At 60.8% G+C, this 57,671-nt stretch carries 44 protein-coding genes, 1 tRNA gene and 1 pseudogene (2 of these 46 cut by a window edge); 30 read left to right on the forward strand and 16 right to left on the reverse strand.

The window, feature by feature from the left end; genetic code table 11:
* The 4 genes from V6F91_RS05435 to lpxO all read left to right on the forward strand — a co-directional run.
* Window positions 1-359 carry the 3' portion of a hypothetical protein gene (locus tag V6F91_RS05435; protein ID WP_332763641.1) on the forward strand. It extends 109 nt beyond the left edge of the window, so only the last 359 of its 468 coding nucleotides appear in the window; its start codon lies off the left edge, out of view; it ends in the stop codon at window positions 357-359.
* Between the two features lie 35 nt (window positions 360-394).
* Window positions 395-820 carry an HPF/RaiA family ribosome-associated protein gene (locus V6F91_RS05440; RefSeq protein ID WP_090283609.1) on the forward strand — a complete coding sequence of 142 codons (426 nt, stop codon included), beginning with the start codon at window positions 395-397 and terminating at the stop codon, window positions 818-820.
* A gap of 11 nt (window positions 821-831) precedes the next feature.
* Window positions 832-2,007, forward strand: a complete 1,176-nt coding sequence (locus tag V6F91_RS05445) for a hypothetical protein (RefSeq protein WP_332762925.1) — start codon at window positions 832-834, stop codon at window positions 2,005-2,007.
* Between the two features lie 283 nt (window positions 2,008-2,290).
* On the forward strand, window positions 2,291-3,190 hold the full coding sequence (gene lpxO, locus V6F91_RS05450) for a lipid A hydroxylase LpxO (RefSeq protein ID WP_332762926.1): 900 nt from the start codon (window positions 2,291-2,293) through the stop codon (window positions 3,188-3,190).
* A 627-nt stretch (window positions 3,191-3,817) separates the two neighbouring features.
* Here the strand turns inward: lpxO and V6F91_RS05455 are convergent.
* Window positions 3,818-4,678 (reverse strand): Ku protein, encoded by an 861-nt coding sequence (locus V6F91_RS05455; RefSeq protein ID WP_332762927.1) that lies wholly within the window; start codon window positions 4,676-4,678, stop codon window positions 3,818-3,820.
* Between the two features lie 189 nt (window positions 4,679-4,867).
* Here V6F91_RS05455 and V6F91_RS05460 point away from each other — a divergent pair, with 189 nt between their 5' ends.
* The 4 genes from V6F91_RS05460 to nudC all read left to right on the forward strand — a co-directional run bounded on the left by V6F91_RS05460 (window position 4,868) and on the right by nudC (window position 8,266).
* A complete protein-coding gene (locus V6F91_RS05460; RefSeq protein ID WP_332762928.1) occupies window positions 4,868-5,188 on the forward strand; it encodes a hypothetical protein in 321 nt (106 codons plus the stop codon).
* Between the two features lie 51 nt (window positions 5,189-5,239).
* Window positions 5,240-6,385 carry a PQQ-dependent sugar dehydrogenase gene (locus V6F91_RS05465; RefSeq protein ID WP_332762929.1) on the forward strand — a complete coding sequence of 382 codons (1,146 nt, stop codon included), beginning with the start codon at window positions 5,240-5,242 and terminating at the stop codon, window positions 6,383-6,385.
* A gap of 231 nt (window positions 6,386-6,616) precedes the next feature.
* Window positions 6,617-7,429, forward strand: coding sequence for a crotonase/enoyl-CoA hydratase family protein (locus V6F91_RS05470; RefSeq protein WP_332762930.1), 813 nt, complete (start codon window positions 6,617-6,619; stop codon window positions 7,427-7,429).
* A gap of 6 nt (window positions 7,430-7,435) precedes the next feature.
* Window positions 7,436-8,266, forward strand: coding sequence for an NAD(+) diphosphatase (nudC, locus tag V6F91_RS05475; RefSeq protein WP_332762931.1), 831 nt, complete (start codon window positions 7,436-7,438; stop codon window positions 8,264-8,266).
* On the opposite strand, the gene V6F91_RS05480 is transcribed toward nudC, so the two are convergent.
* On the reverse strand, window positions 8,234-9,013 hold the full coding sequence (locus V6F91_RS05480) for a TSUP family transporter (RefSeq protein ID WP_090283594.1): 780 nt from the start codon (window positions 9,011-9,013) through the stop codon (window positions 8,234-8,236). The genes nudC and V6F91_RS05480 overlap by 33 nt on opposite strands.
* A gap of 364 nt (window positions 9,014-9,377) precedes the next feature.
* Between V6F91_RS05480 and V6F91_RS05485 the strand changes: the two genes are divergently transcribed.
* A complete protein-coding gene (locus V6F91_RS05485; RefSeq protein ID WP_332762932.1) occupies window positions 9,378-9,752 on the forward strand; it encodes a hypothetical protein in 375 nt (124 codons plus the stop codon).
* 45 nt (window positions 9,753-9,797) lie between these two features.
* On the opposite strand, the gene V6F91_RS05490 is transcribed toward V6F91_RS05485, so the two are convergent.
* Complete coding sequence (locus tag V6F91_RS05490; protein ID WP_090283590.1) at window positions 9,798-10,022, reverse strand: YgdI/YgdR family lipoprotein; 225 nt, start codon at window positions 10,020-10,022, stop codon at window positions 9,798-9,800.
* A gap of 178 nt (window positions 10,023-10,200) precedes the next feature.
* Between V6F91_RS05490 and V6F91_RS05495 the strand changes: the two genes are divergently transcribed.
* From V6F91_RS05495 to V6F91_RS05510, 4 genes are all read left to right on the forward strand, one after another.
* Complete coding sequence (locus V6F91_RS05495; protein WP_332762933.1) at window positions 10,201-11,868, forward strand: VRR-NUC domain-containing protein; 1,668 nt, start codon at window positions 10,201-10,203, stop codon at window positions 11,866-11,868.
* On the forward strand, window positions 11,865-14,183 hold the full coding sequence (locus V6F91_RS05500; RefSeq protein WP_332762934.1) for an ATP-dependent DNA helicase: 2,319 nt from the start codon (window positions 11,865-11,867) through the stop codon (window positions 14,181-14,183). Before V6F91_RS05495 ends, V6F91_RS05500 begins: the two co-directional genes overlap by 4 nt.
* Before the next feature lie 5 nt (window positions 14,184-14,188).
* Window positions 14,189-16,108: a PAS domain S-box protein gene (locus tag V6F91_RS05505; RefSeq protein WP_332762935.1), complete on the forward strand. Its 1,920-nt coding sequence runs from the start codon at window positions 14,189-14,191 to the stop codon at window positions 16,106-16,108.
* A 78-nt stretch (window positions 16,109-16,186) separates the two neighbouring features.
* Complete coding sequence (locus V6F91_RS05510; RefSeq protein WP_203418150.1) at window positions 16,187-16,726, forward strand: hypothetical protein; 540 nt, start codon at window positions 16,187-16,189, stop codon at window positions 16,724-16,726.
* 251 nt (window positions 16,727-16,977) lie between these two features.
* On the opposite strand, the gene V6F91_RS05515 is transcribed toward V6F91_RS05510, so the two are convergent.
* Window positions 16,978-17,280 (reverse strand): hypothetical protein, encoded by a 303-nt coding sequence (locus V6F91_RS05515; RefSeq protein WP_332762936.1) that lies wholly within the window; start codon window positions 17,278-17,280, stop codon window positions 16,978-16,980.
* Here V6F91_RS05515 and V6F91_RS05520 point away from each other — a divergent pair.
* Window positions 17,279-17,443 (forward strand): hypothetical protein, encoded by a 165-nt coding sequence (locus tag V6F91_RS05520; protein ID WP_332762937.1) that lies wholly within the window; start codon window positions 17,279-17,281, stop codon window positions 17,441-17,443. The two genes, V6F91_RS05515 and V6F91_RS05520, sit on opposite strands and share 2 nt — an antisense overlap.
* A 23-nt stretch (window positions 17,444-17,466) precedes the next feature.
* On the opposite strand, the gene V6F91_RS05525 is transcribed toward V6F91_RS05520, so the two are convergent.
* From V6F91_RS05525 to V6F91_RS05540, 4 genes are all read right to left on the reverse strand, one after another.
* Window positions 17,467-18,810, reverse strand: a complete 1,344-nt coding sequence (locus tag V6F91_RS05525) for a cation:proton antiporter (protein ID WP_332762938.1) — start codon at window positions 18,808-18,810, stop codon at window positions 17,467-17,469.
* A 42-nt stretch (window positions 18,811-18,852) separates the two neighbouring features.
* A complete protein-coding gene (locus V6F91_RS05530) occupies window positions 18,853-19,464 on the reverse strand; it encodes a Yip1 family protein (protein ID WP_332762939.1) in 612 nt (203 codons plus the stop codon).
* A gap of 87 nt (window positions 19,465-19,551) precedes the next feature.
* Complete coding sequence (locus tag V6F91_RS05535) at window positions 19,552-20,409, reverse strand: glucose 1-dehydrogenase (protein ID WP_332762940.1); 858 nt, start codon at window positions 20,407-20,409, stop codon at window positions 19,552-19,554.
* An 853-nt stretch (window positions 20,410-21,262) separates the two neighbouring features.
* Complete coding sequence (locus V6F91_RS05540; RefSeq protein ID WP_332762941.1) at window positions 21,263-22,417, reverse strand: PatB family C-S lyase; 1,155 nt, start codon at window positions 22,415-22,417, stop codon at window positions 21,263-21,265.
* Window positions 22,418-22,736: 319 nt separating this feature from the next.
* Between V6F91_RS05540 and fdnG the strand changes: the two genes are divergently transcribed.
* The 7 genes from fdnG to V6F91_RS05575 all read left to right on the forward strand — a co-directional run bounded on the left by fdnG (window position 22,737) and on the right by V6F91_RS05575 (window position 31,811).
* The gene (fdnG, locus tag V6F91_RS05545) at window positions 22,737-25,802 is read left to right on the forward strand and encodes a formate dehydrogenase-N subunit alpha (protein ID WP_332762942.1); all 3,066 of its coding nucleotides are present in this window, start codon (window positions 22,737-22,739) and stop codon (window positions 25,800-25,802) included.
* Between the two features lie 14 nt (window positions 25,803-25,816).
* On the forward strand, window positions 25,817-26,752 hold the full coding sequence (gene fdxH, locus V6F91_RS05550) for a formate dehydrogenase subunit beta (protein ID WP_332762943.1): 936 nt from the start codon (window positions 25,817-25,819) through the stop codon (window positions 26,750-26,752).
* Window positions 26,749-27,414, forward strand: a complete 666-nt coding sequence (locus tag V6F91_RS05555) for a formate dehydrogenase subunit gamma (protein ID WP_332762944.1) — start codon at window positions 26,749-26,751, stop codon at window positions 27,412-27,414. The genes fdxH and V6F91_RS05555 overlap by 4 nt, the downstream gene beginning before the upstream one ends.
* A gap of 3 nt (window positions 27,415-27,417) precedes the next feature.
* Window positions 27,418-28,344, forward strand: coding sequence for a formate dehydrogenase accessory protein FdhE (gene fdhE, locus V6F91_RS05560; RefSeq protein WP_332762945.1), 927 nt, complete (start codon window positions 27,418-27,420; stop codon window positions 28,342-28,344).
* Window positions 28,345-28,395: 51 nt separating this feature from the next.
* The gene (selA, locus tag V6F91_RS05565; protein ID WP_332762946.1) at window positions 28,396-29,796 is read left to right on the forward strand and encodes an L-seryl-tRNA(Sec) selenium transferase; all 1,401 of its coding nucleotides are present in this window, start codon (window positions 28,396-28,398) and stop codon (window positions 29,794-29,796) included.
* Entirely contained in the window at window positions 29,793-31,709 is a 1,917-nt protein-coding gene (gene selB, locus V6F91_RS05570) for a selenocysteine-specific translation elongation factor (protein ID WP_332763584.1), read from the forward strand. The genes selA and selB overlap by 4 nt, the downstream gene beginning before the upstream one ends.
* Before the next feature lie 6 nt (window positions 31,710-31,715).
* Window positions 31,716-31,811 (forward strand) — tRNA-Sec (locus V6F91_RS05575).
* A 409-nt stretch (window positions 31,812-32,220) separates the two neighbouring features.
* On the opposite strand, the pseudogene V6F91_RS05580 reads toward V6F91_RS05575, so the two are convergent.
* The 6 genes and pseudogenes from V6F91_RS05580 to V6F91_RS05605 form a co-directional block, all read right to left on the reverse strand.
* A pseudogene (locus tag V6F91_RS05580) lies at window positions 32,221-33,516 on the reverse strand (OprD family porin).
* Window positions 33,517-33,861: 345 nt separating this feature from the next.
* On the reverse strand, window positions 33,862-35,577 hold the full coding sequence (locus tag V6F91_RS05585) for an amidase (protein WP_332762947.1): 1,716 nt from the start codon (window positions 35,575-35,577) through the stop codon (window positions 33,862-33,864).
* A gap of 1,072 nt (window positions 35,578-36,649) precedes the next feature.
* The gene (locus tag V6F91_RS05590) at window positions 36,650-38,071 is read right to left on the reverse strand and encodes an efflux transporter outer membrane subunit (protein WP_090283548.1); all 1,422 of its coding nucleotides are present in this window, start codon (window positions 38,069-38,071) and stop codon (window positions 36,650-36,652) included.
* Window positions 38,068-41,259, reverse strand: coding sequence for an efflux RND transporter permease subunit (locus tag V6F91_RS05595; protein ID WP_332762948.1), 3,192 nt, complete (start codon window positions 41,257-41,259; stop codon window positions 38,068-38,070). The genes V6F91_RS05590 and V6F91_RS05595 overlap by 4 nt, the downstream gene beginning before the upstream one ends.
* A 15-nt stretch (window positions 41,260-41,274) precedes the next feature.
* Window positions 41,275-42,528, reverse strand: a complete 1,254-nt coding sequence (gene mexE / locus V6F91_RS05600; RefSeq protein ID WP_332762949.1) for a multidrug efflux RND transporter periplasmic adaptor subunit MexE — start codon at window positions 42,526-42,528, stop codon at window positions 41,275-41,277.
* 932 nt (window positions 42,529-43,460) lie between these two features.
* Complete coding sequence (locus tag V6F91_RS05605) at window positions 43,461-45,200, reverse strand: dipeptidase (protein ID WP_332762950.1); 1,740 nt, start codon at window positions 45,198-45,200, stop codon at window positions 43,461-43,463.
* Window positions 45,201-45,442: 242 nt separating this feature from the next.
* On the opposite strand from V6F91_RS05605, the gene gcvA reads away from it, so the two are divergent.
* The 3 genes from gcvA (at window position 45,443) to V6F91_RS05620 (ending at window position 48,035) form a co-directional block, all read left to right on the forward strand.
* Window positions 45,443-46,336 carry a transcriptional regulator GcvA gene (gcvA, locus tag V6F91_RS05610; RefSeq protein WP_332762951.1) on the forward strand — a complete coding sequence of 298 codons (894 nt, stop codon included), beginning with the start codon at window positions 45,443-45,445 and terminating at the stop codon, window positions 46,334-46,336.
* Between the two features lie 81 nt (window positions 46,337-46,417).
* Window positions 46,418-47,245: a DMT family transporter gene (locus tag V6F91_RS05615; RefSeq protein ID WP_332762952.1), complete on the forward strand. Its 828-nt coding sequence runs from the start codon at window positions 46,418-46,420 to the stop codon at window positions 47,243-47,245.
* 28 nt (window positions 47,246-47,273) lie between these two features.
* Complete coding sequence (locus V6F91_RS05620; protein ID WP_332762953.1) at window positions 47,274-48,035, forward strand: SDR family oxidoreductase; 762 nt, start codon at window positions 47,274-47,276, stop codon at window positions 48,033-48,035.
* Between the two features lie 34 nt (window positions 48,036-48,069).
* Here V6F91_RS05620 and V6F91_RS05625 read toward each other — a convergent pair whose 3' ends face one another.
* Window positions 48,070-49,077, reverse strand: a complete 1,008-nt coding sequence (locus V6F91_RS05625; RefSeq protein WP_332762954.1) for a LacI family DNA-binding transcriptional regulator — start codon at window positions 49,075-49,077, stop codon at window positions 48,070-48,072.
* A 206-nt stretch (window positions 49,078-49,283) separates the two neighbouring features.
* Between V6F91_RS05625 and V6F91_RS05630 the strand changes: the two genes are divergently transcribed.
* Genes V6F91_RS05630 through V6F91_RS05640 form a run of 3 tightly spaced genes read left to right on the forward strand, consistent with a single transcriptional unit; the run spans window position 49,284 to window position 52,801 of the window.
* Entirely contained in the window at window positions 49,284-50,423 is a 1,140-nt protein-coding gene (locus V6F91_RS05630; protein WP_423815315.1) for a Gfo/Idh/MocA family protein, read from the forward strand.
* On the forward strand, window positions 50,420-51,523 hold the full coding sequence (locus tag V6F91_RS05635; protein ID WP_332762956.1) for a sugar phosphate isomerase/epimerase family protein: 1,104 nt from the start codon (window positions 50,420-50,422) through the stop codon (window positions 51,521-51,523). The genes V6F91_RS05630 and V6F91_RS05635 overlap by 4 nt, the downstream gene beginning before the upstream one ends.
* A 42-nt stretch (window positions 51,524-51,565) precedes the next feature.
* On the forward strand, window positions 51,566-52,801 hold the full coding sequence (locus tag V6F91_RS05640) for an MFS transporter (protein ID WP_332762957.1): 1,236 nt from the start codon (window positions 51,566-51,568) through the stop codon (window positions 52,799-52,801).
* A 91-nt stretch (window positions 52,802-52,892) separates the two neighbouring features.
* On the opposite strand, the gene V6F91_RS05645 is transcribed toward V6F91_RS05640, so the two are convergent.
* Window positions 52,893-53,807 (reverse strand): LysR family transcriptional regulator, encoded by a 915-nt coding sequence (locus tag V6F91_RS05645; RefSeq protein WP_239007503.1) that lies wholly within the window; start codon window positions 53,805-53,807, stop codon window positions 52,893-52,895.
* Between the two features lie 270 nt (window positions 53,808-54,077).
* On the opposite strand from V6F91_RS05645, the gene V6F91_RS05650 reads away from it, so the two are divergent.
* The 3 genes from V6F91_RS05650 to V6F91_RS05660 form a co-directional block, all read left to right on the forward strand.
* Window positions 54,078-55,100, forward strand: a complete 1,023-nt coding sequence (locus tag V6F91_RS05650) for a zinc-dependent alcohol dehydrogenase family protein (protein ID WP_093101547.1) — start codon at window positions 54,078-54,080, stop codon at window positions 55,098-55,100.
* 551 nt (window positions 55,101-55,651) lie between these two features.
* Window positions 55,652-57,118, forward strand: a complete 1,467-nt coding sequence (locus V6F91_RS05655) for a hypothetical protein (RefSeq protein ID WP_332762958.1) — start codon at window positions 55,652-55,654, stop codon at window positions 57,116-57,118.
* A gap of 49 nt (window positions 57,119-57,167) precedes the next feature.
* Window positions 57,168-57,671: the 5' end (the start) of a PLP-dependent aminotransferase family protein gene (locus V6F91_RS05660; RefSeq protein ID WP_332763586.1), read on the forward strand. Its footprint extends 897 nt past the window's final position; 504 of the gene's 1,401 nt are visible here — the first part of the coding sequence; it begins with the start codon at window positions 57,168-57,170; its stop codon lies off the right edge, out of view.

Raw genomic sequence — 57,671 nt, forward strand, 5'->3', positions numbered from 1 at the left:
GTGCCGACGAACTGCTGCTGCACGAATGGATCACTCGGGACGACTGGCAACTACTGAAGAACGCTGCCGATCAAGCCCGGGAATTTACCCTCGAGAGCCTTGCGCGCGAGCAGCGCGATTGCTTGAAAACCTCATTGCTGCAGTTTCCGCGAGGGCACCAGGAGCGACAGCGGGAGCAACCGCCGGGCGCGGTATGCGTAGCGACCCATGGGAGCGTCATCATGACTGAAGAAAAGAAAGATCAACCTGACGAACCGAACAACCAACCGAACGACACCGCGCCAGCGCATTCCACCGAGCAGGAACGCGAGCGCTTGAAAGACTTCAACAAGGATGGCATCCCGCCGGGAAGCTGCTGATTGCCACTCAAGTCCAGCGCACGGAGTATTTCACCATGCAAGTACAAGTAGACAGCAACCATATCGAAGGCAGCGCCGAACTGCAGGAATGGGTGGGCAGTACGGTGGTCGATGAGCTCGATCGCTATACCTCGTTTCTGACCCGGCTCGAGATTCATGTCGGCGACGTCAATGCGCAGAAGGCCGGCGCGCAAGACAAGCGCTGCCAGATCGAAGCGCACCCCAAGGGACACAGCTCCTTGTCGGCCAGCCACCACGCCGAGAGTCTGGAACTGGCCGTCGCCGGCGCGGCGAAAAAGATCGCCCATGCGCTGGAGCATCTGGTGGGGCGCTTGTCACCGCGCGTCGAATCGACCGGACGTCTTACCGCGCCGCCAGTCCGCGAGGATTCGCCAGCGGAAATCGACGCCATGCTCGAAGACGAGTTTCTCGCCAAACAAGCTGACCTGGAGAAAGAGTAAGGAGTGTCGTCATGGCCCGGATTCAACCGTTTACCCACGAGACGCTGAGCACGCTGCTGGCGCTGAGTGATCGTCTCAATCTCAGCCTGTACATGCCGGCGCATCGAACGTTTCCGCAGCGTTCGCAAGATCCGATCCGTTTCAAGAATCTGGTCCGACAGCTGGAGGGTTTGCTCGAACACCATTCACCCGAGGCGCCCAAGGACGTCGTGCTCGCGCCGTTCTACCAGTTGCTGGACGATCAGACGTTCTGGAACAACTGCCCGGCGTCTATCGCGGTATTTGCGGGCGAAGAACATTTCATCGTCGTCGGGCTGCATCAGACGGTTCGCGAAACAGTGATCGTCAACAGCCACCCGTACCTCAAGCCACTGCTGCGCCTGGCGCCGGTCACCGATCGTTGCCAGGTGCTCTGCTTGTCGCGGGATAGCGTGCAGATGTACCAGGGGACGGCGCAGCACATGGAAAAGGTTGAGCTGCCGGCGGCGGTGCCGACTCGTCAGGTTGACGCGCTCGGCGACGAGCTGACCCCGCGCGATCAACAGGGCCACCCGGACGGATTCAGCGGCGGCGGCGAGCGGGGTGATCCGATGATGCATGAGTCGGGCGGTGGCGGTAAGCAGGACGAAATCAACCTCGACCGCGAGCGGTTTTTCCGCGCGGTCGACAAAGCCGTTACCGAACACTGCTCACGCCCCTGCGGTCTGCCGCTGGTGCTCGTCGCGCTCCCGGAGAACCAGGCAGTGTTTCGCGCGGTGAGCCATAACCCGTTTCTGCTGGCGGACGGCATCGAGCGCGACCCGGCGACGCTACAGCCCGCGCAACTGGCGGACGCTTGCGCCAGTGTATTGCGCAATCGGCATGACGCTGCGCTGGACAAAGCCTTCGATCGCTTCGGCGTGGCGCTCGGTCAGGGTGCAGCAGGACGCCACCTGCCGGAAATTGCCAACGCCGCAGCAGAGGGCAGGGTGGCCTTGCTGCTGGTCGAGGCTGAGCGCGAGGTGGCCGGCACGATTGCGGCGAATGCGCTGAATCGTGAGGCGACGGATACGCGCAAGATTCATTCGGAGGATGTCCTCGACGAGCTGATTCTGGCAGTCATCCGTCAGGGCGGTGAGGTGGTGGTCGTACCGCCGGAGCGTTCGATGCCGACCGAAACCGGGGCGGCGGCGGTTTATCGTTATTGATCAGTCAGTCCGAGCGCCGGCGATGAGTTGCCGGCGCCATCCCCTACGTTTCAATCAAGGCGCGATGCCCGGATTATCGGCGCCAGCCCCTGCGCATGACAGTTTTTCACAGATGAAGGTTCACAGTCGGTTACAAACTGTGGCTAAAATGCCACCTTTTACCGACGCCGAATGACGGCGCGGCTCAAGGACGTGCCACTTTGTATTCAGACCGCTGCACAAGGCGCAGGGCCTCAGGCCGCCCCGCGCGCAGTTTGTTCACTTCTGACGTGTGACGATTTCCGTGAAACTCATCATTGCTGCTGTTTATGTCATTTCGATTGCCTACGTTCATTTGCGCGGGCGTGTGCGGCACAAGCTCGGTCGACAATTGAGCGACCATTCGACGTTTCTCGCGCCGATCAATTGCTTCCTCTATCTGTTTTCGAAAAAGCCGAACCGGCCTTATCTCGACCCGAGCGAGTTTCCCGATCTGAGCCCGTTGCAGGCGCACTGGGAGGAGATTCGCGAAGAAGGTCAGAATCTGTTGCGTGCCGGTGAGATCAAACGCTCGAACCAGTACGATGACGTGGGTTTCAACTCGTTCTTCAAAAGCGGCTGGAAGCGTTTCTATCTGAAGTGGTACGGCGAGAGCCATCCTTCGGCGATGAAACTCTGCCCGCGCACCACTGAACTGGTGCAGAGCATTGGCTCGATCAAGGCGGCGATGTTTGCCGAACTGCCACCGGGTTCGAAACTGGTCCGCCATCGCGATCCGTATGCCGGTTCCTATCGCTATCACTTGGGGCTGGATACGCCGAACGATGCCGGTTGCTACATCAACGTCGACGGTGAGAGTTATCACTGGCGCGATGGCGAGGCGGTGATGTTCGACGAGACGTTTATTCATTACGCGGAAAACACCACTGACAAGAATCGCATCATTCTGTTCTGTGACATTGAGCGGCCGATGAAGTATCGCTGGGCGGCGGCGTTCAATAGCTGGTTCAGTCGTACGGTGATGTCGGCGGCGGGTGCGCCGAACGATGCCGGGGATCGTACTGGCGGGATCAACCGTTTGTTCGCGCGGATCTACAAGATTCGGTTGCGGGGCAAGGAGTTGAAGAAGCGTAACCGTACGCGTTATTACCTGGAGAAGTGGGCGATTTTTGCTGGGCTTTTGGCGATCTTTATTTTGATCTGATTCTTGTTTGGGGCTTGCTTTGAGGCGCTGAGTTTCTGGGGGCATATTCGTTGCTGCGGTAACGGCTACTTAGGGTTCCGCCCTTACGGCGGGTCACCTTTTTCAAACGCCAAAAAGGTAACCCAAAAGGCTTGCTCCTACGTACGGCCCTCGCAGGCTCGGGTTCCTTCGCTCCGGGATCGATCCGGGCGCAGCGGCTACGGTTTGCTGCGCTGCACCTACGTCCGCTGTGTCTGGCTGCGCCAGACGGTCGCTGCGCTCCCACGCCCGGATCAATCCCTCCACTCAGCCTTCCGACGTCGCCGGTGACGCAAGATCAAGAGCACTCGAGCTTGCGCTCATTGTTGAGTGGTTAGAAGCGCCGCATGGCTTTGGATTTGCGGTGAGCTCGCCCTCACCCCAGCCCTCTCCCCGAGGAGAGGGAGCCGATCTTTGGGCTTTTCAGAATTTGCGTTCGACTCGGTATTTCAGATCGGCGTTGCTCTCGCATCCACCACGGTCAGTCCCCTCTCCCTCCGGGAGAGGGCTAGGGTGAGGGGCTTTTGATTTGAGACATCCCTGTGGAAGCGAGCCTGCTCGCGAAGAGGCCAGCGCTGACGACACTGGTTCCGACCGGCTGGAGGTCGATCACCCAGACGCCTTCTTCGTCCGCTTCGCCGGTGCCTTGGCCGCCGGTTTCGCCTTGGACTTTGCCGGTGCCTTGCCGCCCAGGCTGCGTTTGAGCAGTTCGGTCAAATCGATAACGTCAGCGGTTTTACGTTCTTCTTCGCCGCCCACTGTTTCAACATCTTCGATCTTGCCTTCATGGGCTTTCTTCTCGACCAGCGCCATGATCTTGTCTTCGAACTCGTCCTTGTAATCGTCGGGGCTCCAGTCGCCGCTCATGTCTTCCACCAGACGCTTGGCCATGTCCAGTTCGCCCTTGGCCAACTGCGGTTTGGTCACCTCGCTGCCCAGTGCCAGTTCATCGAGGCTGCGCACTTCCTGCGGCCAGCGCAGTTTCACCAGCACCAGCGCATCCTCGACCGGCATCAGCGCGGCGAGGTACTGCCGTGTGTGCAAGACAACGCGGGAGAGGGCGACTTTGTTGGTTTTGCTCAGGGTCTCGCGCAGCAATGCATAGACCTTGCCGCCGCGCTTGTCGGGTGCCAGGTAATACGGCGTGTCGATGTTTTGCAGGGGAATCTGTTCGGCGTCGACGAAGGAAAAGATGTCGATGGTCTGCGTCGACACCGGATGCGCCGAGCGGATTTCTTCCTCGCTGAGCACCACATAACGGCCTTTTTCATAGGCCACACCTTTAACGATGTTTTCCTTGGTGACTTCCTTGCCGGTGACCTTGTTTACCCGTTTATAGCCCACCGGCTCCATGCTGCGGCTGTCGAGCCAATCGAAGTCCACGCCCTGCGACGAGGTTGCCGAGACCAGCGCGACAGGGATGTGAACCAGTCCGAAACTGATCGCGCCTTTCCAGATTGCTCGAGCCATAGCCAGTTCTCCGAGTGATGTTCGGATGACCTGCGCCCCGGGCGGAAAGTTTCCCCTGAATGCGTGCGCCGGCCGTCACTTGGTCAAGTCGTGTTACATGTTGTTTAAGGCGTGTGGGTTAACAAATCCGAACCCGCAGCGTAGCGTGGACTCGAAGGCTCTATTCCTTGCTCATCGAGAGGCTGTGTCATGAAGCGCATCATGCTTGGCATCTTCGTCCTGCTGCTCAGCGGCGGTATGGTCCACGCTGACCTGTTACTGGCGCAAAGCCCGACCGGCAACAGCAATAACCCATACAACAGCCCGATTCGCCGGGCCAATCCCAACAGCATGCAAGGCACCCAGCCGAGCACACCGCCCATTCGCGGTCCTAACACCGTTCCGACGCCGCGTCAGCCCACCGTCGAGAACCGTGGCATTGGCAACGGCCAACCGATTCGCTCGGTGCCGAGTCAGCCGCCGACCTTCATTCCCAACCCGCCTCCGCGCAGCGGAGACAGCAACCGTTGAGCGGCAGAACCGGGTTCTGCCGGCCCCTGAAACGAACAAAAGGAATCGTGCATGTTGCGTAAAACCCTTTTAGCCTCACTGTGCGCCGCCGCGATGATCAGCGCGCCGGCCTTCGCCGCTGCGCCCAAAGAGCTGCAAAGTGAGCAGGGCACCCTTGAAGTCACCACCGTCGCCGCAGGGCTGGAACACCCTTGGGCGCTGGCGTTTCTACCGGATCGGCAGGGCATGTTGGTCACCGAGCGGCCGGGCAATCTGCGCGTGGTGGGCAGTGACGGCAAACTGTCGGCGCCGATCACCGGTGTGCCGCAGGTCTGGGCCAAGGGGCAGGGCGGTTTGCTGGACGTGGTGCTGTCGCCGGACTTCAAGGAAGATCGGCTGGTTTATCTGTCGTATGCCGAAGGCGGTGGTGCCGGCAACAAGGCCGGGACAGCGGTCGGACGCGGGCGGCTTTCCGATGATTTGAAGACGTTGAAGGATTTCAAAGTGATCTTCCGCCAGGAGCCGAAGCTCTCGGTCGGCAATCATTTCGGCTCGCGGCTGGTGTTCGACCGTGACGGTTATCTGTTCATCACGCTGGGCGAGAACAACGATCGGCCCACCGCGCAGGACCTCGACAAGCTGCAAGGCAAAGTCGTGCGCCTGTACCCGGACGGTAAAGTGCCGGACGATAACCCCTTCGTCGGCCAGTCCGGCGTCCGCCCGGAAATCTGGGCCTATGGCTTGCGCAATCCGCAGGGCGCCGCGCTCAACCCATGGACCGGCACGCTATGGGAAAACGAACACGGCCCGCGCGGTGGCGACGAGGTGAACATCATCGAGCGCGGCAAGAATTACGGCTGGCCGCTGGCAACCCACGGCATCAATTACTCGATGCAACCCATTCCTGAAGCACAGGGTAAAACCGCCGAAGGCACGGTGGCACCGCACCATGTCTGGGAAAAATCGCCGGGCGTTACCGGCATGACGTTCTACGATGGCGACCGCTTCAAAGCGTGGCAGCACAATGCGTTTATCGGTGCGCTGGTGACGCAGGAGCTGATCCGTTTGCAGTTCGATGGCGACAAGGTCGTACACGAAGAACGCTTGCTGGGCGAGCTGAATCAACGAATCCGTGATGTGCGCCAGGGGCCGGATGGTTATCTGTATGTGCTGACCGATGAGGATAAGGGCTCGCTGTACAGGATTGGTCTGAAGTAAGAGGACCATTGCCCTAAATTCTGAGGGATCTTTGTTGACTGGCCGGGCGCCTTCGCGAGCAGGCTCGCTCCCACAAGGGGATTGCATTCCAAATGTGGGAGCGAGCCTGCTCGCGAAGAGGCCGGTCCAGGCGAAGCAAAACTCCGGACAGTCCCGCATTTGGCCGAACCGCCGCCGTGATGCCTTGTTATAGTTCGGGCCTCATTTCCAGCCCGGTAAAGGATCACTGCCATGTCTCAATACTCCGCCTTCAGCGTCGAACTGGGCGATAACATCGCCCATGTGCAGATCAATCGCCCGGAAAAGATCAATGCGATGAATGCCGCGTTCTGGAGCGAGATCATCGAGATTTTTCAGTGGGTCGACGACACCGACGAAGTGCGCGTGGTGGTGCTCAGTGGCAGCGGCAAACATTTTTCCTCGGGCATCGATTTGATGATGCTGGCCGGGGTTGCCAATGAACTGGGCAAGGACGTCGGGCGCAATGCGCGGCTGCTGCGGCGCAAGATCCTCGCCCTGCAAGCCTCGTTCAATGCTGTCGACAACTGCCGCAAACCGGTGCTGGCCGCGGTTCAGGGCTATTGCCTGGGCGGTGCGATCGACCTGATTTCTGCCTGCGACATGCGCTACGCCACCGAGGACGCGCAATTCTCGATCAAGGAAATCGACATCGGCATGGCTGCCGATGTTGGCACTTTGCAACGGTTGCCACGGATCATCGGTGACGGCATGCTGCGTGAACTGGCTTATACCGGTCGCACCTTTGGCGCTGACGAGGCGCGTAGCATCGGCCTGGTCAATCGCGTTTACAGCGACAAGGACGCATTGCTCGAAGGTGTGTTCGACATTGCTCGCGAGATTGCCTCGAAATCGCCAATCGCGGTCACCGGCACCAAGGAAATGATCAGCTACATGCGCGACCATCGCATCGACGACGGCCTCGAATACGTTGCCACCTGGAACGCCGCCATGCTGCAATCCACGGACTTGCGCGTGGCCATGGCCGCCCATATGAGCAAACAGAAACCCGAATTTCTGGACTGAGAAACCATGACAGCTCGCTGGACCACTGCAGTACTCGACACCGATCAACCCGGCGGCATGGCCGTGGCACGCAGCCCGGAAGGCTTTCTGTTCGATGACAACGGCGCGCTGTTCCCACGCGAATGGCTCAAGCGTCAGGACCTGTCGATCCTCGCCGAACATGGCATTGGCCATCTCGATGGCGAGCCGGTGTATCTGCTCGAGTTGCGCAGTGCCAGTGAGGTGCCGGGTTGCAACTGGAAAGGCTTGCGCGCGTTCATGCTCGAAGGTGATCACACGATCTATAAAGTGCTCGGTTACGCCGCGCAGATCGGCACCTGGGCCCGCGAGCATCGCTTCTGTGGCAACTGCGGCCAGCCGATGACGCAGGTGCCGCGCGAGCGGGCGATGTATTGCCAGCCCTGCGACCTGCGCAGTTACCCACGGATCTCGCCGAGCATGATCGTGCTGATCACGCGGGGCGATGAAGTTCTGCTGGCACGCTCACCGCGCTTCGTCACTGGCGTCTATAGCACGCTGGCCGGGTTTGCCGAGCCGGGCGAGTCGGCCGAGGAATGCCTGATTCGCGAAGTGCGCGAAGAAGTGCAGATCGAAGTGAAGAATATTCAGTACATGGGCAGCCAGTGCTGGCCGTTCCCGCATTCGATGATGCTCGGCTTCCATGCCGAGTACGCTGGCGGTGAGATTGTCTGTCAGGAAGACGAGATCGAAGACGCCCAGTGGTTCAATGTGCACGATTTGCCGCCGCTGCCCGCGTCGAAATCGATTGCCCGTTACCTGATCGACGTCTACGTGGCGCGGCGCTTAGGCCACGCTGAACCAGTGCTGCCAGGCTAAGCGTACGGTCAAGCCCAGCACCACGGTAATGAACACCGGGCGAATGAACTTGGCGCCGCCGCTGATCGCGGTGCGCGCACCAAAGAACGCGCCGACCATCACCGACAGGCCCATGCACAGGCCGATGATCCAGTCGACCTGACCGGAAAAGATAAACACCGACAGCGCCGCAATGTTGCTGACGAAGTTCATGCTGCGTGCCACGCCGCTGGCCTTGACCAGATCGATCGGGTACAGCAGCAGGCTACTCACAGTCCAGAACGCACCGGTGCCGGGGCCGGCCACACCATCATAGAAGCCAAGGCTGAAGCCCTGGGTCGATTGCCATTTCTTTTTGATCGGCGCGTTGCTGTCCAGCGGCGCCTTCGGCGTGCCGCCGAAGAGCAAATAAAGCCCGCAGGCAAAGACGATCACCGGCAGCATCTTGTTCAGCCACTCGGCGGGCAGGTAATGCGCGACGACGGCACCGGTCAGCGCGCCGACCAGCGTGCCGACGATCGCGTGGGTCCACTGGCGCGGATGGAACAGTTTGCGCTTATAGAAGGTGAAACTGGCGGTCGCCGAACCGAAGGTCGAACTCAGTTTGTTGGTGCCTAGCACCAGATGTGGCGGCAGGCCCGCAGTGAGCAGAGCGGGCGTGGTCAGCAAACCGCCGCCGCCAGCGATGGCATCGATGAAACCGGCAAGGAAGGCAACGGCAGCCAGAATGGCCAGGGTGGTGAGGTCAACGCTGAGTTCGAAGGGCATGGAATCGGCTTATTCGGCAAGGCGCAGAACGTGGGCTGCGGGGAGGCCGGACATGTTACTCATTTCCAGGTGTTGCGGCGACCGTTACGGCACCATCGCCAGCAGGCTGGCTGCCGCAATGATTTCGCGGTGAATGCAAATCCCCTGTGGGAGCCAGCCTGCTGGCGATTGCAGACACTCCGGTCTCAAAAGTGACTCCACAGCCATTCCCTGACTCAAACCCCTGCATCATCAGAAAAGCGGCCTAAAGCCAGTACCGGTTCATTCGTTCTACTCAAGGTTATCGCAGCCCGGGCTGTCCTCTTCGCGAGCAGGCTCGCTCCCACAGAAGGGCACATCATCAAATTCACAAGGAGTTTCAAACGTGAAAGGTTTCAAGGGGTATATCGGTTTCATCACAGTGGCGCTGGGATCGGCCAGTGCCTGGGCCGATCTGCCTCACAGTTCGATTCTGACCCGATACGGCGTGACCACCGAGCAACTGCCGAGCGCTGCGGACACCGAGGTCATTGAACCCGTCGAAGCAAAAAGCCGTTTTCAGATCCAGCCTGAACAACCGTACGTAACGTTTCGCCTGGGCGACGGGGTGGTCTCGCAAACCACCGGCAACCCGATCATCGATCGCATGGAGCAGCAGGACCAGGCACGTTGCCGTCGCCTGCAGGAAGAACTCGCCCGGCGTGGCGGCAGCTATGTCAGTTGCGACAACAGCATTCCGGGCATGAGCCAGCCCCGGTAATTGCCCCGTCGGAGCTGCCACGTGCGGCAGCTCCACTGGCGGCCATCAGTCTTCTTCGCGAACAGTGGCGACTTCGTCTGCACGAACCTTAACTTTCGCCCCGGAGATGTCTTCGAACTCATAGAAGCCATCGTCGGTTTTGGTCTTCGGCATGTCCTTGGTCAGATACTGGGTGCCGTTCTGCAAAGTGACGACGGTTGCGGTCGAGCAACCGCCCAGGGCCAGGGCTGCAGCGATCGCCAAAGGAATGCCCAGTGTCTTGAATTTCATACCCACCTCGTGTGCCTCATTCATGTGCTGCCGAGCATTGTCGGCTTCTAACGCGGTTGGTGCCATCCGCACCGGAAAAGTTCGATGGCCGCGGTAAAAAAATGCCACTGATCATTTTCCGTTTGCGCCGGGCGGGGCAGAGCTGATATCTGTACGCATAACCAGTATCCGCTTCGCCATGGCCCTGAATTCCGTGACTGCCAACCCTCTTGACGACCCGTTCTATTACCTTAACAACTTCCGCCAAGTGCTTGATTGGCTTGAACTTCGTTACGCCGACGTGATGAATGATCATGAGCGTGCCTTTATTAGCGACTTCAATGCCTTGCCGCGTCCGGCACAGGGCTTGCTGGTGCGGATGGTCATGCGCAAGGGTGTGCATTTTCGCGCGGGCAAACTCAATTACCTGGAAATCGGCGATATCGCTGAAGCTGCGCAACCGTTGCTGGCCCATGGCTGGATCGAGGAGCACGCGCCGCTGATGCTCGCCGAGTTGTTCGATGTGCTGCTCAAGGCCGAGCTGCTGCAAGCGTTCGGCGCCGCCATCGAGCAGCCCAAGGGGCGCAAGGATGACTGGTTACCGCAGCTGGCCGAACAGTTCAGCGAACCGCGCAGCCTGCGCGACTGGGCGCCGCAACTGGACGATCGCCTGTTCAGCTTGACCCTGATGGACCTGTGCGACCGTTTGCGTCTGATGTTCTTCGGCAACCTGTATCAGGACTGGTCGGAATTCGTCCTCGCCGATCTCGGCATCTTTACTTACGAAAAAGTCGAGTTCTGCGCCGATTCGCGCGGCCTGCGCAGCCGTGACGACGTCGACGCCTGCCTGTTCCTGCACCAATGCCAATTGCGCTTTGAGGCCGGTGAGCCGCTTGAGGTGATCGTCGCGCAGGTCAGCGCGCTGCACTTCGACAACCCCTGGCTGCAACGGCGGCGCGGCAAGGTGTTGTTTCAGATCGGCCAGTATTGCGAGCGCACCAGCGAATTCGCCCTGGCCCTGAGCATTTATCGCGATTGCGCCTATCCCGGCGCACGCCTGCGAATGATCCGTGTGCTGGAACGCAGTGGCGAATATCCGCTGGCGCTGGAACTGGCGACCCTCGCGCAGCAGGCCCCGGAAAGCGCCGCCGAGCAACAGGGTTTGCAGCGGATCGTGCCGCGTTTGCGGCGCAAACTCGGTGGGCCGCCGCTCAAACGCATTGCGGCGAGAGCAGTGGAACGTCTGGATCTGCATTTACCCAGGGTCGACCCGACGTTGTCCGTCGAGTATTACGTGCAGGCGCATCTGCACGATGACGACGGCCCGGTGCATTACGTGGAAAACAGCCTGATCAACTCGCTGTTCGGCCTGCTGTGCTGGCCGGCGATTTTCGCGCCATTGCCCGGTGCGTTCTTTCACCCGTTCCAGCGCGGGCCGGTGGATTTGCTCAACGAGGATTTCCAACAGCGCCGCGCCGAACTGTTTCAGGCGTGCCTGAGCGAACTCGACGACGGCCGCTACGCTGCAACCATCCGCGAACGCTTTGTTGCCAAGTGGGGCATTCAATCACCGTTCGTGTTCTGGGGCGCATTGAACGAGCAACTGCTGGAACAGGCGCTGGCCTGCCTGCCCGCTGAACACCTGAAACACTGGTTCAACCGCTTGCTGCTCGACATCAAGGCCAACCGCGCCGGCATGCCTGATCTGATCCAGTTCTGGCCGCAGCGCAAGACCTACCGAATGATCGAAGTGAAAGGCCCCGGTGACCGCTTGCAGGACAACCAGTTGCGCTGGCTGGAGTTCTGCCACGAGCACCAGATGCCGGTAGCCGTGTGTTACGTGCAATGGGCGGAGCAGAGCGCTTGAGCTACAGCATCGCCGTGCGCGCACTGTGCGAGTTCACCGCCAAGAGCGGTGACCTCGACTTGCGTTTCACCCCGTCACCTACGGCGCTGGAAGGCATTGCCGGGCATCGCACTGTGGCGTCGCGGCGCAGCGAGCAATACCAGAGCGAGGTGGCGCTCGAAGGCGAGTTTCGCCAGTTGAAGGTCAAGGGCAGGGCGGACGGCTACGATCCGGCGGCCAACTGCCTGGAAGAAGTCAAAACCTACCGCGGCGACCTGAGCAAGCAGCCCGCCAACCACCGCCAGCTACATTGGGCGCAGGCGAAGATCTACGGCTGGTTGATGTGCTGCAAACTCGACCTGCAACAAATCAATCTGGCCCTGGTGTACTTCGATATCGTCAGCGAGAAGGAAACCTGTCTGGTCGAGTCGTTCAGCGCTGAAATCCTCAAAGACTTTTTCGAGCAGCAATGCGCGTTATTCCTCCTATGGGCCGAGCAGGAAATGGCCCATCGCGAGGCGCGCAATCAAGCGGCGCAGCAATTGACGTTTCCCCATGCGGATTTCCGCCCCGGCCAACGGCATCTGGCCGAATCGGTGTTCAAAGCGGTCAGCACCGGTCGCTGCCTGATGGCGCAGGCGCCGACCGGCATCGGCAAGACCCTCGGCACGCTGTTCCCGATGCTCAAGGCGCTGGCGCCGCAGCAACTGGACAAGGTGTTCTTCCTGACTGCCAAGACGCCGGGACGCAAACTGGCGCTGGATGCGAGCCAGGTGTTGTTCAAACAGTCGCCGGCGTTGCCCTTGCGGGTCCTGGAGATGGTGGCTCGCGACAAGGCTTGCGAACACCCGGACAAAGCCTGTCATGGCGACTCCTGCCCACTGGCCCAAGGCTTTTACGATCGCCTGCCCACCGCACGTGAGGCGGCCAGCCGGATTCATTTGCTTGATCAGGCAGCGATGCGCGAGGTCGCCGCGCAACATGCGGTGTGTCCTTATTATCTGAGCCAGGAAATGGCACGCTGGGCCGACGTGGTGGTCGCCGACTACAACTATTACTTCGACTTCAGCGCGCTGCTGTTCGGCCTCGCCCAGCTCAACCAATGGAAAGTCGCGGTGCTCGCCGACGAGGCGCACAACCTCGTCGAGCGCGGCCGGCAGATGTACAGCGCCAGCCTCGATCAGTTTGTACTGGGCAGCGTGCGCAAAACCGCTCCCGCGCCGCTGAAAAACAGCCTGCAACGGCTCAATCGCGAATGGAACGCCCTGCACGCGCCGCAAATTTTGGCGTATCAGGCCTACGACAAGGCGCCGGAAAAACTCCTGCAGGCGATCTCGCTGTGTTGTGCCGCCATCGGCGACTACCTCAACGAACACCCGCAAGGCGTCGACAGTGGCTTGCAGAACTTCTATTTCGACCTTCTGCAATTCGCCCGCGTGGCAGAGCTGTACGACGCGCATTACCTGTTCGATATCAGCAAACGCGACCTCGATCGCAAAAAGCCGCTGTCGCAGCTGTGCCTGCGCAACGTCGTGCCGGCGGCGTTCATTGGCCCGCGGCTGACGGCGGCGCGCAGCAGTGTGCTGTTTTCCGCCACGCTCAGCCCGCGCAACTATTACGCCGATCTGCTCGGCACACCGGCCACTACCGTATGGATTGACGTTGAATCGCCGTTCCGGGCCGAACAGTTGAACGTGCAGATCGTCAGCCGTATCTCCACCCGGTTCAACCATCGCCAAGCGTCGCTTGAACCGATCGTCGAACTGATCGCGCGCCAGTTCAGCGAGCGCCCCGGCAACTATCTGGCGTTCTTCAGCAGCTTCGACTATCTGCAACAAGTGGCGGCGCTGATGGCCGAGCGTTATCCGCACATCACCCTCTGGCAACAGTCGCGGGGCATGGTCGAAGGCGCACGGCAGGCGTTTCTCGATCAATTCACGGCGCACAGTCAGGGCATCGGCTTTGCTGTGCTCGGCGGCGCGTTCGGCGAGGGCATCGATCTGCCCGGTGCGCGCCTGATCGGCGCGTTCATTGCCACGCTGGGGCTGGCCCAGCTCAACCCGATCAATGAACAGATGAAACGGCGCATGGCGGCGATCTTCGGTGCCGGTTATGACTACACCTATTTGTACCCCGGCCTGCAAAAAGTCGTGCAGGCCGCTGGCCGGGTCATCCGCACTCGTGAGGATCGCGGGGTGGTCATGCTGATCGATGACCGCTTTGCCGAAAGCCGGATCAAGCAGCTGCTGCCGCGTTGGTGGGCAATCAATCATGAAACCACGGCTTCCCAAATCGACGGATTGCCGCATAATTTCGCTCATGACAACGGCCGGTGAGCATGATGAGCGAAAACACTAAAGACGCAGTGATCGAGAACATGCGTTTTCGCCTGCTGATCGATTCGGTGATCGATTACGCGATCTACATGATTGATCCGGACGGCATCATCACCAGTTGGAACTCCGGGGCCAAACGCTGCAAGGGCTACGAAGAGACGGAAATCCTCGGCGAACATTTTTCTCGGTTCTACACCGCTGAAGACCGCGCCGCCGGTTTGCCGCAACGCGCGCTGAATACGGCGATCAACGAAGGGCGTTTTGAAGGCGAGGGCTGGCGGGTACGCAAGGACGGCACCAATTTCTGGTCGCATGTGGTGATCGATCCGATCATCGACCCTGATGGCCGTTTGCTCGGTTTCGCCAAGATCACTCGTGACCTCACCGACCGCAAGATGGCCGAGGAAACCCTCAAGCAAAGCGAACAACAGTTTCGCCTGCTGGTACAGGGCGTCACCGATTACGCGATTTACATGCTCAGCCCCGAGGGCCGGGTCAGTAACTGGAACCAGGGCGCGCAACGCATCAAGGGCTATCTGCCGGAAGAAATCATCGGTCAGCATTTCTCGATCTTCTACACCCCCGAGGACCGCGAACTCGGCGAGCCGCAACGGTCGCTGGAAATCGCCACCCGTGAAGGTCGTTTCGAGAACAAGAGCTGGCGCATGCGCAAGGACGGCACGCGATTCCTGGCGCATGTGGTGGTCGATGCGATTCGCGGCGATACCGGCATCCTGCTCGGTTTTGCCAAGATCACCCGCGATATCACCGAAGCCCATCAGTCCCGCCAGGCACTGGAAAAAACCCGTGAAGCGCTGTTTCAGGCGCAGAAGATGCAGGCCATCGGTCAGCTCAGCGGCGGCATTGCCCATGATTTCAATAACCTGCTGACGGTGATCCTCGGCAATCTGGAGATCGTGCAAAAGCGCATCGGCGCCGACCCGAAAATCAGCCGTCTGCTGGAAAACGCCACTCAGGGTGCCTTGCGCGGTGTGTCGCTGACCCAGCGCATGCTGGCGTTCGCCCGCCGCCAGGAGCTCAAGACCGAATCGGTCGACATTGCCCAGTTGGTGCAGGGCATCACCGGCTTGCTGCGCAGCTCGCTGGGGCCGGGCATCCGCATCGAGACGCGCTTTCCCGACGATCTGCAGCCAGTGCTGGCCGACAACAATCAGCTCGAACTGGCCTTGCTCAATCTGGCGACCAATGCCCGCGACGCCATGCCTGACGGCGGCACGGTGACCATCACCGCACAGCCGCAAGTGGTGCTGGAGCTGGTTGATTCGCAGTTGCCGGCCGGGCGCTACGTCTGCCTCAGTCTGATCGACACCGGGGAGGGCATGGATGCGCAAACGCTGGCTTCGGCCCGCGACCCGTTTTTCACCACCAAGGGGCTGGGCAAGGGCACCGGGCTGGGCTTGTCGATGGTCCACGGTTTTATTGAACAGCTGGGTGGCCGTTTCATTCTCAAAAGCGAAAAGGGCCAAGGCACCACGGCTGAACTGTGGATTCCGGTGGCGCTCGAGGGCGTCGCCAGCAAGCCACAGTTTTCCTCGGCCGCGCCGGTTTCGGTGCCACGTCTCAGCGTGCTGGTGGTCGATGACGATTCGCTGGTACTGACCAGCACCAGTCTTTTGCTTGAAGACCTTGGTCACCGCGTCCTCGGCGCCACCTCTGGTGAGCAAGCATTGCGCCTGTTCGATCAGGGCGAAGTCATCGACCTGATGATCACCGACATGGCCATGCCGAAAATGAGCGGTGCGCAACTGGCTCACGCCGTGCGTATGCTCAAACCGGACCTGCCGATCATCCTTGCCACCGGTTACGCCGAACGCCTGGAAGGCTTTGCTGCTGAACTACCGCGCCTGCCCAAGCCGTTCACGCAGATGGGGCTGGTGGCGATTATTGCGCAATCGATGAAGTGAGGCGCTGGTCAATTCGCCTGAACTTGTTCGCCTCTTGGGTTTTCGAAAGGTTTTTAACCACCCCGGAGCGCGTTTCTTTTGTCTCGCATATTGACCCATCCCACTGCTGAAGAAGAGGCGCTGACCGAACACAACGCCAAGATGTTCGGCTCGCCCAAGGAACGTCTGGATTTCTATCGGCGCGAAATCCAGTACGAAACCAGCATCCTCGCCAACCGCACCGACGCCTATCTGGCGGCGCAGTCGTTTCTGGTGATCGCGTTCGCCTCGTGCATGGCCAACCTCAACCCGGAGTGGGGCAAGTTGTTCACTTTGGTTGTGCCGCCATTTCTGGCCTTGCTCGGCGTGCTCAGCTCACTGAACGCCTGGCCGGGGATTCGCGCCGCGTACGACATCATTGATCACTGGCATTTCAAGCAAAGCCAGTTATTGGAGGCTGAGCCGGTGATGGGGCTGGCGTACGACGAATCGCCGCTGTTCAGCGAGGTCGAGTCGAGCCACAAGGGCTATCGCAAGTCGCTGTTGTTTTCGCTGCGCACGCCGTGGATCTTTGCGACGTTCTGGATATTGCTGGGGGGGTATGCGGTGTTTATCCAGGTGACGAATCCGGGGGGATGATTGGGTAGGAATGAAAAGCTCGGCATTGTTATGTCGGGATTTGTCGTTTGCCTGGATCTGGTGGTGAATGTTGGAACGATCCCCCTCACCCCAGCCCTCTCCCCCGAAGGGGGCGAGGGGGAAGGGAGCAGATCTCCAGTGTTCTTCAGTGAAGTGTACGACTGGGTATCGCAGGACGACGCAATTCTCAAATCCAGTGCGGTCAGTTCCCTCTCCCTCGGGAGAGGGCTAGGGTGAGGGGCTTTTCAGGCTCAACTCGCCACTTCAAGCTCACGCTCACGCTCAGCCGCTTGGGAATGCTGCGACACCTGAGGAATCGGCGGAAAATCCTCATTCAACACGCACAAATGATCAATCGCATCCTCGAACAGCAAATCGGCTTTCTTGCGCAAGGCGCGGTAATGCTCGAACTGCTCCATATCAAGATTCTCCACCTCCAGCATCGCGTTGGCCGCGCGGTTGAGGGTGTGGGCGTTATCGAACAATTGACGGTTGCGTTCCAGAGCCAATGCTCTGCAAGCCTTGATTTGCGCAGGAGTCGAACGTTCTTTCATGACCGTAACCTTTTTCTTCAGGATTCCGTTTCATAGGCGTCGCGCCGCAGGGGAATCGAACCTGCCGGGCCGCCGCTTGATGCACTCAGCGACGGTTATGGTTGTGACCATTGGCAGCGAAGCGGGGGTCCATTTTTTTGCAGAAAAAACTTCGATCAATTAACCGTTAAAGCGCCGGGTTACAAATCAGCTTTTTTGTTTCTTGTACTGCTCGTAGCCGGCCAGGATGGGCTGCGTGCTGATGCCATGCACGAGGATGCTAAGCGCCACCACCGACAAGGTCAGGTCGGTACACAGCGTGGCGACGTTGTTGGTGAGGCCGTGATTCAAGGCGAAGAAAAGGTAAAACAAACTGCCGATTCCGCGGATGCCGAACCAGCCGATCAATAGCCGCTGGCGGCCCTTGAGCAGCGCGCCCCATGGCATCAACGCCACGCAGGCCGGGCGAATCAGACAGAACAGCACAGCGCCCACCAGCAGCGCCCGCCAATCCCAGTGCGCCAGCAGCACCACGCCGAGCAGGGTCACCAGAAACACTTCCATGGCGCGTTCGACCAGCCCGCCGAAGGCAAGCATGTCGCCCATCATGATGCCGGCCGCCAACTGGCTGCTTTCAAGCTTATTGGTATCGCCGCGTACGGCGTGTTGCGGTTCGACGTTCTGATGGCCCACCACCGGTTGCACCAGATGCTCGGCCGGTGGCTGGCTGACGCCGGTGGACTTCACTTCGACCTGGCGCAAGCCGAGGCCGGCGGCGAATACCGAAAGAAAGCCATAACCGCCAATCGCTTCGGCAACCACGTAAGCCAGAGCGATCAGCGCCAGCGCGAGATAATCATTGGGGCTGAGGGTGCTGTCTTCATTGTGGATACGCAACAACACCGTGACGCGGCCGATGCCGCGACCCATCCAGTAACCGGTCAACAAACCCGCCGGCACCGCCCACAGCACACTGCGCAACAGCCAGCCTTGCCACTCGCCGGCGACGTTGTCGCTGTGAATCAGCAACAGGCCGAGAATCACGAACGGGAAGGCGATGCCGTCATTCAGACCCGCCTCACCGGACAGGCCAAAGCGCACGCCGTCAACATCGCGCGCATCGTTGACCTGCACCAGCGCTGCGAGCACCGGGTCGGTTGGCGCCAGAATCGCGCCGATCAGCAAGGACGGCCCCCATGGCAACTGAAGGCCCCAGTGAAGCAGCAGGCAGACCCCGGCAATGGTCAGCACCATAACCGGGCCAGCCAGGCCGAAGGCGATGCGCCAGGGTTTGTCGGTCAGCGGCAGACGCAGCTTCAGGCCGCACACGAACAGGGAAAACAGCACCGCCACCTCGGTCAGGTGCTCCATCCACAGCGAGGCGTTTTCCAGCGACAGTTTCAGCAGATTGAGGCCGCTCGGGCCGATGGCAATGCCCAGCAACAGGCACACGGCCGACGTGGTCACTGGCATCCAGCGCAAGTACGACGAAGTCAGCGCCAGTGTCAGCAGGACCGCGCCGAGCACGGCAACCCACACCGTGAAACTCACGAACGGCCGCCATCAAACAGCAAGGTATAGACATTCATAGGCTCAACCCGTGGTCGTACGCAGGTACTCAGGGATGAGCACGTTGAACCACAGCAGAATCATCGATACCAGCAGCGTCACCAGCACCAGCAGGCCAACCCCCCAGACGGAGGCGGAATAGAGCAGGCCTTGCTCCTTGCGCTCGTGCATGAACGTCGGCAGCCCGACAAACAACAGAAAAGTCGAATAAATCGATGCGGCACCGAGCACCAGAATCGCCAGCCAGCGGCTTGGGTACAGCCCGGCAATCCCTGCGACGAAAAACGGCGTTACGGTGTAAGCGGCGAAACCGATGCATTGGTTGAGTGTCGGCCGCGCGTCAAAGGTGCGCGACATCCAGCGAATGAAACCGCCCATGATCGCCACGCCGACGACGATGGTCAGGTACAGCAGAATGCACAGCTGCAAAGCGCTGGCCGTGCTCAATCGCACGTTCTCGCCGACCGCCAGGCTCCAGCCGACGTAGGTGGTGCCGATGAACAGGCACACCGCCGGAATCAGCGCGAGCAGCAGCAGGTGCGCAAGGTAATGTCGGGGGTGAGCTTCTTCTTCGCGGCGGATATCGGTCCAGGCGAAGTTGGGTCGGGTGAACAGCTTGACAATAGGTGCGGACATGACGACCTCCTGATCCTGTTGGCCCGTCGGGCTCTACAGTTATGGAGAGGGCGCCATGCCGCTGGGTTCAGTTTTTCTCGCGGGTGGTCAGAGCATCGGTTTGCCGCCGGTCACGCCGTAGCGCTGACCGGTGATGTAACTGGCTTCATCCGAGGCCAGCAGCACATAGATCGGCGCAACTTCCACCGGTTGACCAGGGCGACCAAGCGGCGTGCTGCCACCGAAGTTCTGCACTTCTTCCTCGGGCATGGTCGAGACAATCAGCGGCGTCCAGATCGGCCCCGGCGCGACGCTGTTGACACGGATTTCCTTCGGCCCGAGCATCTGCGCCAGACCACCGGTGAAGTTGGCAATCGCCCCTTTGGTGGTCGCGTAGGCGAGCAGGGTCGGTTTGGGCATGTCCGAATTGACCGAGCTGGTATTGATGATCGACGAACCGGGGCGCATATGTTTGATCGCCGCCTGACAGATGCGGAACATCGCAGTGATGTTCACATCGAAGGTCATCAGCCATTCCTCGTCGGGAATCTCTTCGAAATTCTCATGGGTCATCTGGAACGCAGCGTTGTTGACCAAAACATCGATACGGCCAAAGCGTTCGACCGTCTTGTCGACCAGCGCCTGACACTGAGCTTTCTCGGCGATGTCACCCGGCAACAACAGACACTGACGCCCGGCCTGCTCGACCCAGCGCGCGGTTTCCTTGGCGTCCTCGTGTTCGTTCAGATAAGCCACGGCCACGTCGGCGCCTTCACGCGCAAAGGCAATCGCCACGGCGCGACCAATGCCGCTGTCAGCGCCAGTGATCAACGCAATCTTGCCCGCCAGCCGACCCGAACCGACATAACTCTGCTCACCGCAATCGGGATACGGCTCCATCTTGCGCTGCGAACCAGGCACGGGTTGGGCTTGTTTGGGGAAGGGTGGTTTTGGATAGTTGCTCATCGCAGGGTCTCCTTCGTTTCAAGGCAAGTGTCTCGGGTTGACCCGGGGTATTTGCCGTGAGTTCGATCGGATTTTTGCTGGTCTGCTTTGAGTACATGCAAAACCAATTTGGGAGCCAGCCTGCTGGCGATGGTGGTGTGTCAGACAATGTATGGGTGGCTGTACCGGCCCAATCGCTTGCAGGCAAGCTCCCACAGGGAACGCGTGCACCACCAGGCCAGATGCCTGCCGTCAATTCGAAGATCAAAAGCCCCTCACCCTAGCCCTCTCCCGGAGGGAGAGGGGACTGACCGCGGTGATTGGCAGACGTACGCCAACATGCAATACCGAGTTGTGCGCAAATTTCGAAGCCAACACAGATCGGCTCCCTCTCCAGGGGGGGGAGAGGGCTGGGGTGAGGGGCAGCCACACCACAAATCCAAAGCCAAGCATCCGCTTCTAACCACTCAACAATGAGCGTTAGCTCGAGTGCCCTTGATCTTGATCTTGCCTAACCAGCGACATCGGAAGGCTGAGTGGAGGGATTGATCCGGGCGTGGGAGCGCAGCGACCGTCTGGCGCAGCCAGACACAGCGGAAGGAGGTGCAGCGCAGCAAACCGTAGCCGCTGCGCCCGGATCGATCCCGGAGCGAAGGAACCCGAGCCTGCGAGGGCCGAACGCAGGAGCAAGCCTTTTCGGTTACCTTTTTGGCGTTTGAAAAAGGTGACCCGCCGTAAGGGCGGAACCCTAAGCAGCCGTGACCGCAGCAACGGATATGTACCCAAACCCAAAAAATTCAGCGCCTGAAAGCAAGCCATCGCGAGCAGGCTCGCTCCCACAGTGGATCACCTGCACAGGGAAAATAGCGAGGAATCAGGCACCGCGCCGCGCCAGCGCACGCTCCATCCGGCCAATCCCCTCTTCCAGCAACGACCGCGGGCAACCAAAGTTCAGCCGCACAAACTGCTGATGCCGATCACCAAAATCCGCCCCGGCACTCAACCCAACTTTCGCCTGCTCAAGAAAGAACCGCTGCGGATCCGGCAGATCCAGCGCCGAACAATCCAGCCACGCCAGATAAGTCCCCTGCGGCACATCGATCGTCACCCCCGGCAACCGACTGCGCACAGCCTCAACCAGCCAGTCACGATTGCCCTGCAGATAAACCTTCAGCTCGGCCAACCAAGGCGCTCCTTCGCTGTACGCCACCCGAGTAGCCTCCATGCCCAGCGGATTGACGCTGTCGACCATGCCACAACGAGCCTGATTGACGCGCTCACGCAGGACAGCGTTCTGAATGATCATGAACGAAGTCTTCAGGCCGGCAATGTTGTAAGCCTTGCTCGCCGACATCAGCGTAATGGTGCGCTGGGCGATCTCGGGGCTCAGCGATGCCGTCGGAACATGCACGCGGCCGTCGAAGCACAGCTCGGCGTGGATTTCGTCAGAAATGATCCAGGCATCCTGCGCCATGCAGGTCTCAGCCACATCACGCAGCTCCTGGGCAGCAAACACCTTGCCGATCGGATTGTGCGGATTGCTCAATAACAGCGCTCCGCCGCCCACCAGCGCATCACGCAGCGCCGTCAGTGGCGTTGCATAGCTGCCGTCCGTCTGAACGACGAATTCCAGCTCGACCTTGTTCAACCCCCAATGGCCCGGCGCCTGGCGCAGCGGCGGGTAGTTCGGCACTTGCACCACAACGTTCTGCTTCGGCTGCACCAATGCCTTGAGCGCCATGTTGAAACCGGACTCGACACCCGGCAGGAAAATCAGCTCCTGCGGTTTGACCTGCCAAGCGTATTTGTTCCACAGATCGGCAATGATCGCTTCGCGCAAATTGTCCTGCGCCACGCTGTAGCCCACCAGCGGGTGCAGCAAGCGCTGCTGCAAGGCCTCGATCACCACGGGCGGCGCGGCGAAATCCATGTCCGCGACCCACATCGGCAGAACGTCCGCCGGATAGCGACTCCACTTGGTGCTGCCGGTGTGGTGGCGGTCGAATACCTGATCAAAATCGAAAGTCATGCGCGGTCTCGTGAAGGCGGGATTGGTCCTGGACGCCATTCTAAGCCTTACGCGATCCATGTGGGAGCGAGCTTGCTCGCGAAGGCGTCGGGTCAGCCAGCATCGATGTTGAATGACACACCGCTTTCGCGAGCAAGCTCGCTCCCACAGGGTTTGGTGGTCTTCAATGAAAGAGCCGACAAACGGCCGACGGTCGGTTTTCACACAGAACGTAAGGTCATTGTCTACAGTAAAAAAGTCGGCACAAGTTCGCCGAAACCGTGATTGTCCAGATAAAACCCGGCACCAGTACCGGGTTCCACCTGATCAGGAGTGCACGATGGATCTCAGCCGTCGTCAGTTCTTCAAGGTCGCAGGTATAGGCCTTGCAGGCTCAAGCCTGGGCGCGTTGGGCATGGCCCCGACGCCAGCCTTCGCCGAGCAGGTGCGCCACTTCAAGCTCGCCCACACCCATGAAACCCGCAACACCTGCCCGTATTGCTCGGTCGGCTGCGGTTTGATCATGTACAGCCAGGGCGATGCCGGGAAAAACGTGGCGCAAAACATCATTCACATCGAGGGCGACGCCGACCACCCGGTCAATCGCGGCACCCTTTGCCCGAAAGGCGCCGGCCTGCTCGATTTCATTCACAGCCCCGGTCGCTTGCAGTACCCGCAAGTGCGCAAGCCCGGCAGCAACGAGTGGACGCGAATCAGCTGGGACGAGGCTCTCGACCGCATCGCCGACCTGATGAAAACCGACCGCGACGCCAATTTCATCGAAAAGAATGCCAACGGGCAAACGGTGAACCGCTGGCTGAGCACCGGTTTCCTCGCGGCCTCGGCAGCGTCCAACGAAGCCGGCTACATCACCCAGAAGGTGATTCGCAGCCTTGGCATGCTGGGGTTCGATAACCAGGCGCGTGTCTGACACGGCCCGACGGTGGCAAGTCTTGCCCCGACGTACGGCCGTGGTGCCATGACCAATACCTGGACCGATATCGCCAACGCGAATCTGATCCTGGTGATGGGTGGCAACGCAGCAGAAGCGCATCCGTGCGGCTTCAAATGGGTGACCGAGGCCAAGGCGCACAACGCTGCGCGGCTGATTGTGGTCGATCCGCGTTTTACCCGGACCGCTTCGGTGGCCGACTATTACGCGCCGATCCGTACCGGCACTGACATCGCCTTCATGGGCGGGCTGATCAATTACCTGCTGACCACCGACAAGATCCAGCACGAATACGTGCGCAACTACACCGACGTATCGTTCATCGTCAAAGCCGGTTATGGCTTCGAGGACGGCATTTTCAGTGGCTATGACGCAGAAAAACGCAGCTACACCGACAAGTCCGGCTGGGGCTACGAGTTCGCCGAGGACGGCTTCGTCCGCGTCGACCCGACCCTGCAGGACCCGCGCTGCGTCTATCAACTGATGAAGCAGCATTACAGCCGTTACAACATCGAGTTGGCGAGCCAGATCTGCGGCATGCCGGTCGACGCCATGCAGAAGATCTGGGATGAGATCGCCACCTGCTCGCCGCCGGGCAAGACCATGACGATCCTCTACGCCCTCGGCTGGACCCAGCACTCGATCGGCGCGCAGATCATCCGCAGCGCGGCGATGGTGCAATTGCTGCTGGGCAACGTCGGCATGCCCGGTGGCGGGGTCAATGCCTTGCGCGGGCACTCGAATATCCAGGGCCTGACTGACCTCGGTCTGCTGTCCAACGCGCTGCCCGGTTACCTGACGCTGGCCAGCGACAGCGAGCAGGATTATGCCCAGTTCATTCACAAACGCACGCAAGTGCCGCTGCGGCCGGGGCAGCTTTCGTACTGGCAGAACTACAGCAAGTTCCACGTCAGCTTGATGAAGTCCTGGTATGGCGGCAACGCCACCGCCGAGAACAACTGGCTGTTCGATCATTTGCCGAAACTGGACATCCCCAATTACGACGTCCTGAAAATGTTCGACCTGATGAGCCAGGGCAAAGTGAACGGTTACTTGTGTCAGGGCTTCAACCCGATCGCCGCACTGCCGGACAAGAACCGTGTGATGGCCGCCCTGGCCAAGCTGAAATGGCTGGTGGTGATGGACCCGCTGGCCACCGAAACCTCGGAGTTCTGGAATAACGTCGGGCCGTACAACGACGTGAAAACCGCCGAGATCCAGACCGAAGTCATCCGCCTGCCGACCACCTGTTTCGCCGAGGAAGACGGCTCGCTGGTGAACAGCAGCCGCTGGCTGCAATGGCACTGGAAGGGCGCCGATGGCCCCGGCGAAGCGCAAACCGACATTCGCATCATGAGCGAACTGTTCCTGCGCCTGCGCAAACGCTACCAGACCGAGGGCGGCAAATTCCCCGATCCGCTGCTGAAACTGTCCTGGCCGTACAAGATCGCCGACGAGCCTTCGCCGGAAGAGCTGGCCAAGGAAATCAACGGCAGCGCGGTGACCGACTTCACCGATGCCACTGGCGCCATGGTCAAGGCCGGCACGCAACTGGCCGGGTTCGGCTTGCTCAAGGACGACGGCAGCACCGCGTCGGGTTGCTGGATCTTCGCTGGCAGCTGGACCGAGGCCGGCAACCAGATGGCCCGCCGCGACAATGCCGACCCTTATGGCATGCACCAGCATCAAGGCTGGGCCTGGGCGTGGCCGGCCAACCGGCGGATTCTCTACAACCGCGCTTCGGCGGACCTCGCGGGCAAACCGTGGGACCCGAAAAAGCGCTTGGTCTGGTGGAACGGCAAAACCTGGGGCGGCACCGACGTGCCGGACTACAAGGCAGACGTACCGCCGGAAGCCGGGATGAATCCGTTCATCATGAACCCCGAAGGTGTGGCGCGTTTCTTCGCCGTCGACAAGATGAACGAAGGGCCGTTCCCCGAGCACTACGAGCCGTTCGAAACGCCGATCGGCATCAACCCGCTGCACCCGCAAAACAAAAAAGCCACCAGCAACCCGGCCGCACGGATTTTTGATTCGGTCTGGGGAAGCCTCGGCGAGGCCAAGGACTTTCCATATGCCGGCACCAGTTACCGGCTGACCGAGCATTTCCACTTCTGGAGCAAGCACTGCAAGTTGAACGCGATTGCCCAACCTGAGCAATTCGTGGAGATCGGCGAAGTGCTGGCGAAAGAGAAGGGCATCGCCGCCGGTGATCGCGTGCGGGTCAGTTGCAAGCGCGGCTTTATCGAAGCGGTGGCGGTGGTGACCAAGCGGATAAGGCCGCTGCAGGTCAACGGCCAGGTTGTGCATCAGATCGGCATCCCGCTGCACTGGGGCTTCACCGGCCTGACGCGCCACGGTTACCTGACCAACACGCTGGTGCCGTTCCTCGGCGATGGCAACACCCAGACCCCGGAATCCAAGTCATTCCTGGTCAACGTGGAGAAGCTCTAGTGGAGACCTTATAAATGGCCAGCCAAGACATCATTGCCCGCTCGGCCACCACCACGGTGCCGCCGTCAGTGCGCAATCAGCAAGCCTTCGCCAAGCTGATCGACACCACCAAATGCATCGGCTGCAAGGCCTGCCAGGTCGCCTGCTCGGAATGGAACGAGTTGCGCGACGAGGTCGGCCACAACCACGGCACCTACGACAACCCGCAGGACCTGACCGCGAACACATGGACGCTGATGCGCTTCACCGAGCATGAAACCGACGCCGGCAACCTGGAATGGCTGATCCGCAAGGACGGCTGCATGCATTGCGCCGAGCCCGGTTGCCTGGCCGCATGCCCGAGCCCCGGCGCGATCATCCAGCACGCCAACGGCATCGTCGATTTCAATCAGGACCACTGCATCGGCTGCGGCTACTGCATCACCGGTTGCCCGTTCAATATCCCGCGCATCTCGCAGAAAGATCACAAGGCCTACAAATGCACCCTATGTTCCGATCGCGTAGCGGTGGGGCTGGAGCCGGCCTGCGTGAAAACCTGCCCGACCGGCGCCATCGTCTTCGGCACCAAGGAAGACATGAAGGTGCATGCCGCCGAACGCATCGTCGACCTGAAAAGCCGTGGTTTTGAAAACGCCGGTCTGTACGACCCGCAAGGCGTCGGCGGCACCCATGTCATGTACGTCTTGCACCACGCTGACACACCGAAACTCTACGCCGGTTTGCCGGATCACCCGGCGATCAGTCCGCTGGTGGATGTGTGGAAAGGCCTCAGCAAACCCTTGGCGCTGCTGGCGATGGGCGCGGCGGTGATTGCCGGGTTCTTCCACTATGTACGCGTCGGCCCCAATCGCGTCGAAGAGGATGAACAGCCGACGCCAGCCGACACCTCGGTGCATGTCGTCGACCCGGCGGTGCACACCTACGATCCACGCGGGGAGGAGCGGCCATGAGCCACAAGACAATCCTGCGTTACAGCGCTAACCAGCGCACCAATCACTGGCTGGTGGCGATCCTGTTTTTCATGGCCGGGCTGTCCGGACTGGCGCTGTTTCATCCGGCGCTGTTCTGGCTGAGCAACCTGTTCGGCGGCGGCACCTGGACGCGGATTCTGCACCCGTACATGGGCATCGCCATGTTCGTGTTGTTTCTCGGCCTGGTGTTCAGCTTTTGGCGCACGAACTTTTTCATCGCCAATGATCGGCAGTGGCTGCGACGGATCAACCGGGTCATGGTCAACGACGAAGACAGCGTGCCACCGGTGGGCAAATACAACGCCGGGCAGAAACTGCTGTTCTGGACTTTACTGCTGTGCATGCTCGCGCTGCTGTTCACCGGGCTGGTGATCTGGCGAGCGTGGTTCAGCGTGTATTTCGGCATCAGCGTGATCCGCTGGGCGATGCTGTTGCATGCGCTGGCCGGGTTCATTCTGGTGCTGAGCATCATCGTGCACATCTACGCCGGGTTGTGGATCAAAGGCTCGGTCGAGGCCATGTTGCATGGCCGGGTCAGCCGCGCCTGGGCGAGAAAACATCATGCGCTGTGGTACCGCGACATTACCCGCGATGAGCGTCCCGTGGACGCGCCGGAGCAACCCATTAGCAAAAAGGGCTGACGTTTGCCGACTATTCTTGAACCCGGGGAAATCGAAGCGGCGGCCAGTTCGCCGCCGTTTTTGTACTTGCCGCCGCACAACCTGTTTGCCTTGCGCGCGCAACGGCTTGAGCAACTGACCGAGGGGCATGCGCTGGCCGAGTATCTGCGCCTGATCGCCGGGTTGTGCCGGGTTCAGCAGCAGGTGTTCGATGATCCGCCGCTGACGGCGCCGTTCGATGCGCAACGCATCGAGGCTTGCCAGCAGCATGGTTTGCCGCCTTTCGCTGCCGACACGTTGGTGCGCGAGGAGGGCTGGCAGGCTTATCTCGACGCTTTGCTGCAACGCTACGTACCGCCAGAGCAACCCGCCGTGCTTGAAGCCCTGACAGCGTTGCGCAATGCCAGCGCGGGCCAGTTACGCGCGTGGGCCGTCGCCTTGGTCAGCGGTCAGTATTCACTGGTGCCGGCGCAACTGGTGCCGTTCCTTGGCGCGGCGCTGCAAGTGGCGTGGAGTCACTGGTTGCTCAGCGCCGCCCATCTGCAACTGAAACCCGGCGACAGCCTCAGCCAATGCCCGGCGTGCGGTTCGCCAGCGATGGCCGGGGTCATCCGCCATCGCGGCAAACACAACGGTTTGCGTTATCTGGTGTGTTCGCTGTGTGCCTGCGAATGGCATGTGGTGCGGGTCAAGTGCGTGTATTGCGAGTCGAGCAAAGGCCTCGATTATCTGAGCCTTGAGGACGATCGCCACGCCGCGAATCAGGCACCGTTGCGCGCGGAAGTCTGCCCCGGCTGCAACAGCTATCTGAAACTGGTCTATCTGGAAAACGATGCCGAGGCCGAGGCGTTGTCGGCGGATCTCGGCAGTTTGCTGCTGGATATGCGCCTGGCGCAGGACGGCTTTCAGCGGCTGGCGCCGAATCTGTTGCTGGCGCCGGGAGACGAATGACCGGCAGCGTCTACACTCTTGGGCGATAGCGATTGACTCCAGGAGCGGCGGATGTCCCTGCGGTTACCTTCCATTGATGGGTTGTTGCGTCATCCGGCGTGCGCGCCATTGGCTGAGCGTTACGGCCGGGATTCGTTGCTGACTAATCTGCGTCAGTTGCTCGATGAGCTAAGGCCCGCCGTATTGAGCGGGCAATTGGCAGCTGTGGAAATCAGTCCCGAAGTGCTCGCCGGCCGGGTTGGCGAACGCCTGATCCAGCAACAGCGCAGTCAGGTACGCCGCGTGTTCAACCTGACCGGCACCGTGCTGCACACCAATCTTAGTCGCGCCTTGTTGCCGGACGAAGCCATCGCTGCGGTGGAGAACGCCGCACGTTATCCGCTGAATCTGGAATTCGATCTGGCCAGTGGCAAACGCGGCGATCGCGACGATTTGATCGAATGTTTGATCCGCGAACTGACCGGCGCCGAAGCCGTCACCGTGGTCAACAACAATGCCGCCGCCGTGCTGCTGACCCTCAATAGCCTCGGCGCACGCAAGGAAGGCATCATCTCGCGCGGTGAGCTGATCGAGATCGGCGGCGCCTTTCGCATTCCCGACATCATGGCCCGCGCCGGCGTGCGCCTGCACGAAGTCGGCACCACCAACCGCACCCACGCCCGTGACTACGAAGCAGCGATCAGCCCGCGCAGCGGTTTGATCATGCGTGTGCACGCGAGCAATTACAGCATTGAAGGCTTTACCGCTCGCGTGCCGACCGTTGAACTCGCCGAGCTGGCCCATCAGCACGGGCTGCCGTTGCTAGAAGATCTTGGCAGTGGCAGCCTGTTGGATTTGACGCGTTGGGGTTTGCCGGCCGAGCCTACGGTGCGTCAGGCGCTGCTCGATGGCGCCGACATAGTCACCTTCAGCGGCGACAAATTGCTTGGCGGGCCGCAGGCCGGGTTGATCGTCGGCCGTAAAGAACTGATCGCGAAAATCAAGAAGAACCCGCTGAAACGCGCGCTGCGGGTGGACAAGTTGACCCTGGCGGCGCTGGAGGCGGTGCTCGGTCTGTATCGCGACCCGGATCGCCTCGCTGAACGTCTGCCGAGTTTGCGGCTTTTAACCCGCCCGCAGGCTGACATCTTCGCCCAGGCTTCACGGTTGCAGCCGGTGCTGGCTGACATGTTGGGTGAGACTTGGAGCGTCAGCGCAGTCGAGGCCTTGGGCATGATCGGCAGCGGCAGCCAACCGGTGGCGCGTTTGCCGAGTGCGGCGCTGTGCATGCGCCCGCTGGTATCGAAGCGTCTGCGCGGGCGCTATCTGCTGAATCTTGAAGCCGCGTTGCGCGCCTTGCCGATCCCGGTGCTCGGGCGCATCGATGAGGATGCGCTGTGGCTCGATCTGCGCCAGCTCGACGATGAGCCGGCGTGGCTGGCGCAACTTCCGCGGTTGCAGGCCGCGCCGTGATCGTCGGCACGGCGGGGCACATCGACCACGGCAAGACGTCGCTGCTGCAAGCGCTGACCGGGCAAACCGGCGACCGTCGCCCGCAGGAACGCGAGCGCGGCATGACCATCGACCTCGGTTATCTCTACGCCGAATTGCAACCCGGCGCAGGCCTGAGCGGGTTTATCGACGTGCCCGGCCACGAGAAATTCACCCACAACATGCTCGCCGGCGCTCAGGGCATCGATCTGGTGTTGCTGGTGGTCGCGGCCGATGACGGCGTGATGCCGCAGACTCGCGAGCATCTGGCGATTGTCGAGTTGCTCGGCATTCCGCGCGCGCTGGTGGCCATCACCAAATGCGACCGGGTCGAGGCGGGCAGGGTTGAAGAGGTGCAGCGCCAGGTGCTGGATCTGCTCGCGCCGGGGCCTTTCGCCGACGCGCCGATCTTTACCGTGTCGAGCCTGAATGGGCGGGGCGTTGATGCGTTGCGCGCGGCGTTGTTGCAGGCGCAAAACGAGGTGCAGGCGCGTAGTCGCGCAGGTGGATTTCGTCTGGCGATCGATCGCGCGTTCAGCGTGGCCGGCGCCGGGATCGTCGTCACCGGCACGGCGCTGTCGGGCACCGTGTCGGTCGGCGACAAACTCGCCCTCGCGCCATCCGGCAAAACCGTCCGCGTGCGTGGCCTGCATGCGCAAAACCAACCCGCCGAACAGGCGTTCGCCGGACAACGGGTGGCGCTGAACCTGAGCGGCGAACGCCTGGAACTGGCACAGATCCATCGCGGCCAATGGCTGCTGAGCGAGTGGCTGCACGCACCGACGCAACGGGTCGATATCGACTTTCGACTGTTGCCCGGCGAACGCACCTTCGAACACTTCCATCCGGTGCATGTACACCTCGGCACGCAAGACGTGCTCGCCCGCGTGGCCTTGCTCGAAGGCCCACGGTTGAGCCCCGGCGAGCGCATGTTCGCGCAACTGCTGATCAACGCGCCGGTACACGCGGTGCAGGGCGACCGGCTGATCCTGCGCGACGCCAGCGCGCAACGCACCTTGGGCGGCGGCACGGTGCTCGATCCCTTCGCCCCGGCCCGGCAACGCCGCAGCCCGGAACGTCTGGCGCAACTGCAAACCCTCGCCACCCGTGACAGCCTCGAACAGACCTTGCCGGTGCTGCTCAACCACAGCGCTGGCGGCCTCGATCCGCAGCGCCTGGAGCGTCAATTCAATCGCCCGCGCGCATCCTGGTCATTAGCGCAAAACATCCGCCTGATCGACACCCGCCAAGGCCCGCTGTTGTTCAACGTACAGCGCTGGGCGCAACTGAAATTCAATTTGCTGCAACAACTCACGAAATTTCACGAACAAGAACCCGACCAAATGGGGCCCGATCGCGATCGCCTGCGCCGTTTCAGCGGCCTGGCTTTAGAGCGTTCAACGTTCATCAGCCTGCTCGACGAACTGCTCAGCGCCGGCGCGATCCACACCAGCGGCCCCTGGCTGCACCTGCCCGAACATCAGGTGCGCCTGAATGCTGAAGACGAAGCCCTGTGGCAACAACTGCGGCCGCTGTTCGACAACGCTGAATTCGACCCGCCTTGGGTCCGCGACATCGCCAAAATGCTTGGCCACGATGATGCCGCGGTACGCCTGCTGCTGCGCAAACGGGCGCGACTCGGGCTGATGCACCAGATTGTGCGCGATCTGTTTTTGGGCGACGAGCAACTGCGCCGCATGGCCGGGGTGTTGCTGACACTGGCCGCGGAAAGTCCGCAGATCCAGGTGGCAACCTTCCGCGATGCGCTAGGCTTGGGACGCAAACGCTGTATTCAGTATCTGGAGTATTTCGACCGACTGGGCCTGACCAGGCGCATCGGCGAATCACGGCAGATCCGTTACGACAGCGCGCTGGCCAATGCCAACGCGCAATGAGTCAAAGGAAGGCAATCGCGCCCGGTGGCGCGGCCGGGCTTCAAACCCGGTTGGGGACGGCATCCGTTCCCGGGCAGGTTCGACTCCGGCTGCCTTCCGCCATATTTCTCAAGGGAATTTGCGGTTTAGTGTGGGAGCGAGCTTGCTCGCGATAGCGGTGGGTCAGTCACCAATGTTTTACCTGAACTGACGCCTTCGCGAGCAAGCTCGCTCCCACAGGTTTTGTGGTGAACTCAGGTTCCAGGGCAAACCATAAATCCAATGTAGGAGTGAGTCTGCTCGCGATAGCGGTGGGTCAGTCACCAATGTTTTACCTGAACTGACGCCTTCGCGAGCAAGCTCGCTCCCACAGGTTTTGTGGTGAACGCCAGCGCCGGGGCCACACACAAATCCAATGTGGGAGCGAGCTTGCTCGCGATAGCGGTACATCAGTCACCGATGTTTTACCTGAACTGACGCCTTCGCGAGCAGGCTCGCTCCCACAGGTTGATCGCATTTCAAAATGAGCGAATTAAAAGCCCAGCGGGTACTCGATCACCACATAAATCCGGTCAATGTCATCGCCAGCCTGCGCCTCGTTCGCTCGGTGGGTGACGTGCGACAGCTGCACTGACAAATCCTTGGCCGCGCCCGACTGGACGACGTATTTCAGGTCGATATCGCGTTCCCAGTGTTTGCCGCCGTCGCCTTGCTGTGGCTGGTATTGGCCGCTGTCGGCGTCGAACGGGTTGTAGGCGCCGCCCTTGGGCGCGTGGGTGCCGTCGATGTGGCTGCCGGTGACGTAGCGGGTCATGAATTTCAGGCCGGGGACGCCGAAAGCGCCGAGGTCGAGGTCGTAGCGAGCTTGCCAGGAGCGTTCGTTGGCGCCGTTGAAGTCGGCGTATTTGATCGAGTTGGCGAGGTAGATCGAGTCACCGCCGACGAAATCGAACGGGGTGTCGCCGTTGATGCGTTGCCAGCCGAGCAGCACCGCATGCGGGCCGAAGCTGTATTTGCCGGACAGGCTGAACGCGGTGTTGTCGATCTCGCCGGCCAGGGCGCGGCCGGTGTCGCGGGTGTGGTAGAGGTTGGCGTCGAGCAGCAGCCCGGATTGCTTGAAGTGCAGGTTGCCGTAGTACTGATGCCAGGTGTCGCTGAGCTCCGAGGCGTACAGCGCGCCGCCCAGCGGGTTGTCGCTGAAGAGGTCGGCGCCGACGAAACTGATGCCGCCGGCTTCGGTGTTGGCGCCGTAACCGTAAAAGTCGCCGTGGCCGGAGGAGCTGTCCTGGTTCTTGAACGCAGTGAAGTGGCCGGCGACCAGGTTGAGGTGGTCGAACTCGGTGCTGTTGAGCAGAAAACCCGTGGCGTACTCCGGTTGCAGGCGTTTGTCGGAGGTGTCGAAGACCGGCGTCTCGACGGTCATTTCACCGTAGGCGAGGGTGGTGTGAGAGGCCTTCAATTTCAGCGCGCCGCCGGCGCTGGAGTAGTCGTTTTCGCTGCGGCCGCCGCTGTCGACTGGCAGCAGGCCGGTTCCGGAATGGCCTCTGCCGCCGTCCAGTTTCAGCCCGGCGAAAGCGTGGGCATCGATGCCGAAACCAACGGTGCCTTCGGTGAAACCGGATGAGAAGGTGCCGATAAAGCCCTGAGCCCATTACTGTTTGTAGTTTTTGCCCGAGGGCGTGGGCGAGCGGTAGTCGTTGCTCAGGTAGAAGTTGCGGCTCAGGACCTGGCTGCTGGCATCGTCGAAGAAACCGCTGGCGTAGGTGGTGGTGTGCAGACCGCAGAGCAGCGCAAGCAGGGTAAGGCGCGATGGGGCGCGGTCGATCATGGTCAGTGGCCAGCGGTGGTGGGGTTGGCCGGGATGATCAGGGAATTGCGGGGGGAGGGATTGGGTGGATGTGCTCAGTTCCGGCCGTGACACAGAAACTTGTAGGAGTGAGCCTGCATTTGATCGGTTGTCGGCTTGAGTGCGGTGGCGGATTTGCTGGTGTCATCGCTGGCAAGCCAGCTCCCACAGGGAACCTGAGCGTGCCTGAATATTCAGCCATTACACAAAACCTGTGGGAGCTTGCCTGCAAGCGATTGCGGTTGAACATTCAACCTTTCATTGACTGAAAGTCAGCTATCGCCAGCAGGCTGGCTCCCACAGTGATTGCTTTTCAAATAAAGATCTTCACTGCCCCTTGACCGACAGCGGCGGTGTGCGCGGTGGGATCTGGCGTTTGTTGCCGGTGGATTCGAAGGCGGCGGCCAGGCGCAGCAGGTTCGAGTCGTCGTAGGCGCGGCCGGCGAAGGTCAGGCCGACGGGCATCCCAATGTCGGCCATGACACCCATGGGCACGGTGACGGTCGGTACGCCGAGGTGGCGGATCGCGAGGTTGCCGTTGGCCACCCAGACGCCGTTGCTCCAGGCGATATCCGCTGAGGCCGGGTTGACGTCTGCGTCCGCCGGGCCGACGTCGGCGACGGTGGGGAACAGCACGGCGTCGAGGCCGAGGTTGTCCATCCAGTCTTCGAGGTCGGTACGCCGGGTCTGTTCGAGGCCGCGCAGGCCGTCGGCGACAGTGGGGATTTCATTCCACGGGGTGATGCCACGTTCGGCCATGCGCACGTATTCGTCCATGCCGGCAGCCAGATCGCCTTCACGGTTGGGCAGGGTGCCCGGGTCGTGCGGGAAGATCTTCGGCCCGTCGACGTCAACCAGACGATTGAGTTTCGGGTCACCGTTGGCTTGCAGGAAGTCGTCAAACGCCCACGCGGTGAGATCCCACAGTTCATGATGCAGAAATTCTTGCGACACCAGCCCACGGTTGAACACGGTCGGCGCGCCGGGGCGATCACCTTCGCAATTGGACACCAGCGGGAAATCGGTTTCGATCACTTCAGCGCCGGCCGCTTCCAGCGCCTGACGCGCCTGTTGCCACAGCGCAATCACCGAGGCGCGGGTGTTGATGCGCTGGCCGGTCGGGCCGCCGATGCCCGGCGCTTCGCTGGTGCCAGCCTCGGGATCGGCATTGATGTACATGCGCGGAATGGCGAAACGTTTGCCGGCCAGCGCCGCACGATCGGCAGCGAGTTCGGCGTAAGACGCCGGGCGCACTTCGCTAACCGAGGGAATTGGCACCCACGGTTGCAGGCGCCAGAGGTCGCCGCGGGTGTCCGGGTCTTCGGCGACGACCACGTCGAGCACTTCGAGCAAGTCGGCCATGGTCCGCGCGAAAGGTACGACCACGTCCATGGTCGGGGTCAACGGCCAGTTGCCACGCACCGAGATCACCCCGCGCGAAGGCGTGTAGGCGCACAAACCGTTGTTGGACGCCGGGCCGCGACCGCTCGACCAGGTTTCTTCAGCGAGACCGAACGCGGCGAAACTGGCGGCGGTGGCGGTGCCGGCACCGTTCGACGAGCCGGAGGCGAATGGCGCGGTCAGGTAGCCAGCGTTGTAAGGGCTTTCAGCCCGGCCATAAACGCCGCGCTGCATGCCGCCATTGGCCATCGGCGGCATATTGGTCTTGCCCAGGCAAATCGCCCCGGCGGCGCGCAGGCGTTCGATGGTGAAGGCGTCGCGATGGGCGACCAGATCGGCGAAGGCCGGGCTGCCCGACGCGGCGGTCAGGCCTTTGACCAGATAACTGTCCTTGGCGGTGTAAGGAATGCCGTCGAGCGGGCCGAGGGTCTGGCCATTGGCGCGGCGTGCATCGGAGGCTTTGGCCTCGTTCAAGGCTTCGGGGTTGCGTACGACAACGGCGTTCAGCGCGGTCGGCGTGTCGGGGCCGTCGTAGGCGTCGATGCGTGCCAGATAGGCCTCGACCAACTCGACCGCGGTGGTCTGGCCGGATTCGAGTGCGGCGCGCAATTGCGCAATGGACACTTCGGTGACTTCGATCATGCGCGCACCGCCGTTTGCGGTTGGGCGTTGTAGCAATTGCTGTTCATGGCTGTTCTCGTTGCACGGCTTGAGGCGACAAGGTTAAGACTGGCGCCTATTTAACACCAAGCAGCGGGCGGAGTAATCGGCGGAGTGGTTTGGCAGCAGATTTTCTTCTTTTCGTGGGCCTCATCGCCAGCAGGCTGGCTCCCACATTTGAAATGCATTTCAGGCAGTAATGAGTTTCACAGCAAGAATGCATTTCAGGCGGCCATGGGGTTCACGGGAAGAATGCATTCCAAATGTGGGAGCTTGCCTGCAAGCGATGGCTTTCTTTCAGGCGCTGAGTTTTTGGGTTTGCTGTGTACATATCCGTTGCTTCGGGTGCTGCGGCTGGCGGTTTCGCCCTTACGGCGAGTCCCTTTTTCAGACGCCAAAAAGGAACCAAAAGGCTTTGCTCCTACGTACGGCCCTCGCAGGCTCGGGTTCCTTCGCTGCGGGATCGATCCGGGCGCAGCGGCTACGGTTTGCTGCGCTGCACCTACGTCCGCTGTGTCTGGCTGCGCCAGACGGTCGCTGCGCTCCTACGCCCGGATCAATCCCTCCGCTCAGCCTTCCGATGTCGCTGGTTAGGCAAGATCAAGATCAAGAGCACTCGAGCTGGCGCTCATTGTTGAGTGGTTAGAAGCGGGGCGGTTGGCTTTGGATTGGTGGTGTGGCTGCCCCTCACCCCAGCCCTCTCCCCCTGGAGAGGGAGCCGATCTGTGTTGGCTTTGAAGTTCGTGTTCGACTCGGTATCGCAGATTGGCGTATCTCTCGCATCCACCACGGTCAGTTCCCTCTCCCTCTGGGAGAGGGCTAGGGTGAGGGGCTTTTGATTTTCGAATTGATGGCCTGGTGGTCCACGCGATCCCTGTGGGAGCTTGCCTGCAAGCGATAGCGGCCGGTCAGCCGACACCACTGAAACTGACCCACCGCGACCCCCAGCAAATCACAACACCTGAAAAAACCATAAAAAAACCCCGCGACCGAATGATACGCGGGGCAAAAAAATTGGTTGGTTGCGGCCAACCAAAGGAGCTCAGTTCAACGATTACTTGCTGGCAACGGTCTCCGGCTGCCAGCCGCCGCCGAGGGCTTTGTAGATGGCGACGATGCCGCGATAAAGGTCGACTTCGGCCTGGGCCTGGCTGTCTTCGGCGTTCAGCCGTTCACGCTGCGCGTCGAGCAGCACGAGGAAATCGGTGGTGCCTTCGCGGTAGCGGATTTCAGCGAGGTCGGCGGCCTTGCGGCTCGATTCACTCTGACGGATCAGTGAGATCAGCCGTTGTTGACGCTTGCCGTAATCGCTGAAGGCGTTTTCCGATTCTTCCAGTGCCAGCAGCACTTGCTGCTCATAGGTCGCCAGTGCGCCTTCGGCTTCGGCATCGGCGCCGCGTAAACGGGCGCGCACGCTACCGAGGTCAAATGCAGCCCAGGTGATGCTCGGGCCGAGGGCCCAGGCGTTGGCGGCCGACGAGCCGATCTGCGAGCCGCGCCCGGCCGTCCAGCCGAGGAAGCCGCTGAGGCTGACCCGTGGGAAAAGATCGGCCTTGGCCACACCGATACGCGCCGTGGCCGAGGCCAGTTGGCGTTCAGCGCTGAGGATGTCCGGGCGACGCTGCAGCAATTCGCCCGGATCGCCGATCGGCAAGGCCTTGGCAATCGCTGGCAGGTCTTTCGGGCTGAGGTCAACGGTCAGCTTGTCCGGACGCTCGCCGAGCAGGGTGGCGATGCGGTTTTTCTGCCGCACCTGTTCCGCCTGCAATTGCGGCACGGTCGCTTCGACGTTGGCCAGGCGCGCATCGGCCCGTTCGACGTCGAGCTGATCACCGACACCGGCATCACGCAGGCTGACGGTGATCTTGCGCGACTCGACCTGGTTGTTCAGGTTGGCCACGGCAATCTTTTCACGCAGTTGCGCGCCGCGCAGTTGCCCGTATGCATCGACCAGTTCGGCAATCATCGTGACTTGCAGTTGATACAGGTCGGCTTCGGCAGCCTGCTGGTCGGCGTCGCTGGCTTCCAGATTGCGCTGGATGCGCCCGAACAGGTCCAGTTCCCAGGCCATGTCCAGGCCCAGATCGTAGCGTTCGCTGTTGACCCGGTCGGTGGTCTGGCCGGGAATCTGGCCTTTGCCCAGGTCACTGCTGGCACGGCTGGTGATGGTCGGCATCGCGTCGTTGCTCGCATCGTCGCGGATTGCCCGAGCGGCTTTCCAGCGGGCGAACGCCACGCGCAGTTCACGGTTGCCTTGCAGCGATTGCGTGACCAGCTGGTTGAGGGTCGGGTCATCGAATTGCTGCCACCAGATGCCTTCGAATTTCGACCGGTCGAAGTTCTTTTGCCCGGCGGCGCCGTCGGTGGCGGCCGTGATGTTGGCCGCCTCCGTGGCTGGGGTCTTGTAGTCGGGGCCGACGGCGCAGGCGCTGAGGGCCAGCACCAGCAGGCTCGGCAGGAAGACTTTCAGACTCATTGATGCGCCTCCAGTGGCTTTGGAAGGTTGTGCGCCTTGGCCGCTTTGCGGGCCTCACTGCGTTCAACGAAGTTACGGATCAGCACGTAGAACACTGGCGTCAGCAACAGACCGAAGAAGGTCACCCCGAGCATCCCGGAGAACACCGCCACACCCATGGCGTGACGCATCTCGGCACCGGCACCGCTGGAGAACACCAGTGGCACCACACCCATGATGAACGCGAAGGAGGTCATCAGGATCGGCCGCAGACGCAGACGGCAGGCTTCCAGTACCGCGGCGAGCGGGTCGAGGCCTTCTTGCTGTTTGTCCTTGGCAAACTCGACGATCAGAATCGCGTTCTTACACGCCAGTCCCACCAGTACGATGAGGCCGATCTGGGTGAAGATGTTGTTGTCACCGCCCGAAATGATCACGCCGGTAATGGCCGACAGCAGGGTCATCGGGACGATCAGGATCACCGCCAGTGGCAGGCTCCAGCTTTCGTACTGAGCAGCGAGCACCAGGAACGCCAGCAATACGCACAGCGGGAACACGAACAGCGCGGTGTTGCCGGACAGAATCTGCTGGTAGGTCAGGTCGGTCCACTCGTAGGTCATGCCGTTCGGAAGTTCGTCCTTGAGCAGTTTCTCGATGGCTTTTTCGGCCTGGCCGGAGCTGTAGCCGGGGGCCGCGGCACCGTTGATTTCAGCGGTGATGAAGCCGTTATAGTGCATCACACGGTCCGGCCCCGAGGTGTCGCTGACCTTGATGAAGGTCGCCAGCGGGATCATTTCGCCTTTGTTGTTGCGTACTTTCAGCTGACCGATCTGATCGGATTCGAGGCGGAACTGCTGCTCAGCCTGAACGTTGACCTGATAAGTGCGCCCGAAGCGGTTGAAGTCGTTGGCATACAGCGAACCCAGGTAGATCTGCAGGGTGTCGAAGATGTCGCTGACGGCCACGCCGTGGGTCTTGGCTTTTTCGCGGTCGATGGCGGCATCGACCTGTGGCACGTTCACGGTGTAACTGGTGAACAGGCCGGCCAGTTCCGGCACGTTATGGCTCTTGTTGATGATGTTCATGGTTTCTTTGTACAGCTCGTCGTAACCGAGGTTGCCACGGTCTTCGATTTGCAGACGGAAACCACCAATGGTGCCCAGACCCTGTACCGGCGGTGGCGGGAAGATCGCCATGTACGCCTCTTGAATGTTCGCGTACTGGCCGTTCAAGGCCCCGGCAATCGCGCCGGCGGACATGCTCGGGTCTTTACGCTCGTCGAACGGTTTGAGGGTGACGAAAACGATGCCGGCGTTCGGGCTGTTGGTGAAGCCGTTGATCGACAGGCCCGGGAACGCTACGGCGCTTTCCACGCCTGGCTGTTTCAGCGCCAGGTCAGACATGCGCTTGATCACGTCTTCGGTGCGGTCCAGGCTCGAGGCGTCCGGCAGTTGCGCGAAGGCCACCAGGTATTGCTTGTCCTGGCCAGGTACGAAACCGGTCGGCGTGCTGGAGAAACCGAAGAAGGTCAGCACCATCAGGCCTGCGTACAGCAGCAGGGCGATGCCGCTGCCACGGATGACCCGGCGCACGGTGCCGACGTAACCATGGCTGGCACGATCGAAGAAGCGGTTGAACGGGCGGAACAGCCAGCCACCGAAGATCTTGTCGAGCACTTTCGAGAAGCGGTCTTTCGGTGCGTCGTGGCTTTTCAGCAAGACAGCGGCCAGCGCTGGCGACAGGGTCAGCGAGTTGAAGGCCGAGATCACCGTCGAGATGGCGATGGTCAGGGCGAACTGCTTGTAGAACTGCCCGGTGAGGCCGGAAATGAACGCTGCCGGTACGAACACCGCACACAGCACCAGCGCCGTCGCGATGATCGGGCCGGTCACTTCACGCATCGCCCGTTTGGTCGCTTCGACCGGTGTCAGTCCGAGTTCGATGTTTCGCTCGACGTTCTCCACCACGACGATGGCGTCGTCCACCACGATACCGATCGCCAGTACCAGGCCGAACAGCGACAGGGCGTTGAGCGAGAAGCCGAACAGGTGCATCACCGCAAACGTACCGATCAACGATACCGGCACCGCCACCAACGGAATGATCGAGGCGCGCCAGGTCTGCAGGAACAGGATCACCACCAGCACCACGAGGATCAGTGCTTCGAACAGGGTGTGAACCACCGCTTCGATCGAGCCGCGCACGAAGATCGTCGGGTCGTAGACGATGCTGTAGTCCATGCCCTGCGGGAAGCCTTTCTTCAGCTCTTCCATCTTGCCGCGAACTTCGTTCGAGATATCGATGGCGTTGGAGCCCGGACGCTGGAAGATCGGAATCGCCACGGCCGGCTGGTTGTTCAGCAGCGAACGCAAAGCGTACTGGCTGGAGCCTAGTTCGATGCGCGCGATGTCCTTCAGGCGGGTGATTTCGCCGTCGTCGCCGGCGCGAATCACGATGTTTTCGAACTCTTCCTCAGTGACCAGACGGCCCTGGGTGTTGATCGACAACTGGAAGCTTTGCGCGGTCGGGGCAGGGGGCGCACCGAGCTGGCCGGCGGCAACCTGACGGTTCTGCTCGCGGATCGCGGTCACGACGTCGGTCGCGGTCAGATTGCGCGAAGCGGTCTTGTTCGGATCGAGCCAGACGCGCAGCGAGTAATCGCCCATGCCGAACAGTTGCACGTCACCGACACCACCCAGACGCGCGAGCTCATCCTTGATATTGAGGATCGCGTAGTTGGACAGATAGAGCATGTCGTAGCGCTTGTCCGGCGAGGTCAAGTGCACAACCATGGTCAGGTCGGGCGAGGCCTTGTCGACGGTGATACCGATGCGCGTCACTTCTTCAGGAAGCTTCGGCTCGGTCCGGGTCACGCGGTTCTGCACCTGCACCTGCGCGTTGTCCAGGTCAGTGCCCAGGGCGAAGGTGATGGTCAGGGTGATCTTGCCGTCAGCGGTCGATTGCGAGGACATGTACAGCATGTTCTCGACGCCGGTGATGGCTTGCTCCAACGGCGCGGCCACGGTTTCACCGATGACCTTGGGGTTGGCGCCCGGGAAGTTGGCACGCACCACCACGGTCGGCGGCACGACTTCCGGGTATTCGCTGATCGGCAACTGGAACAGCGAGATCGCACCGGCGATCAGGATCAACAGCGACAGCACCGCTGCGAAGATCGGCCGGGAAATGAAGAATTGGGAAAAATTCATCGGAGTTGTCGTCCCTTAACCGCGTGGGGTCGTAGCAGCCAGCTTCGCAGCCGAACCCGACGCACCCTTGGCAGGGGCGACTTTGGGCAGGTTGCTGGCTTCCAGCGCTTGACGTTGTTGGGCGAGGGCGGCGAGGGTTTGCTCGCTGGCCATCGGGATCACTTCAGGGGTGACTGGCGAGCCGGGACGCACCCGCTGCAGGCCCTTGACGATGATCGTGTCGTCTTTTTGCAGACCTGTACGGACGATGCGCAGGCCTTCGATTTTCGGCCCGAGCTCGACTGGGCGGTAGGCGGTTTTGTTGTCCGCGTCCATCACCAGCACGAACTTCTTGCCCAGGTCGGTGCCGACGGCTTCGTCGTTGATCAGCATGGCGTTGTAGGTACCGCTGCCGACCAGTTTCAGCCGTGCGTACAGGCCAGGGGTGTAGGTGCCGTCAGTGTTGTCGAACACCGCGCGGCCACGGATGGTGCCGGTTTTCGGGTTGACCTGGTTGTCGACGAAGTTCATCTGGCCGAGGTGCGGATTGCCGTCCTCGTTGGACAGGCCCATGTACACCGGCGTGGTTGCGCCGCGTTGGCCGTTGCGAGCCAGTTGGGTGTACTTGAGGAATACGCGCTCGTCGGCGTCGAAGTAGGCGTAGACCTTGTCGGTCGAGACGACGCTGGTCAGCGCAGTGGTGTCGGCGGTGACCAGGTTGCCGGCGGTGATCTCGGCACGGCTGACGCGGCCGCTGATCGGCGCGGTGACGCGGGTGAAGCTCAGGTTCAGTTTGGCCAGATCCAGTTGCGCTTGCAGGGCGCCGACGGCGGCGCGGGCTTCCTGGGCGGCGCTGGTGCGCGAATCGGCCAGTTCGGCGGAGATCGCATTGCTGGTGCGCAGACGTTCGCCGCGAGCGGCTTCGTTTTCACTGCGGGTGGCGGTGGCGCGGGCCTGGGCGACCAGTGCTTCGAGGCGGCGGACCTCGGCCTGGAACGGACGCGGGTCGATCTGGAACAGCAGGTCGCCTTTTTTGACCAGTGCGCCTTCGGTGAAGGCTACCTGATCGATCTGGCCGGAGACCCGCGGACGGATTTCAACGGTTTCCGGCGCTTCGAGGCGCCCGGTGAATTCGTCCCACTCATTGACCGGTTGTTCCAGCACCTTGGCCACGCTGACTTTTGCAGGGGGCATGGCAGCGGTGGTCTCCGGGGTTTTGCCGCAGGCGCTCATCACCAGTACGGCCAAAAGGGCCAACGGGAAGCGCAAATGTTTGAGTGAATGTTCCATGGATGCATCCGCCAAAGTATTGAAGATGGGCGGATGATGCTCGGCGGGGTGTGATGGCACGAATCGAATGAAGCAAAGGTAACTATCATTCGGAATGATATAAGACCCTGATCAGCCCTCTAGCGTGCACCTTTCGTTAGGGGGCTATCAATAGGTTTGTGGGCAATGATCTGTTGCGTGGCGTGCAATGATCGCGACTTGTCGCGGTTACCGAGTGATGGCTTTCTTTGAGGCGTTGATTTTGGGTACATATCCGTTGCTGCGGTAACGGCGGCTTAGGGTTTCGCCCTTACGGCGAGGCACTTTTTCCAGACGCCGAAAAAGTACCCAAAAAGGCTTGCTCCTACGTATGGCCCTCGCAGGCTCGGGTTCCTTCGCTCCGGGACTGATCCGGGCGCAGCGGCTACGGTTTGCTTCGCTGCACCTACTTCCGCTGTGTCTGGCTGCGCCAGACGGTCGCTGCGCTCCCACGCCCGGATCAATCCCTCCACTCAGCCTTCCGATGTCGCTGGTTAGGCAAGATCAAGGGCACTCGAGCTAACGCTCATTGTTGAGTGGTTAGAAGCGGGTGGTTGGCTTGAGATTTGCGGTGTGGCTGCCCCTCACCCCAGCCCTCTCCCGAGGGAGAGGGAGCCGATTTTGGTTGGCTTCGAATTTGCGTTCGGCTCGGTATTGCGCGTTGGCGCATCTCTTTCATCCACCCCGTTTAGTCCCCTCTCCCTTCGGGAGAGGGCTAGGGTGAGGGGCTTTTGGCTGTGCCCCGTTAGAATGGCCAAGGCTGATGAATGCGATCAAAATGTGGGAGCTTGCCTGCAAGCGATGGCGGCCTAAAAGCCATGAAGATGCTTCTGGCCAAAGCGGAACTGGGGGGCGCCGATTTACGTGGCAATTCAAACGCCGAACCCACCATTGCAGCGGGCTCGGCGAACCAATCAGAGTTTCGGCAACTGGCCGATGCGGCCGATCATTTCGGTGACGATCTGCAGATCAAGCTGGAATTGCTCGACGGTCTTGAATTCGCCGTCGGTGTGGCCGGTGTATTTCACGTCCGGCATGGCCAGGCCGAACTGCACGCCGTTAGGCAGTTCATGCACCGAAGTCGCACCGGCAGAGGTGCCGAATTCGTGTTTCATGCCAAGGTTTTCCGTGGCGACCGCCAGCAACGCCTTGACCCATTCACCCTCGGGATTGCGGTACATCGGTGCCGCGACCGAATAATCGAACGCCACTGCGACGTGGGTTTTCTTGCTCCAGGCCGCGAGTTTATCGGCGATTTCGGTTTTCAGCTTCTCCGGCGACTTGCCTTTGGGCACACGCAGATTGACCGCCAGTTTGAAGGTCTTGTCATCCATGCCAACGAAAGTCGGCGAGGTGGTCAGCGGTCCCATGAAGGCGTCGGAGAAACCGACACCGAGCTTGTTGCCGAGATAATCCAGGCCCCAGTTGTCGGCGAGGTAACGGGCGGCGTCGGTGATGTGGTTGTGCTTGAGCGCGACCTTGCCATCAACGCTATTGATAAAATCGAGCATGCGCGCCACCGGATTGACCCCGGACTCGGGTTCGGAGGAGTGCGCGGACACACCCGTCACCGTCAGTTTGACGTCCTTGCCGTCGACTTTGGCGCTGACCTCGAAATTGCCGCCGTTGCGCCTGGCGTATTCGCTACCGGCCTGTTGCAGGCTGGTCGCCAGTTCCGCAGGCTTGTCGGTGAGCAGGGTGGCCACCGAGGCTGAAGGAATCTGGTTGGTCGCCATGCCGCCGGTCAACGCAACGATTTCTGCACCTTTGCCTTCGCCTTTACGCTTGGCGAAGTTGGCCATGACTGTGCCGTAACCTTTTTCGGCGATCACCACCGGGTAACCGCCGTCCAGCGCGAGGTTGTAGTTGGGTGTGGCATTGCGTTCGAAGTAATAAGGAATGGCATCACCGGTGGTTTCTTCGGTGGTGTCGACCAGCAGCTTGAAGTTGCGCACCAGCGGCAGCTTTTCTTCCTTGATGACCTTCATCGCGTACAGGGTGACGACGATGCCGTTCTTGTCATCTTCAGTGCCGCGACCGTACATGCGATCACCGATCAGGGTGATCTTGAACGGGTCGAGGCGGGTACCGTCCTTGAGCACCCAGTTTTCCGGCGTCACCGGCACCACATCGGCGTGCGCATGAATGCCCACGACTTCTTCACCGCTGCCGTCGAGGGATATCTCGTAGACGCGATTGTCGATGTTGCGGAATTTCAGACCGAACGACTCGGCGAGGCTCTTGATCTTCGCGGCGATCTTGATGAATTCCGGGTTGTCGTGCTGCTCGACGCCGTCCTTGCGATAAGTCGGAATTTCGACCAGCTCACGCAGGGTTTCGGTGGCCGCAGCGCTGTATTTCACGCGTGTGTAGAGACCGAGCAGGCGGTAGATCTCGTTCTGCTGTTCAGCGGTCAGGGTCTTTTTGCCGAGATAGGCGCCGATGGCCGGGCTGATCTCGGCTTTTTTTGCCAGATCGCTTTTGCCCAGTTCGCTAAGGAATTGATGGAAATCAGTCACTGACGCGGCGTCGTAGGTTTTCAGTATCTCGGCGCTTTGCTGCGCGGTGATGTTGGCTTGTGCTGGCGCGGTGAAGACCGCGAGGCCGGCCAGAATCAGCGTGGTCGCCGCGAGTTTTTTGAAAGGGACATTCATTGCGAAAGGCATTCCTTTGCAGAGTGATAAATAAGTCGTGCCTGAATCTCAGGACACATGCACTTACAAACTACCACCGCTGCGCAGGAATACGGGAGCCCTGAAACGGGACGTGTCGCACAGAACGGCAAAAGCGACGCATCAATGAAAACGCCTCCACGCGCCAAAACGCGGCATGGCTTGATCATGAGCGGTTATTCATGCTCAGCTCGTGGCCGACAATTCGATCGGATGACCGGCCCATGAAAGATCTCCCACCGACCGCGACCTTGCGTGCCTTTGAAGTCGCCACCCGGCACCCGACTTTCACCGCTGCCGCAGAAGAATTGCATGTGACCCAGAGCGCGGTCAGCCATCAGCTCAAACACCTCGAAGCGCTGTGGGGGCTGCCATTGTTCGAGCGCGGCAAGGCGTTGCGCCTCACCGCCGCGGGGGCGACGCTGGCGCCGATCGTGCGGGAATTTTTCATCAGTCTGGAGGCGACACTGGCTGATCTGCGCGAGCAAAAGGGCAGGGTGCGTCTGAGCGTCAGCACGACGTATTCCTTTGCGCTGAAATGGCTGCTGCCGCGGTTGCCGAACCTGTCGCGGCAGCACCCCGAACTGTTGGTGGCGCTGGACACCACAGACAAAGTCATCCATTTCGCCGCAGGCCAGGCTGACGTGGCGATCCGGCTGGGCAAGGGCGATTATCCGGGGCTGTATGCCGAATTTCTGTTCGGCGAGCAGGTGTTTCCGGTCGCCAGTCCCGAATTGTTGCAACGCATCGGCATGCCGCACAGCCCGGCCGAATTGCTGCACTTCCCGCTGCTGACCCGCGATGGCGCCGAACTGGTGCCGAAATGGGAAGCCTGGTTCGAAGCCATCGGGCTGGGGTTTTCGCCCGTTCGCGAAAGCGTCCGGTTTGGCGACACCAACATGACCGTAGAAGCTGCTTTGCTCGGTCAGGGTGTGGCCTTGGTACGCAGCGGCCACGTCGAGAACGAGATCAGCGATGGCCGACTGGTGCGCCTGTTCGATGTGCCATTTGCGTCGCCGCTTGCCTACTATTTCGTTTGTCCCAAGGGCATCGAAGCGCAGCCGCACATTGTCAGCTTTCGCCAATGGTTGATGAGCGAGGCGATGAAAGTGCGTTGACTGGCTTCATGAGGAAATGCTCATGACACATTGAGTAAACTTTGCTGTTGTCCGCTGACTGCGTTACCTAATATGGCGGCCATGCCTACTCATATCGTCATCCTGGTTCTTTTTGCCGCACTGCTGCATGCCAGCTGGAACGCACTGCTGCGCGGCGGTGCCGATCGGCTGTGGTCGATGACGGTGATGTGCATCGCCATTGCGATCACCTGTGTCATCGCCGCCGCGTTCATGCCGCTGCCCGCCGCCGCAAGCTGGGGGTTCGCGGTGCTCTCGGCGCTGCTGCATGTTGGCTACAACCTGTTTCTGGTGCGCAGTTACCGGGTCGCGGAACTGGGCCAGGTTTATCCGATTTCCCGGGGATCGTCGCCAGCGTTGATTACCCTCGGTGCTGCCGTTTTCGCCGGTGAACGCATCGCGCCCGGCCAACTGCTCGGCGTTGCACTGGTGTCCGGCGGGATTATTTCGCTGGCCTTCAGCGGGCGCAGGCTGTCGGTGCCCAGCCTGCCTTACGCATTGGGCACCGGTTGTTTTATCGCCGCCTACAGCGTGGTCGACGGCATCGGCGCCAGGCTGTCGGGCGCACCGCTGGCCTACACCGTGTGGATGTGCGCGTTGTGGGGCGTGATGATGCCAGCGGTGTACATCGCTCTGCGCAACGCCCGCAGCCTGTTTACCCTGCGTCCCGGAACGTCAGCCGCCGTCATCGGCGGGCTGGTGTCATTGCTCGCGTACGCCATTGTCATTTACGCAATGAACGAAGCGCCGCTGGGCGCGGTATCGGCATTGCGCGAGACCAGCGTGCTGTTCGCAGCGTTGATCGGCTACTTGTTTCTCGGCGAAGCACTCAGCGTCCGGCGGATATTGGCGTGCGTGGTGATCGTCAGCGGCATTTTCATCATCGGCTGACACGGCCAACTGTTCAGGAGCCAGGTTCATGAATGAAGTCTCGCAGGCACCGTTGATTCTGATCACCGGTGGCAGCCGCGGGGTGGGCGCCGCCACGGCCCGACTCGCCGCCGCGCAAGGCTACGACGTCGCCATCAGCTATGTCGCCAACGAGTCTGCGGCGTCGGCGGTGATCGCGGATGTACACGCCGCAGGACGCAGGGGGTTGGCGGTGCGCGCCGACAGTGCCGATCCCGAACAGGTCGCCGAGTTGTTCGCGGCCATCGACCGCACGTTCGGACGCATCGACGTGCTGGTCAACAATGCCGGAATGTTGGCCAGGCAATCGCGACTCGAAGATCTCGACTTCGCGCGGATGCAACGCATCTTTGCAGTCAACGCCATCGGGCCGATCCTGTGCGCCCAGCAGGCCATCAAGCGCATGTCGCACCGGCATAATGGCGCGGGCGGCGTGGTAATCAATGTGTCGTCGGCGTCGGCGCGGCTCGGCAGCCCTAATGAATACGTCGATTACGCGGCGTCGAAAGGCGCGCTGGAAACCTTCACCATCGGCCTGGCCAAGGAAGTCGCCCGCGAAGGCATACGCGTCAACTGCATCCGCCCCGGCCACATCTACACCGACATGCATGCCAGCGGCGGCGAACCGGGGCGAGTCGACCGCGTCAAGGACTCGATTCCCATGGGGCGCGGCGGGCAGCCGGAGGAGGTTGCGCGGGCCATTCTTTGGCTGGCGAGCGCGGAGGCATCGTTTGTCACCGGTACCTTTCTGGATGTGACCGGTGGAAAGTGATTCAGACGGCGGAAGCTGTTACCGGCCTTGAACTTCAACCGGTCTGACGAACTGAAGGCGCAGCCGAACTTTCACGTATCGTCAGTTCAAAGGGCAGAATCACATGCTGCTCAGGATTGATCTTTTTCTCGATCAGGTTGATCAGCATCTCCACGGCCGTGCGTCCAAAACCTTCGGCGGGTTGGGCAATGGTCGTCAGGGGCGGGTCACAGTAATGCGCCAACGGAATATCATCGAAGCCCACCACCGAGATATCTTCGGGCACCCGCAGGCCGGCTTCCTTGATGCGCTTGAGCGCGCCAATGGCCATCTCGTCGTTCTCGCAGAACAGCGCAGTAGGGCGATCGGCAAGCGTCAGCAGGGTGGCGGCGCCGTCGTAACCGGCGCGCAAGCTGAAATCGCCGTGGCAGATGATCGCCGGGTCGCTGGGGATGCCTGCCTTGGCCAGTGCCGCCTGATAACCGGCGACCCGTTGCTGAGTCAGGGGGCTGTGTTGAGGGCCTTTGATCAGGCCAATTCGCCGATGGCCCAGACCGAGCAAGTATTCAGTCATGGCCTTGGCAGCCGCATGGTTGTCGAGGCTGATGGTGGGATGGCGTCCGCCCTGGATGACTTCACAGGCGTTGACCATCGGTGGCGACTGCTTGCTGTCAACCGGGAAGGGGTCGTAAGCGCGCAACTGAATCACGCCATCGGCCTGATGCGCGTAGACCAGCTCGGCGAATTCACGCTCGATCTCCTCGCGCCCCTGGGTATCGCACAACAGCAATCGGTAACCGGCGGCCTGGGCAGCCGATTGCGCGCCGCTGATTACTCGGGCAAAAAAAATGTTGGCAATTTTCGGGACCAGAATCACCAGGTTGCCGGTGCGTCGTGAGCGGAATTGCACGGCCATCAGGTTGGGGCGATAACCCGCTTTCTCGACGGCGGCATTGACTATGTCTCGGGTGGCCTGGCGCACGCGCTCGGGCGATTTCAGGGTGCGCGATACGGTGGCGACCGAAACGCCGGCGAGCCGGGCGACTTCACGGATATTGGACAAAACCACCTCATGTCTGAACTGAACGTCGGACGAGCTTACAGCAGGTCTGCCTGAGCTTGAATCCTTGCGAGCGTGGATTATCGGTTTGACAGCTCACGCCCCAACGCCTAAATTCCTGCTCAAATGTAACCGGTTACATTCAGAAAGAATCCAGCCGCGCCGGACAGAGAAGGTCAGCGATGAACACAGTGATACCTAGAATAAGAATGGGCTTTGTCGGTGGCGGAGAGGGCTCGTTTATCGCTCAAGCGCACCACCAGGCCGCAGGGCTCGATGGCCGCTTTGAGCTGGTGTGCGGGGCGTTCAGTCGCGACGCGCAGAACAACCTGCGTACGGCCAACCGCTTGGGTCTGCCACCGTCACGCTGTTACAGCACGTGGCAGTTGATGCTTGAAGCCGAGCGTGCGCTACCCGCTGATCAGCGCATGGAGTTGCTGGTGATCGTGACGCCTAATCATCTGCACGCGCCGGTGGCCAGCGAAGCACTGGCCGCAGGTTTTCATGTGTTCAGCGAGAAACCCGCCGCATTGAGCCTCGCTGAACTGCAGGACCTGAAAACCCGTTTGTACGGCAGCGCCGGGTTGTACGGCCTGGCGCATACCTATCTGGGTTACCCGATGGTCTGGCAAGCGCGGGACATGGTGCGCAACGGCGACATCGGTAACGTGCGCAAGGTGCTGGTGGAATATCCTCAGGGCTGGCTCAGCCAGGATGTGGCCGGGCAGGGCAACAAGCAGGCTGAGTGGCGCGGGCAGCCGGCGTTGTCCGGTGCAGGCGGGTGCATCGCCGATATCGGCACCCACGCGTTTTCCCTGGCGGAGTTTGTGGCTGGTCAAACCATTACTCACCTGTGTGCCAACCTCGGTGTGCACGTCGAGGGCCGTCAGCTGGATGACGACGCCGCCATGCTGTTCAAGACGGCGCAGGGGACCAGTGGTGTGCTGATCGCCAGCCAGGTCTGCGCGGGCGAAGAGAACCCGCTGAGCATTCGGGTCTACGGTGACAAGGGCGGCCTCGAATGGCGCCAGGAACAGCCCGCCAGCCTGATTCATCGCTCACTCGACCAACCGATGCGCGTCCTGCGTTCCGGCACCGGGCAGCCTTGGTTATGCGAGGCCGCGACCCGGCGCATGCGCCTGCCCGCTGGCCATCCCGAAGGTTATCTGGAAGCCATGGCCAATCTGTACGGCGACTTTGCCACGGCCATCCGTGCAGAAGTCGAAGGCAACACCGCCCCTGGCGTGCCTGGAATAGAAGTGGGCCTGCGCGGCATGGCGTTTATCGAAGCGGCCATTGCCAGCCACCACAGCGATGCCAAGTGGACCCCTCTGGAGTGCAACGTATGAAACCGCAAGCGTCTGCTGCGACCGCAACAACTCCGGTTTCCCAAGGCCTGCGCGGGCCGGGGATATTTCTCGCGCAGTTCATCGGCGATGAAGCGCCGTTCGACACTTTGACCAATATCGCGCAATGGGCCGCATCCCAAGGCTACAGCGCCATTCAACTGCCGACGCTGGGTACACGCTTTATCGATCTTGAACGCGCGGCTGAAAGCCAGAGCTATTGCGATGAGTTGAAAGCCGTGTGCGCCCGCGCCGGCGTGGAAATCAGTGAACTGTCGACACACCTGCAAGGGCAATTGGTGGCGGTTCATCCGGCGTTCGATGCGCTATTCGATGATTTTGCGCCGGCTCATTTGCATGGCCAGCCCCAGGCGCGTACCGAGTGGGCCATTGAGCAGTTGAAGCTGGCGGCGCGGGCCAGCCAGCGTCTGGGCCTGACCGCACACGCCACGTTTTCCGGGGCTTTGCTCTGGCCTTACATGTACCCTTGGCCACAGCGCCCCAGCGGTCTGGTCGAGCAAGGGTTTGCCGAACTGGCCAAGCGCTGGCTGCCGATCCTCGACTGTTTTGACGAGGCCGGTGTCGACCTGTGCTATGAAATTCACCCCGGTGAAGACCTGCACGACGGCGCCTCGTTCGAGCGTTTCCTTGAAGCCGTCAATCATCATCCCCGCGCCGCCATCCTCTACGACCCCAGCCATTTGTTGCTGCAACAGATGGACTACCTGGGCTTTATCGACCGTTATCACTCACGGATCCGCATGTTCCACGTCAAGGACGCGGAATTCCGTCCGGATGCGCGCTCCGGTGTGTATGGCGGTTATCAGGGCTGGGTCGAGCGTCCCGGACGGTTCCGTTCGCTGGGTGACGGGCAGATCGACTTCAAGTCGATTTTCAGCAAGCTGACTCAATACGGATTCAGCGGCTGGGCCGTGCTGGAGTGGGAGTGCTGCCTGAAAGACTCCGCCCAAGGCGCTGCCGAGGGCGCTGCATTTATCCGCGAGCACATGATCACTAGAAGCGAAAAGGCCTTTGACGATTTCGCCAGCGTGGCCAGCGATGCGGCGTCCAACAGGCGCTTGCTCGGCTTGCCCGACGCCTGAGTTTCACCCGCTGCTCCCAATAAAAACAAAACGGTGACTGTGATGACCTGGATGACCGCGCGCCTGAGCGCCATGATGTTTCTGCAGTTCTTTATCTGGGGTGGCTGGTTCGTCACCCTGGGCACTTTCCTTTCCAGCCAGCTGGGCGCCAGCGGCAGCCAGATCGGCATGGCGTTCTCGACCCAGTCCTGGGGCGCGATCATTGCGCCGTTCGTGATCGGGCTGATCGCTGACCGTTTCTTCAATGCCGAACGCATTCTGGCGGTGTTGCATCTGGTGGGGGCGGTATTGCTCTATCAGCTGTACCGAGCGGCGGATTTTGCCGCGTTCTATCCCTACGTACTGGCCTACATGATGATCTACATGCCGACGCTGGCATTGGTCAACTCGGTGGCCTTCCGACAGATGCGTGACCCGGCGCTGGAGTTCTCACGCATTCGTGTGTGGGGCACGGTGGGCTGGATTGTCGCCGGAGTGGTGATCAGTTTTGTGTTCGCCTGGGACTCGAAAGCCGCGATTGCCTCAGGAGGCCTGCGCAACACCTTCATGATGGCGGCGTTGGCGTCACTCGTGCTGGGCGTCTACAGCTTCACGCTGCCGCGTACCGCACCGTTGAAAACCGAGAACACCCGCACCGGTGTCAAACAGCTCCTTGGTCTCGACGCCTTGGGCCTGTTGAAAGACCGCAGCTACCTGGTGTTTTTCATCGCATCGATCCTGATCTGCATCCCGCTGGCGTTCTATTACCAGAATGCCAACCCGTTTCTGATGGACATCGGCATGACCAACCCCACGGCGAAGATGGCCATCGGGCAGGTGTCCGAAGTGCTGTTCATGCTCCTGCTGCCGCTGTTCATTCACCGCTTCGGCATCAAGATCGCTTTATTGATGGGCATGCTGGCGTGGGCCTTGCGCTACGTGTTGTTCGCCTACGGCAACAACGCCGATCTGGCCTTCATGCTGTTCACCGGTATCGCCCTGCACGGTATCTGCTACGACTTTTTCTTCGTCTCCGGGCAGATCTACACCGACGCCAAAACGCCTGAACGCTTCAGAAGCTCGGCCCAGGGCCTGATTACCCTGGCGACCTATGGCGTTGGCATGCTGATCGGTTTCTGGGTCGCGGGGCATGTCTCTGACTACTACGCCACACCTGAAGGGCATCAGTGGCAGAGCATCTGGTTGTTTCCGGCGTTCTTTTCGCTGGGTGTGGTGCTGGTGTTCGTGTTTACTTTTCGTGATGTGTCGCGGTCAGCGGTGGCGTCTGCCGAGGCTTGAGCGGGCGGGACTGAATAACGGGGTGGGCAAAACTGGCTGGGCGAGCTCAATGCAAAGATTTTGCGCCAGTTTCGCCGTATCCAGATGCCACCTAGAGACTGTCCGGGTCGCCAAAAAACATCTGAATCCGCGACCTCAACCAACGCTCACCCGGATCATTATCCTGCGACCCGCGCCAGGCCATGTGCAGTTCAAACGTGCGTGTCGGCAACGGCGGGTCTTCGGCGCGCAACCCACCCGCAGCCGTCAACGCATCAGCGGTGTAATCCGGCACGGTCGCGACGATGTCAGTGCCCGCCAGCAGCGTCCCCAGCCCGTTGAATTGCGGCACGGCCAGCACCACGTGGCGCTTGCGGTCGAGTTTTTCCAGTTCTTCGTCGACAAAGCCGCTGAGGTCGCCGGCAAACGACACCAGTGCATGCGGGCGGGCGCAGTAATCGTCCAGGCTCAGTGGGCCGGGTACGGTGTCGGCGCGCAGCAGTTTGGGGGCGCTGCGGCGCAGGACTTTGCGTTTGGCATTGGCGGGCAGGTCGGTGGTGTAGCTGACGCCAATCGAGATTTCGCCCGAGGCCAGCAGGCCTGGCATCAGGATGTAGTTGACCCGGCGCACCACCAGCACGATGCCCGGTGCTTCTGCGCGCAGGCGCTTGAGCAGCATCGGCAGCAGGGCAAATTCGACGTCGTCGGACAAACCGATCCGAAATACCGACGTGCTGGTAGCGGGATCGAAATCGGCTGCGCGGCTGACGGCGGTCGAAATCGAATCGAGGGCCGGCGAGAGCAGGGCGAAGATTTCCACCGCGCGGGCAGAGGGTTCCATGCTGCGCCCGGTGCGCACGAACAGCGGGTCGTCGAACAGGCTGCGCAGGCGCGACAGCGCCGCACTGATTGCCGGTTGTCCGAGGAAGAGCTTTTCTGCCGCCCGGGTCACACTGCGTTCGTGCATCAATGTTTCGAATACGATCAACAGGTTCAGGTCGACACGACGCAGGTCATTACGATTCATCTGGAGTCCTGGCAGAGTCATCAAGCTTGACGAGAGCGGCCATATGAGAACAATGGCCGGCATGAATCTTACGGGGAAAGGCTGGTACTCTGCACCGGAAAATTCAGCTTTTACGAGACGGCGGCAGCGCTTTTTTGCAGGTTTATGCCAATGCCGCCCCTGTTGCGGAATCAATGACAGGCATGTCGACTATTAATAGCCACTGATGGTCTTGGGTCGAAAGCCCAGATAGAGTTCATGGCATTAGAGGTTACTTTGACGAGGTTTGCGATGTCCCGCACGATCCGTTTTCACAAGTTTGGTCCGGCCGAGGTGCTCAAATGCGAAGAGCATGCGGCCGCTCAGCCAGGTCCTGGCGAAGTGCAGGTGCGTGTCGAAGCCATCGGCATCAGCTGGTATGACACCCTCTGGCGTCAGAACCTGGCTTCGTCCCAGGCCCGTCTGCCATCGGGCCTTGGCCATGAAATGGCCGGTGTGGTCACCGCAGTCGGTGCCGACGTCGAGGATCTGTCCGTGGGCGACAAGGTCGCCAGTTTCCCGGCTGAAAGCCCTAACGACTATCCGGTTTACGGCGAGTCGATCGTGCTGCCGCGGACCGCGCTGACGCGTTATCCGGATGTCCTGAGCCCGATCGAAGCCAGCGTGCATTACACGCCGCTGCTGATCGCCTACTTTGCCTACGCCGATCTGGCGCGGGTCAAGCCGGGGCAATTCGCTCTGGTCACTGACGCCAGCCATTGCGCCGGCCCGTCGTTTGTCCAGTTGGGCAAGGCGCTGGGTGTGCGGGTGATTGCCGCGACCAAGGAAGCCGAAGAGCGCGAGTATCTGCTGTCTCTGGGCGCAGAAAAGGTGATCGTGACCGAAGAGGAAGATCTGTTGATGCGAATCAACAAGATCACCGACAACCGCGGTGTCGACGTTGTGTTCGACGGCCTCGGTGGCCCGCAGATGTCGTTGCTCGGCGATGTGCTGGCACCGCGCGGCAGCCTGGTGTTGTACGGTTTGCAAGGCGGCAATCAGACGCCGTTCCCGGCCTGCGCAGCGTTTCAGAAGAACATCCAGTTCTTTGTGCATTGCATCGGCAATTTCACCGGCAAGCCCGAGCTGGGTATCGCACAGGATAGCGTCGCCCTGCAACGCGCGTTGCGTGATATCAACCAGCTGACCGCTGACCGCGTGCTGCTGCCACTGAAAACCCGTGTATTCGCGTTCAACGAGTTCGTCGAAGCGCACCGCTACATGGACGAGTGCCCGTGCCGCGAACGGGTTGCCCTGCAAGTCGAACCGGCGTAAGCCTTGCCCCTCGGAGTCCGTGGTCCCACGGACTCATCTGCGTTTACTCTCCCTTTGCGACAACCACGCTTGTTGAGGCGCCATCCGCGTGCCTGTTGAACAACTGAGCTGGTTTTTGCTCTTGATCTGTATCTTCTAATCGCCATATAAGCCCTGATAATTGGATGATTACTTTCATCTCAAGGAATGAGCCATGGCTGTGCATTCTATTTATCCTGCGCGACATCTAACCGTTGAATCTGTTGATAACGGCAACTTCTGTTTAAATGCTGTAAGACGATTCGGAAACCGCTTCTCTTTTTCTTGTACTCACTTGCCTTCGGACCCCGTGGGAAATTTCCTAGGACGAACGGTGGGCGAGGAAATCCCCTTGAATACGGGGCTTTGAGGCCAAAAAAAGGCGATCTTTGGGGGTTCGCCAGCTCAAGTGTTTCAAATAACTTCAAAGTTGTAAGTGTTAGCATCTGAGCGTCTATTACTTATTGATGAATTGTCCGCTGCGGGTGTCTCCGTGAGTGCGGCATGAAACTTTCGATTCCGGGTAAATACCGATGAGCACGATCCATGATCAAGCAATGAACTATGTCTACCAGCAAGTATTGCAACGCTTGCTGAGTTTTTTCTCCCGTGCCGAACGCACGGCCCTGCAATTGTTGATTCAGCGGCTCGCGGTGGCCGCGGGCGGCATGGAGCACATCGGTCAATTCAGGGTGCTGGTGAATCAGACCGGGTCGCGCGACAGCTGTTACACCCTGGCTTTGCTGCGCGCTGCACAGTTGAGCATTGCCAGTCGTGCGCCGGCGACGTTTCAACTGCGAGTGGCCAATCTGCGCTGGAATGGCAACAGCCAGACGCAGCTGCAAAACATGCATCGCAGCTACAGTGCCTTGTTTCTGTATGACGATCCGCGGGTGGAACTGGTGATGGTGGACCATCGGCAAGTCGTGCCATTTGATCATCAGGTGCCGATCAGCGATGCGGGTCGCGAAGGCAATCGCCTTAATCTGCTGTTGCTCGGGCACCGCCGTAACTGGGACGAACCGCTGCATTTGTGGGACGACGCCTATCTTGCCAGCGCCGAATTCTATGGCCAGATCGCACGCTGGAATCATGGCGTTGATGCCATGGTCGGCAGCGAATCAACGCGCCGTCAGCAGCATTTTCTGGACGGGCTGGACCGGGCGGTGCAAAAGGCCGGCATCACCGGGCCACAAGTGAGCAATGTCAGCTTCGACAGACTCTTCCCTTTGCTCGATGCGCTGGGTGGCGATTATTACCGGGAGTTCTACCCAGAGGAGGAGCGAGTGGGCTGGCATCCGCAGGGTGAGTTTGAAGCCTGTCGGCGCACCAGTTTCATTCATATCAACGACATGATTGTCGGCAAGCTTGAGGAGCGCTGGCCATTGCTCAGTGATTTCCTCGGTTTCCAGGCAGACGACATGACGCTCTATCAGCCCGACGATGAACACGCAGAGCCTGTGGTGGCTGCGCATCTGCGCGGTTTGCAGGCGCAATTCATCGAAGGCCGGAGCTACGACGAGGGTGTCAGTGATTATCTGGCGACCAGCTTGCTGACGATGCGGCAGAAACAGGTACCCGAATCCGTTTGCGAGCAACTGCTGGCCAGTTTCGGCAATTTGCGGGAGCTCGATCAATTGAGCGTACAGGCGGAAGGTGCGTTGCTGGCCAGTTTCGACTTGAACCAGATCCAACTGACATGCCTGTTGTTTGCCCCGTTCATCGATGGCGGCGCGGGTCTTGAGCGGTTCCTGCGCCATTGTCACCCCGGCATGCTGGTGGCGATCCCGGAACTGCATCGGGCAATGCAAGGCCTGCATGCCCCGGAACAGGTCGTGAAGTGGATGACGGATGTCAGCGGGCTGCCGCTCCGGTTGATCGTGCGTCTCTATGCGTTGGGGCCGTTTCGTCTAGCCGCTCCGGACCAGGCCACCTCGCCAAGCCTGGACGACCATGGCGCCACTGCACAGCCACCAGCAGACCGCTCGGCAAAAGGCTGACCATGAGCTCTTTGTCAGGAGATGAATGGATGCCCACGGATACGGGATTGTGAAAGCGTCGAGGGACAATGACTTCGTTTATCAGGCGGTTTATCGGTATCTGACATCGTTGATAGACGAAGCCGGGAAGGGCGCAGCAGTGCGTCTGCCCTCGCTGCGACAACTGGCAGACCGGCTCAGCGTATCAATCTCTACGGTACAGTACGCCTATTCGCTGCTGGAAAAGGAAGGGCGGGTCTACTCGATCGCCAAGTCCGGGTATTACGCCCAGGCGCTACACGACATGGATTCGCTGGATAGCTGCCATGATTTGCTGGAGACGGTGTACGTCAACGCCAGACGCCCGGGCATGTGCGTGCTGAGCGCTGACGACCCGGCTTCACTGCAGCCACTGGACAGCCCGTTGTTGATGCTCGAGCGCGAATTGTTACGCCAGTATCCACGCCAGCCGTCTTCGCTGATCCAACCGTGCGGCGAGCGGGAGCTGCGCACGGTATTGGCCGCGCGCTACACCACCTCGACGGCCAATTACTGGCGCGCGGACGACGTTTAT

Source organism: Pseudomonas koreensis (assembly GCF_036668835.1).
Lineage (GTDB): Bacteria > Pseudomonadota > Gammaproteobacteria > Pseudomonadales > Pseudomonadaceae > Aquipseudomonas > Aquipseudomonas koreensis_I.

Excerpts from the sequence above, each read along its gene's own strand:
- V6F91_RS05440 (WP_090283609.1), top strand. The coding sequence starts at position 395 with ATGCAAGTACAAGTAGACAGCAACCATATCGAAGGCAGCGCCGAACTG.
- V6F91_RS05445 (WP_332762925.1), top strand. The coding sequence starts at position 832 with ATGGCCCGGATTCAACCGTTTACCCACGAGACGCTGAGCACGCTGCTG.
- V6F91_RS05455 (WP_332762927.1), bottom strand. The coding sequence starts at position 4,678 with ATGGCTCGAGCAATCTGGAAAGGCGCGATCAGTTTCGGACTGGTTCAC.
- V6F91_RS05460 (WP_332762928.1), top strand. The coding sequence starts at position 4,868 with ATGAAGCGCATCATGCTTGGCATCTTCGTCCTGCTGCTCAGCGGCGGT.
- V6F91_RS05465 (WP_332762929.1), top strand. The coding sequence starts at position 5,240 with ATGTTGCGTAAAACCCTTTTAGCCTCACTGTGCGCCGCCGCGATGATC.
- V6F91_RS05470 (WP_332762930.1), top strand. The coding sequence starts at position 6,617 with ATGTCTCAATACTCCGCCTTCAGCGTCGAACTGGGCGATAACATCGCC.
- nudC (WP_332762931.1), top strand. The coding sequence starts at position 7,436 with ATGACAGCTCGCTGGACCACTGCAGTACTCGACACCGATCAACCCGGC.
- V6F91_RS05480 (WP_090283594.1), bottom strand. The coding sequence starts at position 9,013 with ATGCCCTTCGAACTCAGCGTTGACCTCACCACCCTGGCCATTCTGGCT.
- V6F91_RS05490 (WP_090283590.1), bottom strand. The coding sequence starts at position 10,022 with ATGAAATTCAAGACACTGGGCATTCCTTTGGCGATCGCTGCAGCCCTG.
- V6F91_RS05495 (WP_332762933.1), top strand. The coding sequence starts at position 10,201 with ATGGCCCTGAATTCCGTGACTGCCAACCCTCTTGACGACCCGTTCTAT.
- V6F91_RS05505 (WP_332762935.1), top strand. The coding sequence starts at position 14,189 with ATGAGCGAAAACACTAAAGACGCAGTGATCGAGAACATGCGTTTTCGC.
- V6F91_RS05520 (WP_332762937.1), top strand. The coding sequence starts at position 17,279 with ATGACCGTAACCTTTTTCTTCAGGATTCCGTTTCATAGGCGTCGCGCC.
- V6F91_RS05515 (WP_332762936.1), bottom strand. The coding sequence starts at position 17,280 with ATGAAAGAACGTTCGACTCCTGCGCAAATCAAGGCTTGCAGAGCATTG.
- V6F91_RS05530 (WP_332762939.1), bottom strand. The coding sequence starts at position 19,464 with ATGTCCGCACCTATTGTCAAGCTGTTCACCCGACCCAACTTCGCCTGG.
- V6F91_RS05535 (WP_332762940.1), bottom strand. The coding sequence starts at position 20,409 with ATGAGCAACTATCCAAAACCACCCTTCCCCAAACAAGCCCAACCCGTG.
- V6F91_RS05540 (WP_332762941.1), bottom strand. The coding sequence starts at position 22,417 with ATGACTTTCGATTTTGATCAGGTATTCGACCGCCACCACACCGGCAGC.
- fdxH (WP_332762943.1), top strand. The coding sequence starts at position 25,817 with ATGGCCAGCCAAGACATCATTGCCCGCTCGGCCACCACCACGGTGCCG.
- V6F91_RS05555 (WP_332762944.1), top strand. The coding sequence starts at position 26,749 with ATGAGCCACAAGACAATCCTGCGTTACAGCGCTAACCAGCGCACCAAT.
- selA (WP_332762946.1), top strand. The coding sequence starts at position 28,396 with ATGTCCCTGCGGTTACCTTCCATTGATGGGTTGTTGCGTCATCCGGCG.
- V6F91_RS05585 (WP_332762947.1), bottom strand. The coding sequence starts at position 35,577 with ATGATCGAAGTCACCGAAGTGTCCATTGCGCAATTGCGCGCCGCACTC.
- V6F91_RS05590 (WP_090283548.1), bottom strand. The coding sequence starts at position 38,071 with ATGAGTCTGAAAGTCTTCCTGCCGAGCCTGCTGGTGCTGGCCCTCAGC.
- V6F91_RS05595 (WP_332762948.1), bottom strand. The coding sequence starts at position 41,259 with ATGAATTTTTCCCAATTCTTCATTTCCCGGCCGATCTTCGCAGCGGTG.
- mexE (WP_332762949.1), bottom strand. The coding sequence starts at position 42,528 with ATGGAACATTCACTCAAACATTTGCGCTTCCCGTTGGCCCTTTTGGCC.
- V6F91_RS05605 (WP_332762950.1), bottom strand. The coding sequence starts at position 45,200 with ATGAATGTCCCTTTCAAAAAACTCGCGGCGACCACGCTGATTCTGGCC.
- gcvA (WP_332762951.1), top strand. The coding sequence starts at position 45,443 with ATGAAAGATCTCCCACCGACCGCGACCTTGCGTGCCTTTGAAGTCGCC.
- V6F91_RS05615 (WP_332762952.1), top strand. The coding sequence starts at position 46,418 with ATGCCTACTCATATCGTCATCCTGGTTCTTTTTGCCGCACTGCTGCAT.
- V6F91_RS05620 (WP_332762953.1), top strand. The coding sequence starts at position 47,274 with ATGAATGAAGTCTCGCAGGCACCGTTGATTCTGATCACCGGTGGCAGC.
- V6F91_RS05630 (WP_423815315.1), top strand. The coding sequence starts at position 49,284 with ATGGGCTTTGTCGGTGGCGGAGAGGGCTCGTTTATCGCTCAAGCGCAC.
- V6F91_RS05635 (WP_332762956.1), top strand. The coding sequence starts at position 50,420 with ATGAAACCGCAAGCGTCTGCTGCGACCGCAACAACTCCGGTTTCCCAA.
- V6F91_RS05640 (WP_332762957.1), top strand. The coding sequence starts at position 51,566 with ATGACCTGGATGACCGCGCGCCTGAGCGCCATGATGTTTCTGCAGTTC.
- V6F91_RS05645 (WP_239007503.1), bottom strand. The coding sequence starts at position 53,807 with ATGAATCGTAATGACCTGCGTCGTGTCGACCTGAACCTGTTGATCGTA.
- V6F91_RS05650 (WP_093101547.1), top strand. The coding sequence starts at position 54,078 with ATGTCCCGCACGATCCGTTTTCACAAGTTTGGTCCGGCCGAGGTGCTC.
- V6F91_RS05655 (WP_332762958.1), top strand. The coding sequence starts at position 55,652 with ATGAGCACGATCCATGATCAAGCAATGAACTATGTCTACCAGCAAGTA.